We start from the raw sequence: 57,671 nt of genomic DNA on the forward strand, positions 1-57,671 counted from the left end.
AGGGGTTAAAAAGTTTGCGTCAAATCAGCTTAGCTGATTCGTCAACTTCTTACCTCTGACATCGTTTATCATACTGGTTGTTTTGTTCAGTTTTCAAGGAGCAACTTGCCATCTCTGCGACAGCAATAATATTATATCACCGCTGATAGAAAGTGTCAATAACCTTTTAATCAATGTGATTTTTTAAGCGCCGCTTTTCAACAGCAAAATCAATATTACTACCGTGATTAACAAAAGTCAATAATAGATTCGAAAAAAATTAACTCAAAATCCCGTAACAATATTTACAGGGTCATTAAGCAGTCACTTCGCCATCCCAGTTTAACATGCCGCCTTCCATATTGGAGACGTTAAAGCCATGTTCTTCGAGAAATGACGCTGCCATCAAACTTCTCCTCCCTGAACGGCAAACGAGAATATAATGACTGTTTTCATCGAATTTGTCAGTAGAGTGAGGAATGTTTTCAAGTGGAATGTGCTTTGCGTTTTCGATCATTCCTTGTGCGACTTCATCATCCTCTCTAACATCTACAACTACTGTGCCATCATCTTCTTCCAACAGCTTTCTGACTTCTTCTGGTGTCACTGTATTAATATGATCCATGTAAAAGTCTCCTTCTCACTCAGATTTCATAAAGCCTATAGTTTATCGTAACTTTTCTTGCGTATATCACGCAAACATAACGCACAAAATATACCAACTAATAAACAAGGTGGTTAGTTTCCAATGAGGTGTATGGCAATCATCGTTATTATTATCGGTCTGGTCGCACCGCTCGAAGCTTATGCTGAAGTTACTGCTACGTCACAAAAGCAGCTTAGTGAATTCAATATAGACTTAACTGGTAATTCATCAAACGAAAAAGTTAAATTGAACGGGGTGCCTTTCGCGCCTGACTCCAATTATTATACCGAAATAAATACTATTATTTCAGACAGTAAAGACAAGCAGTGGGACATCACATACGAAGGAGGCTATAACCCTGCCATAAAATTTTATGACCTGGACCATGATGGTGTGAAAGACATATTTTACCAAAGTGATGCCGGTGGAAATAAAGGATTGTATCATTATCATCTGCATACTTTTAAAAAAGATCAACTGAAAGAAATTGCTCTTCCGGAACAACAAAGTATTCAGGCAAAGTTTGTAAACGGTTTTAAGATCGAAATTCAAATTGACTATGAAGCAGAACCAATCACCGCAAAACTTAACAACAGATCTTCGAAATATATAAAGCTTGGAATTTATAATGAAGAGGGGAAATTGTTGGATAGTACAACACCATTAGTGGAACCAATCTCCTTTTTTGAACCCGTGGAGGTCGAGGGACGTGAAGGTTACGGCCTAAAAAGTTATCAACATATAAGTGGTGCCTATCATGCAGATCTTATTGGCACTGTCGAAACAGTCTGGTATTACGATCGTGATAAATGGATCATCTTGGAAACAGAATGGCTTCCATCTTAAAAGTTTCAGGACGGGCCGACCCCAAGCGTTCCTCTTTCACGTTTTAATATTAGAACTCTGAAGTCAGAGGTCAGACTTCCAATCATCGAAACCCATAGCAACCTACAAATACCTATATAATTAATGAAGCCCAAAAGCTGCTTGAGACACTTTTGGGCTTTTCATTTTAATTATCTAATTAGCGACAATATTAACCAGTTTTCCTGGCACAACTATCACCTTACGAACGGTCTTGTCTTCAAGCAATTCCTGGACGCGTTCATTTTCCATTGCCAGCGCTTCAAGTTCATCTTTTGAAATGTCTTTGGATGCATTAATTTTGGCGCGAACTTTCCCCATAATTTGAACGACGATCTCCACTTCATCCTCAACGAGTTTGGATGGATCGTATTCAGGCCATTTCTCATAAGTGATCGTATCGTCATGTCCCAGAATCTGCCACATCTCTTCGGTTAAATGTGGCGCGACAGGTGAAAGCATTTTAACAAAGTCTTCAATGTACGATTTCGGTATTTCGTCTGCTTTATAAGCTTCATTAATAAACACCATCAGTTGTGAAATACCAGTATTGAATTGAAGCGCCTCAAAATCTTCCGTCACCTTTTTAACCGTTTCATGATAGACTTTCTCAAGTGAGTTTTCCTTAGCTGTATCAACGATTTGCCCGGAAACTTCACGGTTCTCATTTACAACAAGACGCCAGACACGGTCCAGAAAGCGCCGTGCCCCATCAAGACCGTTCGTCGACCAGGCAACCGCTGCCTCAAGCGGTCCCATAAACATTTCATATAATCGCAATGTATCCGCGCCATGGGACGTTACGATATCATCCGGGTTTATAACATTCCCTTTGGATTTACTCATTTTTTCATTGCCTTCACCCAGAATCATTCCCTGGTTGAACAACTTTTGGAAAGGTTCTTTTGTAGGAACCACGCCAATGTCATATAAAAATTTATGCCAAAATCGGGCGTACAACAAATGAAGAACCGCATGCTCCGCTCCACCGATATAAATATCAATTGGCAGCCATTCTTTCAGCGCTTTCGGGTCAGCCAGCTGGTCCGGGTTGGCCGGATCAATAAAACGCAAGAAATACCAGCAACTGCCGGCCCATTGTGGCATTGTGTTTGTTTCTCGACGTCCTTTCATGCCTGTATTTGGATCAGTTACGTTAACCCAGTCACTTGTAGCGAGCGGTGATTCACCTGTACCGGACGGTTTTACTTCATCCAATTCAGGCAGTTCAAGCGGCAAATCTTCTTCAGGAACTGCGCTCATCGATCCATCTTCCCAGTGAATAATCGGGATTGGCTCGCCCCAATAGCGCTGCCTGGAAAACAACCAATCGCGCAGGCGGTATGTCACTTTTCTCGTTCCTTTGTTATTTGCTTCAAGCCATTCAATCATTTTGGTGATGGCATCATCTTTATACAAGCCATTCAAAAACTCAGAATTAACATGCTCGCCATCATCCACATAAGCTTCCTTTGATAAGTCGCCGCCCGCAACGACTTCTTTAATTGGAAGGTTAAATTTTTGTGCGAACTCATAATCACGCTCATCGTGACCCGGTACCGCCATAATGGCGCCGCTGCCATAACTCATCAGTACGTAATCAGCAATCCAGATCGGCATTTTTTCATTATTTGCCGGGTTAATGGCGTAAGCGCCTGTAAAGGCACCCGTCTTTTCTTTTGCCAGATCGGTACGCTCTAAATCAGATTTTGTTTCAATCTTTTTCCAATAAGCATTTACAGCGTCTTGTTGGTCTGGTGTTACAATTTTTTCAACCAGTGGGTGTTCAGGTGCAAAAACGGCATAAGTGGCACCGAATAATGTATCAGGACGTGTTGTAAATCCTGTAAATTGTTCGTCATGGCCATCAATATCAAAGGTGATGTCAGCCCCTTCAGAGCGCCCGATCCAATTACGCTGCATATCTTTAATGCTTTCCGGCCAATCCAGGTCTTCCAAATCCTCCAAAAGCCTGTCTGCGTACGCTGTTATTTTCAACATCCATTGTTTCATCGGCTTGCGGACAACCGGGTGACCGCCCCGCTCGCTTTTACCATCAATTACTTCTTCGTTGGCAAGAACTGTACCAAGTGCCGGGCACCAATTGACAGGAACTTCATCCATATAGGCCAAACCTTTTTCGTAAAGTTTCGTGAAGATCCATTGCGTCCACTTGTAATAACCCGGATCTGTGGTATTTATCTCACGGTCCCAATCATAGGAGAAACCGAGTTCTTTAATCTGCCGTTTGAACGTTGCAATATTATGTTCGGTGAATGCGGCCGGACTATTTCCTGTATCAATTGCATACTGCTCTGCCGGCAGTCCAAACGCGTCCCACCCCATCGGATGAAGCACTTCATATCCCTGCATCCGTTTCATCCGCGAAAAGATATCTGTTGCCGTATAGCCTTCAGGATGTCCTACGTGTAATCCGGCACCTGATGGATATGGAAACATATCAAGCGCATATATTTTATCCTTATTCGAAAACGTCTCAGTTTTAAACGTTTTATGTTTAGCCCAATAGTCTTGCCATTTCGCTTCTATTTCCTGATGATTGAAACTCATTTTGTTTTTCCTCCTTCTTCATTAACAGCCATCTGAGCAGCGGACATAACCACTGCCAATCAACCCGACCCGCCAACATTGCCTAATAAAAAAGCTACCCATCCCTTTAAAAGGGACGAGAAGCTTTTTTCCCGCGGTACCACCCAAATTAACACACAACGTGTGTTCACTTGTTCCCTTAACGCGGGTTTAACGGCAAAGATTACTGGCGTTCATCTTTGCAACTTAAAGGTGAGTTCAAAAACTTTTCAGGGACAGTTTTCACCAGCCACTGCCTCGCTTTACCTGAGAGAAGTTATCTACTAATCCTTTTCTTTGTTATTGCTTATCAAATTGTTCGAAAAAAGGCGATATTTGTATTTCGAATTGTAAACCAAGTTGCTCAGCTTTGTCAAGGCACAGCAGCCCTTGTTCTTTCCAATAACAGGTCTCCATGCTAAACTATATCTATAACGTAAATTATAAAGGAGCACAAAGCTAAAATATGATAAAAGGAATTATAAACTACTCACATTTTTTAATGGAAGAAGCTGTCAAGAAAGGTGATACAGTAATCGATGCCACGTGCGGAAACGGGCATGATACCGTCTTTTTGAGCCAGCTGGTTGGGGAAAGCGGCCATGTATTCGGGTTCGACATCCAAGACCAGGCAATCACGAACACTCAGGCACTGCTTGCTCGTCACAAGCTGACAAACGCAACGGTTATCCAGGACAGTCACAGTAATTTTATGCATCACATGCCTGTCGATAAGCTGACCCGGCTTGGCGGAGCCATTTTTAATCTCGGATATCTTCCGGGTAGCGATAAATCAGTTATTACACATAGTGAAACAACAATCCTCGCTATTGAAGGCATTCTGTCGCACTTGAAACAAAATGGCATTGTGGTTCTCGTCGTTTATCATGGTCACGAGGGCGGCGATGAAGAACGCGAACACCTGATGCGTTATGTGCGGCTACTGGATCAAAAATTGTATCATGTCCTTTATTATGGTTTTGTAAATCAGAAGAACGATCCACCATTCATACTGGCTATTCAAAAGCGAAATTAAACATTACTAACCCGGAATTTATCGCCGGGTTTTTGTTATTCTATAGTAAAGTTTTGTATTCCAATGAAAAAAACGAGCTTTATAGCCACTGATGCGAAGTAAATCCTCTGATATCTTTATACCGCCCTCCACATGTTTAACTTTAGGGTCGCCAAGATACAGTCCTACTAACCCGTGATTCACCATTTCATGGAAATGTCGATCAGGCAGTCCCTGTACCTGATGATCAGCTTCCTCGATGAAATAACTAAAACGTTTTTCCATGATGTCGGGGCTATCATAATAACTGCAAAAATTTAAATCGCCTTCAATTCGATCCTCTTCCTGATCAATAAAATAATCCAATAAAATATGAAGCCCTTGGACAAACGGGAAATAAGCTTTCACAATTTTATCTGCCAAATCATTTGATACAGTCCCATTTAGTGCATAAGAAATTAAACAAAATATCCCCAATGTTGAGCCCGCTGCAGCCGAGAACTCATACCAATAGAGAGATGTATCATCAGTTTCTTCTTTAAACCAATTAACCAACCTCGGGATCCGTTCTTCTTCAGCTACATGTTTATGTACTTGCAAATCAATATATAAACGTTTAAGTTCCAGTATATGTCCTTGCATACTGTTAAAGTCGTCAAGGCGGCGCATAGTTTTTTGACAGGTTCGAACTAAATCGGCTAAATACTCGCCGTCAGATTGTTCTTGACGCAAGGCATAATAATTTTGAATCGGATTTTGTGTACTCAAAGCGTCCGACATCGCTTCATGCAGCTGCTGAAAATCGGCCGGATCAAGCGATGTGCTCCGGTCACATAAATTGTCAAGATAATCGCTGATTGTCTGATATGCAACAATAAATGTGATGGCTTCCCGCCACCTAATGCCGGCCAAAAGCGCATATACCGCGCCTCCCAGACAATGAAACCGCTTTGTTTCAATGCTTGCTAAAGCCTGCTTTTTTAATTCTTCATCAGGAATAGCGCTGGCGCGTTTTTTCCAAAAGTCCAGTTCAGCATTAACTGCCGGAAAAATTTTGCGATAGACTGCTCCCATTAATGTAAATGGTGTTTTTGGTATGGTGTAAGCCAACACCCATTCCTCCGATCATTCGCTGCAAACGTGAAAATTTTGCTATACTGCTAATTATAATATCACCATATTTTAAAGGGGGATTCAAATGATTCAGTCGTATAAACATCATTATCCAACGATTCATGAATCTGTTTTTGTGGCAGAGGACGCCGATATTATCGGGGATGTGACAATTGATGAACAATCGAGCATATGGTTTAAAACTGTCATCCGCGGGGATGTTGCCCCAACACGGATTGGAAAAGGCGTAAGTATACAAGATTTGTCGATGGTTCACCAAAGTCCAGATTTGCCGGTCACGGTGGAAGATTACGTAACAGTAGGCCATCAGGTGACATTGCATGGCTGCACGGTCCGTAAACACGCTCTGATTGGTATGGGATCGCTTATCCTCGATGGGGCTGAAATCGGCGAACATGCGTTTATCGGGGCAGGAAGCCTCGTACCACCGGGCAAAAAAATCCCACCACATTCCCTTGCTATGGGAAGACCGGCTAAAGTTGTACGGGAACTGACCGACGACGACTATCAGGAAATGGAACGTGTTTATCAATCGTATATTGAAAAAGGACAGTATTATAAGCATAACACAGGAACAGGCTTACAATTTTAACTAATCGGAAAGGGAAAGGTAAAACGTCCACCAGTGGGGTTCTAGATTAAATACCGGCAGTGTCTTCCTTTTTTGGAAGACTACTGCCAGGTTATAAACGGGCACTGCTTTGTTCACAAAATAGATGTCTTATCCAAATCCGATTGACCCAATTCATGCCAGTCAAATCGCTCTTCCACAAATAGCTGATGCCATAGCATAAACATGAGCACTGTCCATATTTTACGGCTGTAATCGCCTTTGCCCTGGCAGTGTAATTCCAGCAAGTCAAGTACATAAGTTTTATTCAGCAAATAAGTTGTGTCACTTTCCCGAATCAGGTTTTTTGCCCAATCGTACAGTTCATTTTTCAACCAATGACGGATTGGCACAGGGAATCCAAGTTTTTTCCGGTCCAGGATGTGATCCGGAACAATCCCGCGGGCTGCTTCACGCAACAGTCTTTTTGTTGTCCCGTTAGCTGTTTTCAGATTATCAGGTATGCTGCTGGCTATCCGGAATACTTCCTTATCCAAAAATGGAACACGCAATTCCAGCGAGTTCGCCATCGTCATTCGATCTGCTTTTAATAGAATATCGCCACGCAGCCATGTATGGATATCAATATATTGCATCTGGCTAACAGGCGGATAATCGTTTACCTTACCAAAAAGGTTTTGAGTTATTTGCTGATACCGCAACCCCTGTTTCCAGCATTTCAGAAAAACTTCTTTCTCATACTCCTCAAATATTTTGGCATTTCCAATATAACGGTCACACAATGGCGTTGTGCCCCGCTCGAGAAAACTTTTGCCGCGAACACCTTCAGGAATGACATCGGCTACTCTGGCCAGTAAATTTTTTGCGGAATACGGTATCGGCCGGAACATTTTCAGCGATTCCGGTTCACGATATATGTTATAACCCCCGAACAACTCATCCGCTCCCTCGCCGGAAAGTGTGACGGTTACGTGTTTCCGGGCCTCGCGGGACACGAAATATAGCGGTATACATGCCGGATCTGCCAGAGGATCATCCATGTGCCACATGATTTTCGGCAATTTCCCTACAAATTCCTCAGGTGAAATCATATAGGATATATTTTCAAGCCCCAGCTTGTCGGCGGTTTTCTTTGCAATGTCTACTTCCGAATAACCTTCACGCTCAAACCCGACTGAAAATGTCTTGATATTCGGATTGAAATCTTTCGCGATTGCTGCTATAAGCGTCGAATCAATACCACCGGAAAGAAATGCGCCAACCGGTACATCACTGCGCATATGCACGTTGATTGAGTTATACAGAACATCCTGAATTCGATTAATCCAATTATCTTTTTCCATCAGCACCGGGTTGAACCTTGTTTGCCAATAATGATAGAAAGAAATAGGTTGATCCGGTCTTTTTACAAAATAACAGCCAGCTTCAACTTTTTTGATCCCTTGTGTCATCGTCATTGGTTCAGGAACGTACTGAAAGCTGAGATAATTCTGCAAAGCTTCTGGATCGATTGCTTCGCTCTCCACCATTAATGTGATGCTCTTCTTTTCCGATGCAAAGATTATTCCATCTTGCGTTTCCCGATAGAACAATGGCTTTATGCCGAACGGATCACGAGCTCCATACAATGCATGCGCCTGTTTATCCCACAACAGGATAGAAAACATGCCACGCAAATAATTAAAAGCTTCTACACCATGTTTTGCAAATAATGCACCAATCACTTCCGTGTCCGATTCAGTTGAAAAAACGAAACCCTGCTCTATTAAATTATTGCGCAGTTCAATATAATTATAGATTTCCCCATTAAATACAAGCCATATCTTGTCATCACTATAACTCAACGGCTGTGCACCACAATCGATGTCAATGATACTCAGCCGCCTGAATCCAAATGAGATATGCTCGTCATCGTAATATCCTCCATCATCAGGACCTCTGTGAATCATTATATTATTTTGTCTTTTAAAATTGTCTTCTTGTCGATCTTCTTTAATAGTAGAATCGTCCTTGACTTTGCATACAAAACCGCACATTAATTAACCCTCTTTTTAATTATTTAATATCGGAACTATTCACACAACACTGAGGCTCAGCGCAGTATGTATTTATTAGACGAATCGTTTTACTTTTTGTTGCAGTTTATTTGCATTTTTATTACATTATTTAAAAAAGCAATAAAAATGACTGGTATGAGCCCGGTTCAATACCGTGCTCACACCAGCCACTCAGCTGAAGTTTAAAGTTTTTTATAACGATGCATCATGTTTGACGAGTGCCTGCAATTCTTCCACTTTATCCGTTTTTTCCCAGGGAAAGAGCGTATCTGTCCTGCCAAAATGACCATAAGCCGCTGTATTTCTGTAAATCGGCTTCTTTAAGTCAAGCATTCGAATTACCCCGGCCGGACGAAGATCAAATACTTTCCGGATGGCACTGACAAGTGTTTCTTCATCCGCAATGCCTGTACCAGATGTATTAATGGAAATTGAAACGGGCTCAGCCACTCCGATAGCGTACGCCAACTGCACTTCACATGTTTTTGCCAGTCCGGCTGCCACAATATTTTTTGCAACATAACGGGCTGCATAAGCTGCTGAACGGTCAACTTTGGTATAATCCTTTCCGCTGAACGCCCCGCCGCCATGGCGTGCGTACCCGCCATATGTATCCACTATAATCTTTCTTCCGGTTAGCCCGGCATCGCCTTGAGGGCCGCCGATTACAAACCGGCCTGTCGGATTAATAATGTATTTCGTAGTTTCATCCAATAGATTTGCAGGAACCACCGGACGAATAACCTGTTCAATCAAATCCTTTTCAATTTGATCTGTCGGAATGTCCTGGTGATGCTGAGTTGAGATAACGATTGTATCGACTTTGACAGGAATATTATTTTCATCATATTCGACCGTCACCTGAGTCTTTCCATCCGGACGTAAATAATCAAGCACTTGATCCTTACGCGCATCGGCAAGCTGTTTCGCTAATTTATGTGCCAGCGCGATCGGCAGCGGCATCAGTTCCTCTGTCTCGTTACAGGCAAAACCAAACATCAGCCCCTGGTCACCTGCGCCGATAGCGGCAATCTCTTCGTCACTCTTTTTCCCTTGACGCTCTTCCAAGGCAGTATCAACACCGCCGGCAATATCAGGGGATTGTTCATCAATCGCAGTCAGTACTGCACACGTATCGGCATCAAATCCGTATTTTGCCCGCGTGTAGCCGATATCCTTTATCGTCTGCCTGACAATTGCAGGAATATCCACATATGTCGTGGTGGTTATTTCACCTGAGACGAGCACCATTCCTGTTGTTACAACAGTTTCACAAGCCACACGGGCATTTGGGTCACTTTTCAATATTTCATCAAGTATTGCATCTGAAATTTGATCACATATTTTATCGGGATGACCTTCCGTCACCGATTCCGATGTGAACAAACGATTTTCTACAGCCATCTGGCCATATCCTCCCTTGAATATATGGTACGGAACTCTTTTTTCAGTGGTTTACGTTTATAAAATAAGCCTAAAAAACAAAAAACCTTCCCTGCATCATGAGGAAAGGAGTTCGTAGCCTTTCACTCTTATTGTTCAAGGATTGATCCTTGCACCAGATTAGCACCTTTTCACAAAATGTGATGGTTGCCGGGCTTCGTCGGGTCTGTCCCTCCGCCAACTCTGAATAAGAGAGTATCCGCTCGCACATAATGGTACCGAAAAGCCTGTGCCATGTCAACAGTTTAAAGCCCTCCCGCTGTCTCTCACAAAATTTTATAAAATTAATCGCAAAATTAGTATGGACTAATATAATAAATGTGTTATACTAATAGCACATTAAATGACATCATGTTGTTCTTGCTCTAAACCATTAAAAGGTAGGTAATGAATATGAAGACTAAAGAAGATGCGCTGGTAACTCAAGATTTGCTTGCCCATAAGCATATACAGACCAACCTGGCTGTTCCTTTATTAATTGAAAAAATACTTTCCAAAAATGAAGGCGTTCTGACTGCTACAGGTGCGGTTTGTGCATCAACCGGAGAATATACCGGACGCTCGCCCAAGGATAAGTTTATTGTTCGTGACGACGAATGTGATCACTATATAAATTGGGGGGATGTAAACCAGCCTATCGATGAAGCATCTTTTGAAAAACTGCTGAAAAAAGTGACAGCCTACTTGCATGAAAAAAATGAATTATTCCATTTCAGAGGATTTGCCGGAGCAGACCCGGCTCATCGTCTTCCTATTGAAGTCATTAACGAATACGCCTGGCATAATCTATTTGCTCGTCAATTATTTGTTACACCGAGCGATGATGAGTTGAAAAACCATCGCTCTGAATTCACGGTCATATCTGCGCCAACTTTTAAAGCAGATCCTGAAGCAGATGGCACGAATTCTGAAACATTCATCATTATTTCATTTAAAAAGCGAATCGTGTTAATTGGCGGAACGGAATACGCCGGTGAAATCAAAAAATCGATTTTTTCCGTTATGAATTATATTTTACCAAGAAATGATGTATTATCCATGCACTGCTCGGCAAATGTCGGTCAGGAAGGTGACGTCGCCCTGTTTTTCGGTCTTTCCGGCACAGGCAAAACAACGTTATCAGCAGACCCGTATCGGCGCTTAATTGGTGACGATGAACATGGCTGGAGCTCAAATGGCATCTTTAATATTGAAGGCGGCTGCTACGCAAAATGCATCAATCTGTCTCCAAAAAAGGAACCGCAGATTTACAATGCGATACGGTTCGGATCTGTACTCGAGAATGTTGTTCTAGATAAGTCATCACGCGAACCGGATTATGATGACACGTCATTAACCGAGAACACACGGGCTGCATATCCGCTTGAAAATATTGATAATATCGTGTCACCGAGTGTCGCCGGACATCCAAACACCATCATATTCCTGACAGCCGATGCATCCGGGACATTGCCGCCAATCAGCAAATTGACCAAGGAACAGGCTATGTATCATTTCTTAAGCGGCTACACGAGCAAGCTGGCCGGTACAGAGCGTGGCGTAACCGAGCCGCAAGCAACGTTCTCAGCTTGTTTCGGCTCACCGTTCCTTCCGCTGCCGCCATCAGCATACGCAGAAATGCTTGGTGAAAAAATTGACCAGTTTAATTCAAACGTCTTCCTGGTCAATACAGGATGGACCGGCGGATCGTTCGGTGTCGGTAAGCGCATGAAACTTTCCCATACAAGGGCAATGATTCATTCTGCGCTTGAAGGCGAATTGAATAATATTGAAACAGTAACCGATGATATCTTTGGTCTGGATATCCCTGTTCATGTTCCGGGCGTACCTGATGAAGTATTAGTTCCAAAAAATGCCTGGGACGATAAAGCCTCTTATGAAAATGAGGCAAAATCGCTTGCTATGAAATTCCATAAGAATTTTACGCAATTTACGGAAGCCCGTGAAGAAATTAAAAATGCAGGACCTTTCTATAAAGGTTGACCAAATCTTTTCAACGTTTCGTTTCCTCATCCCAAAAGGATTTAATATATGAAGGAAAATTCGTCAGCTTCATGCAGGCGAGCCGGTCTCAATCATTGAGACCGGCTTTTTTTGATTCTCATTACCTACTGGGCGTTCACACATTTTTTTCAGCCGCATAAAATGACGACATATAGTGAAACTTCCATCAGGGGATACCTTGACCCACTGCTGGTTAGTTGAACGAATCGGGGTGCTGCCGTCCGTTGTCGCTCATCACATGTTTCATCTGAGGGTGGAGTCTGCGGACCGTTACACCGGGATAACTACCATGGGAAGGGAACGAACATTATGATAAAACGAGTTGGCATTGCCTTATTATGCTCTTTATTTCTTCTTTTCATTGCTGCTTGTTCTTCAGAAAGTACAACATCAATTAAACTTGCTGAAGTGACACGATCAGTATTTTATGCACCACAGTACGTGGCAATCGAAGAAGGTTTCTTTGAAGAAGAAGGTATTAATATTGAACTTCAAACGACGTGGGGCGGCGACAAAACGATGACGGCTTTATTATCGGATGGTGCGGATGTTGCGCTGGTCGGGTCGGAAACGTCAATCTACGTTGCTGCCCAAGGGTCTAAAGATAAAGCGATTAATTTTGCTCAGTTAACGCAGACTGATGGTACATTTTTAGTGGCTAAAGAGCCTAAGCCGGATTTTAAATGGGAGCATATTAAAGACAGCACATTTCTCGGTCAGCGCGTCGGCGGAATGCCGCAAATGGTCGGTGAATATGTCCTGAAACAGAATGGTATCGACCCTCAGACCGATCTGAATCTTATCCAAAACGTAGACTTTGCTAATATACCGGGTGCTTTTTCGTCGGGTGATGCTGAGTATGTTCAATTGTTTGAACCGACCGCCAGCACCTTCGAAAAAGAAGGCAAGGGACATATTGTTGCTTCATTCGGTGAAGAATCAGGGTCAGTCCCCTATACAACATTTATGACGAAAGAAAGCTTCATCAATGAAGACGAAGAAACAATTAAACGGTTTACGAAAGCTATTTACAACGCACAACAGTGGGTTCAGGAACACAGTGCTGAAGAAATTGCCGCCGTAATCGAACCGTATTTTGAAGACACATCCAAAGAAATGCTCGCTGCCTCCATCGAACGATATAAAAATCAGGATTCATTTGCTGCGGATCCGTTACTTGGTGAAGATGGATGGAATAATCTGAAAGCCATCATGGATGAAGCTGGTGAATTACCAGAAGATATTCCATATGGAGACCTTGTCAACACCACGATCGCCGAGGAAGTCATTGGCAACTAAGGAGGCTAGCAAATGTCTTTTCTCACCTTAGATCACATCTCACATCACTATTTTTCAAAAAAATCTTATACGAAGGCACTTGAAAACATTTCTTTTTCGGTAAAAGATGGTGAGTTTGTCGCTCTCTTAGGCCCAAGCGGCTGTGGCAAATCAACACTACTGTCCATTATTGCCGGTATTATTGATCATACTGCCGGTAACATATATATAAATAAGCAGCCACTTCATAAATCCAAACTCGATATCGGCTATATGCTGCAGCAGGATTATTTATTCCCGTGGAAAAACATCATTGATAATGTGCTGCTTGGCCCTAAAATCAGACGTGAGGATTCCATCGAAGCGAAAAAAAGGGCAGCCGATTTACTCAATCAAGTTGGCTTGCCCGGTATCACAGAAAGTTATCCGGATTCTCTGTCCGGTGGTATGCGCCAGCGTGCAGCGCTGGTCCGCACCTTGATGACAGACCCTAAAATTCTGTTATTGGATGAACCTTTCTCTGCGCTTGATTATCAAACGAAATTAAAGCTGGAGGACCTTGTATGGGATATGCTGCAAAAGTACCAAAAAACGTCAGTTCTGGTAACACATGATATCGGAGAAGCCATTGCAATGAGTGACCGGCTCATTCTAATGGACGCCAACCCTGGCTCTATTGCCAAGACGTTCGAAGTTCCACTGGAATTACGCAATGAGAAACCTTTCCTCGCCCGGCGTCACCCAAAGTATCAATTATTATTTGATAAAGTGTGGGCAGAACTGGATAAAAATGAAATACATGACCTGCAGCCAAAGGTGGTGGAACCTTCCAATGATACATGAGACTGATGACCAATTGCATGCAAATTATAAACAAAACCTAAAACGTGAAAAACAATTTGTCTTTTCATGGCAAATCGTTATATTGATTTCTTTCTTCGGGATTTGGGAATTGGCGAGCCGCATGTATTGGGTTGATCCCTTGATATTCAGTTCGCCTTCCGAAGTTGGCACGGTCATTATAAGTAAGTTTTCGGATGGCTCGATGCTCATGCATACGCAAGTCACCTTGTTTGAAACAGTGCTTGGGTTTCTTATCGGAACTTTTCTTGGTATTATGATGGCCACCGCTCTATGGTCGTCTGAACGATTTTCTAATATTATGGATCCCTACCTTGTTATCATGAATGCCATGCCTAAAGTGGCGCTTGGTCCCATTATCATCGTAGCGATGGGTCCTGGATACTTCTCTATTATTACAATGGGAGCTATAATCGCAGTAGTCATTACAACATTAGTCGTTTATTCCGCCTTCCGGGAAGTCGACTCAAATTATGTTAAAGTATTAAAAAGTTTCAAAGCAACACGCTCGCAAATATTTAAGGAAGCAATTTTTCCTGCTGCAATACCGGCGATGATCTCAACTTTGAAAGTGAATGTCGGATTGTCCTGGGTAGGTGTCGTCGTTGGAGAATTTCTAGTATCAAATGAAGGCTTAGGCTATCTGATTGTGTACGGATTCCAGGTGTTTGACTTCTCGCTCGTCATGTCCAGTTTAATATTGATTGCTATATTTGCAGCTCTGATGTATAAAGTTGTTGAGCGCATCGAAGTGTTTTTGATGAAACGGGTAGGCTGATATTGCCGCCTGCAGAGGGATGAATTAAAAAGCGACGTCCAATTATCCCGGACGCCGCTTTTTAACATTAGATATACTTGCTGTTTTCTAATCAGCAATATGTGTTAAACAAAGGGTGAGCACATCATCTTTCATAATGAAACTGTATTTTCGGTTACGCTTTACATCACGGGGAATATGATTTAGTAAAACAGGGCCGTCAGTCTCATAATATGTTTTTTGGCCTCCGATTTTCTTGACGTGAGCAAAATAGACATTTTTAACGATTGTTCCACCTTTGCCGGCAACCGTATACTGTCCTATATATCGAATTGTCGCCACTATTCCCCCTGTTTCCTCTTTCACTTCCCTGACTGCCGCGTCAATTGCTGATTCATTTTCTTCAACCTTACCACCGGGGAATTCAAGCCCCCGTTCCTTATGCTTAGTCAGCAGCCATTTATTTTTATACCGGCAAATGACCCATACATGCTTAGGGAATTGAGAAAATGGGTGATCATCAAATGATAACGTCACTTCATTACGATAATAATCTGTGAATTTGTACATGATTTCAACTGCTTTCATCCGTCTGGGTTATGATATGATTTGAATACATCTCTATTGGTGGCTGATATCGCTTATATACCACTGATCAGCTTTCCATTTAAACTCAAATATAATCGTATAAGTTCCATATAAATCCGTGGTATTTTCCTGTTTGATATAGACTGTATTACTGTCTTTGTGTATCATATCATAGTCATTATGCTCATTAAACCATGGCGGTGTTTCAGTTGGTTTAATATATAGTCCTTCGTTTTTTTCAGTATAGTAATAGTCCACATAGCCGGCCGCAACTTCTTTGGTTGATATGTTCTCGAATTCGTTCAACAGAGCTGATTTTGTATCAAAGTTAACAACCCTGTTCTGTTCGTCTGCTTCCTGAACAAGCGTGTCTATAAATTGATCGGTTAACGACACAATTTGTTCGTGAGACAACTCTTTTGAAAGTTGCTCTTTATCAACCACTTCGGCCTTGGATTTAACGGCTTGTGATGTCTCATGATCGCCGCCATATTTGCTTGCCAGTACGGTTTGTGCAGACGTTGATTGTAACGTAATAGTTGTTGTTATAATAAAAGCAATCCCCAAAATTAAGCTTACATATTTGCTGTTTATCTTCTTTTGCATGATGCATCTCCTCTCAAATGATATATAAGCTCTTATCCAATATATTCCTTTATCCCCTCCGATTTAAACTTAATTTAGTATTAAAAAGGAATAAGCCAAATTAGCTTATTCCTCATCCGTTTACTACTACATATGGTTATCCTTCAATATGCCAATATCGTCAATGTGCTGTTTTGTGCCTTTATCGCCCAACTCATAAATCATTCGATACGCTTCTGTGATACCCGTATCATACTCATCGTTAGACTGGTCATTGTGGTATGGTCTGAGTGGCACGTGAGCCCGCCAATACGCCTCTCTATCTGCTGTATGCATCCCGTCAAACCGTTGACGCAGCATACGGATTTCTTCATCTGTCGCGTAGATCGTAAACTCGTGGTTATTATCATACTTTATTTGCGAAATTTCCATGCTGCCCAGATTAACATAATATTTTTTCTTCACACGCAAACACCTCCTGCTATTAATGTGCCTGCAAAGGAGAAATATTATGAATAAAAACTGCTATAGGCTTCTCTCAGCGATTTTCCGTAAGAGGCTGGGACAAAAGGTTTAAAAGAAAAGACGAACGATTATATTAGGAAAGGGAGCGGGATACATCGCTTCGGAAATATGCTTGGGTGCTCGTCGTGTTGCAAGCGAAATCGGTGAAGCAGCACTCCTCGCAACTCGCAGCGGATTCGGTGGATGTTTTGGCTCGTCGCTTTCCGCGGGCGGCTGGTGAGCCAACTCGTGCCAAGGCACTTCCTTGTCTCACCTATGCCTCTCTTCCCGCAGGAGTCTCCGCATATTTCCTGCGCTAACCTTGATTATCGTTCGTCTTTTATATCTGATATATAAGTTATGTCCCAGCCTCTTTACGGAAATTCAATTGGTTGCCGCTTGTCTCAGCTCAGCAGCCTTGTCGGCAAGTATACATCGGCCTCTTCCGTGCGGGATGCACATAGGGGTTCCGAACATTGGATCAAACGTCACATCACATTTCATTTGAAATACCTCATGAACAAGGTTGCACGTCACAATTTCTTCCGGTTTCCCCTGCGCAAAAACAGTTTTATCTTTTAGGGCAACGATATGATGTGCATAACGACACGCAAGATTTAAATCATGTAAAACCATAACAACGGTACGCCCGTCTTTTTCATTCAGCTCAAATAAAAGATCGAGCACATCAATTTGATGCGTCATGTCTAAGTAAGTGGTGGGCTCATCGAGTAAAATCATATCTGTTTCCTGAGCGAGCGTCATCGCAATCCAGGCACGCTGCCGCTGTCCGCCCGAAAGCGAATCAACCGGACGATCCTTGAACTCAAGCATATTGGTAGCCTCAAGAGCATTATGAACAGCCTGTTCATCCTCCTGTGACCATTGCTTCAAAAACCCGCGGTAAGGGTGTCTTCCCTGCTTGACAAGCTCCATTACGTTTAACCCGTCCGGCGTGCCCGGGCTCTGGGGCAGGATGGACATTTTTTTCGCCACTTCTTTTGTGCCCATTTTGGCAATATCTTCCCCATCCAAAACAACGTCCCCATCTTTTGGTTTCAACAAGCGGGCCAGCGAGCGGAGCAGTGTTGACTTACCGCATCCATTGCTGCCTATAAATACTGTGATTTCACCTTTAGGTATTGTTATATCTAAATCATCAATGACTATATTATCGCCATAACCAAGTGTCAGATCATTCGCTGATAACGTTTGCATCGGAATCTCTCCCTGTGTCGTGCATTATCGGTTACGGCACATACATATGTATACGCGTGCACCGTAATGAATTCAACTTATATATTCAGTTTATTTGGTTTTAAGCTATAAGTCAATGACTTTGAGAATCATTATCAATGACATTTACTTCAGCGCTTAACCATTTTCCTAATCCGTTATATGCTCTAATAGTTTATTTCTGACCAGTTTATTTGAAGCATTCCGCGGCAGTGTTTCAATAAAATATATTTCTTTTGGCACTTTGTAGCTGGCTAAATGTCTGTGCAAATATGATTGAATATCTTCCGATGTAACAGATGGGTGGTCGGTTACCACGAAAGCGACAGGGATTTGCCCCCACTTCTCATCACGCTTTCCAACAACACCGGCTTCCCGAATAGCTTCCATACCAGCCAAGACGCTTTCAATTTCAGCAGGGTAAATGTTTTCCCCGCCCGAAATAATTAAATCTTTACGTCGGTCGACAACATAGAGAAAACCATCATGATCCGTATAACCGAGGTCTCCGGTTGCCAGCCAGTCATTCGTAATTGACTTCCTGGTTGCTTCAGCATTGTTATAATACCCTTTCGTTACCATCGGACCTTTGACGAAAATTTCTCCGACTTCATTCTTTTCAGCATTAATTTGCAGTTGGGCAGGAAATAACGGTTTACCCGATGAGCCGATTTTTTCAAGTGCGTCCTCCGGTCCTAATGTAACGATTTGTGAAGATGTTTCGGTCATACCATACGATTGAAAAACAGGCACTTCACGGGACTTTGCCTGCTCGAGCAAGTTTTGGGGCGCAGGGCCCCCGCCAAGCAGCAAACATCTGACTGTATCAGGATAGCGGCCTTCCCCCAGCAAATGGAGCAAATCTCTAACCATGATGGTCACAACGGATGCGATTGTAACATTTTTATTCATCAGCGCATCATGAGCAAGTTGCTTATCATATCTTTCCATCAAATAAATCGGGATACCATAAATAACGCTGCGCATCAGAATGGATAATCCGCCAACATGAAAAATCGGCAGAACAGCAAGCCACTTATCATCGCTGTGCAGTCCAAGGTTAAGCATTGACCCCACAGCACTCCACCAATGATTTCCGTAAGTATGGATGACCCCTTTTGGGAAGCCGGTTGTACCGGATGTGTAAATAATTGTAAAGACGTCATCCAAATCAATTTCTGCTTTCAGTTCGGTATCGTATGCCGGCATATCCCAAACTTCTGAAAAGGAATATTGTTCTGCTTCTAATTGTCGGTCATGTTGCTGAACTAATATCGTTTTTGCACCTGCGTCGTTAATTTGATAGTTCAATTCTTCTTCGGTTAACCGGGTGTTCAACATAACAGCCACAGCACCAAGGTAAGTTAGTGCATGAATGGCAATCACCATATGTGTGTGATTTGATGATAAGATGCCTATTTTTGTATCGTTTTGGACACCCAGCTTCTTTAATCTGCGTGCAAATGACTGACTTTTTTCTTTTAACTCCAAAAATGTATAAGTCGTTCCATCAGGCTGTTCAATTGCTATTCTGTCCGGAGCAAGCGCAGCCTGTTTTGTCAGCCAATGTGGAATAATATCAGCCATATCCTAACCCCCCTTTCAAAAATTCTTAGGAACTTTTAACATTTAATGTACGTCTGAATTACGTCTGAATCGTAAAATGAACAGAAGCCTTTGCCGCCGAACAGCAAAGGCTTCCTGAATTTGAATCCAATTTAAGGAAAACGCGGGAATTGCTTAAAGTCAGGCTTTCTTTTTTCTTTGAAAGCATCCCGGCCTTCCTTCGCTTCCTCTGTTGTATAGTAAAGCAATGTTGCATCTCCGCCCATTTGCTGTAAGCCGGCAAGTCCATCAGTATCTGCGTTGAATGAGGCTTTAAGGAAGCGAAGCGCAGTAGGTGATTTTTCAAGCATTTCTTCACACCATTGAATTGTCTCTTCCTCAAGTTTTTCAACAGGAACAACGGTATTGACCAGCCCCATGTCATAAGCTTCCTCTGCATTATACTGACGGCATAAATACCAGATTTCACGCGCGCGTTTATGTCCCACCATACGAGCAAGCAAACCAGCTCCATATCCGGCGTCAAAACTTCCTACCTTAGGACCTGTCTGACCAAAAATTGCATTATCAGCAGCAATCGTCAGATCACATACCACATGCAACACATGACCGCCGCCGATAGCATACCCCGAGACCATTGCTACAACCGGCTTTGGAATTGTGCGGATAAGCCGCTGCAAATCAAGAACGTTCAAGCGTGGAACCTGATCATCTCCAACGTACCCGCCATGACCGCGTACCGATTGATCACCGCCGGAACAGAATGCTTTGTCACCTGCGCCGGCTAATATAATAACACCAATCGATGAATCATCACGTGCATCCGCAAATGCATCGATCATTTCGTTGACAGTGAGCGGTGTGAACGCGTTGCGCTTTTCCGGACGATTCATTGTCACCTTGGCGATGCCATCATACTTTTCATAAATAATTTCTTCGTATTTTTTCGCTTCTTCCCATTGAACAGTCATTGTTTTCCTCCTCATATGTACTAAGTTAAACAGTTTTCAAAAATTCACTTACTATTCTACCAAAAACAACGGGTTGTTCCACATGAATTGCATGGCCCGCGCCCTCTACTACGGTTAGCTCCGCTTTAGGAATTTGTTTTTTCATTGATTGATTTATAGCTGTGAATTTGTCATCCCTTCCACCGGCAACTAACAGCACGGGCACTTTAAGGTTCTGCAATGCATCCCACCAGGAAGGCTGAGCACCCGTCCCCATATATTGCAATGATTGTGCAAGCCCTTCAGCTGATTGGAAAAGCCTTTCAGTACGTATTTTATGACGCACTTCTTCTGGTAAATGTTTTTGCGTGTGAAAAAGCGGGATGTTTTCCCAGAATTCAACAAACGCTTCTACACCATCGCTTTGAATCCGCTGAGCCAGCTGTTCGTCATTCTGCCGGCGTTCTTCTTTATCCTTTTCATCTGACAGCCCAGGCGACGCACTCTCCAGCGTCAAGGATTTCACCATACCCGGATAAAGTACAGCAAATGACAATGCTGCCCGTCCGCCCATTGAATAACCAACGAGATGGACTTTTTTCCATTGCAGTGATTCAACTAATTCTGCCAAATCCCCGCAAAAACGCTCCATGTCTTTGGGCATTTTCGACTCAGTCCGGCCGTGACCCGGGAGATCAATTGTCAAACTCTGCAGATCTTCCGGCAGCCGGGCAGCGATAGTGTCCCATGTCCCGCCAGTACCGGTAAAACCATGCAAAAAGACAACCGGTTCTCCTTTACCCTTTACTTCATACCAATAAACCGTGTGATTGATTGTTTTATACAAATTATCAGTCCTCGCTCGTTAGTATGCTTTCTATCATCAGCGAAGATACGTCAATAATGCATTCTCAATTTGTGCCCATTTCGTGCGATGCCATTGTAAATTTTCTGTCCGGTCTGTCTTAACTTCAATTACCGACAATCCCTCGTGCTGATAACTTTGATTTAAAACTTTTGTTAATTCAACTTCGTTTGCCGGCTGTTCATATGTTCCGCCGTACATCTTTACCGCGTCGCCAATGTCAATATTTAACGGTGTTCCAAACAGTGTCTCAAAGTGAGCTTCGTGGTTTACTTGCGGGAGGAAAGAGAAGATGCCACCGCCATTGTTATTGATCACGACAATCGTTATATTCAACCCGTAATGTTTAGCTGCCAGAAGTCCATTCATATCATGGAAGAAAGATAAATCACCAAGTACTAGCGTTGTCGCATCGCCCGCTGCTGCTGCTCCGAGCCCACTTGAAATCATACCATCAATGCCATTAGCACCCCGGTTTGCCAACACTTGAACGTTTTTCGGCGTCGCCAGGAAAAATGTATCAAGATCACGAACGCTCATGCTGTTGCCAACATATAGACTACTCTCGTCAGGGACCGCTTCAGCCAGGCACCTGACAGCTTCGCCTTCAGTCATATCAGGTTGAGTGTCCGTTTCAAGCAAATGAATTTTAGCTGTCTCGTTCATTTTTTTCCATGTCTTAAGCCACTCTGCGTCAAACGCATTTGCCATGTTATAAGTTGCTAAATCCCTGCACAATTCTGCACCATCGGCGTAAATCAACTCGGTTATATTACCCGCTGGTTCCCTATAACCTTGCACGTTTTCGACAACAAACTGCGCACAATCATTGTGATCCTTGACATAAAAAAGATACGGTTTGGATACCGGCATGGCTCCGAAACGAATGATGAAGTCTGGTTTCAAATGTTTCCTGATGGTCTCGCTTCTTAAAATAGCGTCATAACTTTCAATCACCAAATCTTTTTCGTGCTCTCCGGCTCTGACTTGCGACAGGGGATCAGCAAGAATCGGGATTTGCCACAACTTGGCTAATTCTGTGACTGCTGACGCAAAATCAGGATCAGTTTGCGGACCGCAGACAATCAGTCCTTTCCGAAACGAAGTCAGCATAGTTGTCAGCCGTTTAAGCTGCTCTTCGTCCAAACGGCGTTCACCTTCAATCGTTGTATAAAATGACTGTTCGGACCGATCTCCCCAGAGGTTTTCCAGTGAGAAATCGGGGATTAGCGGCTCACGATAAGGAAAATTCAAATGCACAGGGCCTTGATTTCCTTCATTTGCAGTATGGACTGCCCGCGAAGCTTTTGAACGTGCGTACCGAAGCATCGGATCATCTGCCTCGGGCAGGGCCATTTCATGGAACCATTTTGGATAATCTCCATAAAGCTTAATTTGATCAATTGCCTGCGGTGCACCTGTGTCGCGCAGTTCATGCGGCCGATCCGCCGTGAGCACAATCAAGGGCGTCCGGCTGTAGTATGATTCAATAACAGCCGGAAAATAATTCGCTGCTGCTGTACCTGAAGAACAGACGATTGCCACAGCATGTTGTTTCTTTTTTGCCATTCCTAAAGCAAAAAAAGCGGCTGAACGCTCATCAATCACAATACGCTCATGCAAATCAGGGTGCTCAGCTATTGTCATAGCGAGCGGCGTCGAACGCGAACCGGGTGAAATAACGACATCCGTTAAGCCGCTTGCTGCCAGTTCATCCACAAAATTCGCGGTATACCGTGTGAGATTTTCGGTGTGATTCATCATTTCAGCCTCCCAACACAGACAGCATCGGCATGAATTTTATGCCGGTTTCTTTATATTCTTCATCGGGATCAGAATCTCTGACAATACCACACCCGGCAAACAGTGATGCCTGCTTTTCTTGAATAAGACCTGATCGAATCGCTACTGCAAACTCCCCGTGAAGATTACTGTCCATCCAGCCGACAGGTGCTCCATACCAGCCTCTGTCCAGTTGTTCATGTTCACGGATGAACGCGAGAGACTCCTCTGTCGGCACACCACCAAGTGCAGGGGTTGGATGCAGTTTGTCAATAATATCGAAAATACTATGCTTTTCTTTTAAAACGGCTTTTACCGGTGTATATAAATGCTGTAAATTTTTAAGCGGATAAATGACAGGATTATCCGGTATATTCACGGCCCGGCAATAATGTACCATCGATTGCCTAATCATTTTCACCACAAATTCGTGTTCGCTGCGATTTTTCTCATCATGAAGCAATGACTGAGCGATTTGTTCATCCTCTTCCTTTGTTTGTCCGCGGGGTGCTGTACCGGCAAGGCAAGTTGACAGCACTTCTTCTTGTTCCTGTTTAATAAGCCTTTCCGGAGAAGCCCCGAGAAAACAATCACCATTACGTTCAAAAGCAAACACATAACTGTTTGGCTGCTGCTCAATCAAGTTATATAAAATAGTTGATACGGCAGATTTGTCAGATAGTTTGACGAGAAGTTTGCGGGCAAGAACAATTTTATCCGCCTTATTCGCTTTAATAAATTCGGTTGCATGTCTTACTGTCTGTTTCCAGCTTTCAGGATCAACTTCCTGCTTTTTTTCAATAGTGACATCGTCCGGAAGCGCGGAAGAGTGCGTTAGAAGTGAACGTTCGAGTTTATTTAAACGCTGTGTAATCTCCGATGCCTTGTCAATTCCATTCACTTTAACATTAATCGTTAAATAACAATTCTCAGCAGACCGGGTTAATACGATTTCCGGCACGGTCAAGGAAAGGGGTGGAAAATTATTCCACAAAGACGTTCGTTGAGATAATGGGTCAAATGACATCCCGCCCATTGTGACTAACCCCGTCCCTGGCTTTTTATATGGATTATGGATAATTGCTTCATCACGCAACTTCTGCCATGATTTTTCTGCCTCGTCCATTCGGTTGGACCCGGCTGTTATTTCATGGGCACAGCCAACACCTGCAATATAGAAGCCCTCTGAAGTACTCCCCCAGAACCCTCGGTCCATGGACAGATTTTCACCTGCTCCGATAAACGCTATCGGGTCAGCTTTATTGATTTGTTTTGTCATGCTCATTATTCGTGCTGTGTGATTCTGTTTTGCTTCATTGATTGCTTTTTCAAGCATCGACTGAAGGGATGCCTCTTGTACTTCTATCATCTATATTAACCTCCGTAATTATCTACCATTACAAAGTACCACATCTATTTTATTCTTTTTTCACAAGTTCCTCAAGAAAATTTGTCTGAAAGTGACGATTCCCTGACTTTTCCGGATTGACACCCTAAAGTGAATTGCCTAAACTTATAGTGATATGAATAAAGGAGCGAGAATCGATGGAGCCCATAACATCACTAAAAGACGAACTAAATGAAAGAAGCGGTTTTCATATATGGTGGCGGCTTCTGCGTCCGCATACACTGACCGCCTCTATTATCCCCGTATTTGTCGGTACAATGTTTGCACTTACCACACATCAAATTAATATGTGGTTATTTGCTGCAATGCTTCTGGCTTCGATACTGATTCAGTCAGCTACAAATATGTTCAATGAATATTACGACTTTGTACGGGGACTGGACAATGAACAATCGGTAGGAATCGGCGGCACGATTGTCAGAGACGGCATTTCGCCGAAAACGGTAAAGACGATGGCTTTCGCTTTTTTTGGGATTGCTATTCTTCTCGGGGTGTTTATATCCATTGAATCAAGCTGGTGGATTGCGGTTATCGGTTTAATTTGTATGCTTTTTGGTTATCTGTATACTGGCGGGCCATTCCCAATTGCCTATACCCCTTTTGGGGAATTGTTTTCCGGGTTTTTTATGGGAACCGTCATTATTGGCATCAGCTACTATATACAAACATCGGTCATAACTAGTTCGGTGATTTGGCTTTCAGTTCCAATCGCTATTTTTATCGGCGGTATTATGATGTCAAATAATATTCGTGATTTGGATGGGGATAAAGAAAACGGCAGGAAAACCATTGCCATTCTTCTTGGTCGGAAGAACGCCATCCGGTTCTTGGCGTTCATGTTTATCACTGCTTATTTGTTAACAGGGCTTTACATTGTTTCCGACGTCCTGCCGGTATGGTCGGTTATTGCATTTCTCAGCGCGATTAAAGCCAGTGATGTTATCCGTAAATTCCACGGTAAAACAAAACCGCTGGAAATGATGCCAGCTATGGCTGCAACGGGTAAAACCAATACAATATACGGTTTTCTGCTTGGACTTTCGCTATTAGTCAGCAACTTTTTCTAATACTTCTAATACTGCAGACGGACGAACCACCGCTTTGCCTATCTCAATTAAAGGAGTTTCTCTTAATTGGATTACAACGATACACTTATTGAAGCACTGGGGATTGAAACAGTTTCACTTGAAGAAGATTGCGTCATCATGACAATGCCTGTTGACACAAGAACGCTTCAGCCGGCAGGATTTTTGCACGGCGGGGCTAATGTGGCATTAGCTGAAACAGCTGCCAGCATGGGTGCGTTTATAAACACAGATACAGAACAATTTAATGTATTCGGACTCGAAATCAATGCCAACCATATCAAAAGCAAACGCGAAGGCACGGTTACCGCAACGGCAGTGCCACTCCACAAGGGGAAAACAACAATGGTGTGGGAAATCAATATTACGGATGAACAAGATGACTTAATATGCATATCCCGCTGCACAATTGGTGTTGTTCCTAAGAATAGAAAGGAGTAATCTTGATGCTGAGCAACGAAAAACTACATGATTTCAAAAAACGGTTAATGAACATGAAGGAAGAAATTGAATCCGATTTGGAATCTGAAGACGAAACTACTCCAAACGAAGCAACCGGTGACTTAGCTGATTATGATAACCATCCGGGAGATCTGGGAACTGAGCAATTTGAACAAGAAAGAGATGCAGGTCTCGACATGGTCAGAAGAGAACGACTTGATGAAATTGAAGCCGCTCTGGAACGTATTGACAATGGGACGTACGGAATAAGTGAAAAATCCGGCAAACCCATACCGGAAGAACGGCTTGAAGCCGAGCCAACAGCAAGAAATCTCGTAGAAGAAGAGCAGGAATGACTGTCTAAAATAAAGGACAGTCTTTTTTACGGTTCAAAGGTGACCTGGAAGTCACCTTTTCAGAAAACAATTTTGACACAAAAAAAGAGTGCCGCTTATGGACACTCCCGCATAATTTATGAAACTAGACTTGCTTGTTTTTGTTCAATCCATGTCTTCATTTTAATAAACAATGGCACGAACAATAGTCCGACTACGATACCTTTAATGAGATTGAATGGCAAGATACCAGCTGACACAGCAACCCATTTTGCGGTTTCCCCCGCCATTTCAGGTGCGCCAATAAACCATGCATAGGCTGGCAGAATAACGTAATAGTTTAATACACTCATGCCAAGAGCCATAACAATCGTTCCACTGACGATGCCGGATACGACACTTTTAACACCTTTAAAGCGGTGATAAAGCATTGCAACCGGGACAATGAACATAACCCCGGCCAGGAAATTGGAAGCTACCCCAATCGGATCGCCCGCTCCTGATACAATCAAATAAAGCAAGTTTTTGATGCCCTCGACTACAACACCTGCCATTGGTGAAAAAATAAGCGCCGCAATCAACGCCGGCACCTCACTGAAGTCAATTTTCAGATAAGGCGGCAAAAAGGGCAATGGAAAATTCAAAAAGAACAGTACTAATGAAATCGTTCCAAGCAGAGCTAAAATAATTGTTTTTAATAGTTTTGGCGATTGTAAATTCGTTTTCACCTTTCTTCCTCCTTCACCTTGATCGATTCCCATCTCTGTCTGATGAAGGATAAGCCGTTCCACCGCAGTGTCTTTTGAGGATACTCACACTGAAACTGTCTACAACAAAATAAAAACCCTAAAACCTATACGGGGCTTTAGGGTATTGTTCACAGAAAAATTAATACACAATTGTGTAACAGTTTCCGGCTCGTCATCTTCTCCCATCCAGACTTTAACTGTCGGTCCCGGAATTGCACCAGGTCCACCGCTGAGTTTTACAAAGCGGGTCACGGACTTAGAACATTTGCTTAAGTTCCTTACCGTCGGTCGGGAATTGCACCCTGCCCCGAAGATGTAGAATCGATATGCTATTTTAAATGTATTATACAATGAAATGATTCATTTGAAAAGGGAAATGTTTAAATTTGAATTCAATTTTTTCAGAATTAAAGGTCATCGTTTCGATCTATTTTTTGAAATTTACCTTCAGCCGCGGAAAGTGATCGAGGCAGCCTCTTCTGCTGTAAGGACAACTTATTATCTTTCTCATCCATTCCACTCCCTAAAAGCACAAACCCCGGAATGCAGAATAACGCATTCCGGGGTTTGTTTTGCTAAGCTGTCGAATCACTCATCAGTATTGATGAATAATTTACCTTCTGCTGTTTTGCGTGTTTCATTGCCAAAATCATCGACGACTTTCACTTCAATGGCAGCGCCTTCTGCAACCACATTATTCGTGGCAGTCCAATAGCCGACATACTGGCCATCAGACATTTCCATCATCGGCAGCTCGGTTACATTATCAATTTGAGCTCTGGAATTGGTCAGCGGCATGTGGATATAGAATGTAGCGTCCTGATCAGGCTCACTTTCAAATTCAATCCGCACACTTTCCCCCGCTTCCAGATTTTTGTCTTCCGCTGGCTGCAGATTTTCGATGGTTGGCGCCTCGAAATCGACTTCAATTGTGACAGACTCTGTTGTCGCATTGTCTGCTAAATCTTCAGCTGTGACCTCGATTGTGTTTTCACCATTATCAAGAAGGATCCGTTGTGAATAAGATCCGTCATCTGCTACGTCAGCTTCACGGCCGTTTACTTCAACCGTGTCAAGGTTAGCATCTTCAACAATGCCCTCAACTGTCACCGTTTCACGATTTGTTTTATCTCCGTCCGCCGGATTATCAATCGTAATCTCTGGGTTGGCTGTATCCAATGTAACGGTAACTGGTTCGGATTCGCCTGTTTCTGCGCCATCCATTAGAGATACTGCTTTCAATTCATTTGCTCCCTCAGTCAATTCGACCGGAATTTCAAATTCTCCGTTATCACCGACTTCAGCAGTACCGGCTTCTTCTCCATTATTCAACAATTGAATTGTTGTTGTTGGAGAAGCAGTACCTTGAACCGTTATTTCTTGTTCGTTCGTAATGTCCTCTTCTGCCGGTGTTGTGATAACAGGTGCTTCCACTTCAAAGCTGACACGTGAACGGATCATATAGTTACCTTCAACAGCCGGGGATGGTGACCAAGTGCCTCCAACCGACTGGTAACTGCGTTCAGCATTTGTACCATTTTCATCCGTTGCAAGGCCTGGAACATTCGGATTGGCTCCAGTTTGGACATAGACCATATAGAAATCACCATCAACGGTGATGTTGTGTTCCCGCAAGTCCACAACAGTCCATTCTTCAAGATCACGTATTGCTTCTGCTTCAACAGGTCCGGCAAGCTTTTCGCCAGGCATGCCGTCTGAGCCGTTTGCATCCCATACTTCAACTGCAAACTCAGTACCACCCGGGCTAGGCCAGTCGGTACCATGGAATTGGAACACGCCATCGGTAACCACGGCTGAATCTTCACCCTCCGGCAAGGACATTTTTACTGCCCATTTGTTGCCGGCATCATAAAATGCACGGGCATTTTCAGCAGTGCCATCGTCATAGCCGATCTCACCGCCGGGATACGTGTAGAATGGTTCGAGCTCAACATCCTGTTCAATATCCTCATCAAGCGTCACGTCAATCTCTTTGCTGTGATAATCGGCAGCCAGCACTCGAAGTGTATACGATCCTTCATAGCCTGTAATCGAATAGTTACCATTCTCATCGGTTTCAACAGGTGTCACATTGGAATCTTCAACAAGAAGCACAGTAGCTCCTTCAATCGGTTCACCTGTTTGTTCATCGGTAATGGTACCTGTAACTGTCGATTGTGGGACTTCATCAAGCGTAAAATCCGCCTGTGCTGTCGCATCTGCTTCAAGTGTCACATTTTGTTCTTTCGATTCGAAGCCATATGACTCAGCTACTAACGTAAATGTGCCGGCAGCATGCGTCATTGAATACTCCCCGGTAGCAGGATCTGTTGTTACCGACCTGCCGCTTTCAAGCACACTTACTTCGGCACTGATCGGCAACAAATTAGGGTTCACAGCTTCATCATCTTCGGGGATATCCTTTTCTTCAGGTAACACTGGCTGAATTTTGTCTGGGTCAACTTTTTCTTTCAATCCAGCTTTTTCGTTCGCTTTAATAACGCCCAGGCCTAGACCAACACCGTTGTGCAGCCCAGTGAACAACTGGTTTCCGCCTCTGTTATTACCTTTTCCTTTGCCATTTTTATCTTTTGAAGCCTTGCTGCTCTGAGATGTTTCAGATAAAGTCACATCATCGATATACCAGCCATCACGCGTAACGCTTCCATCAGATGTTAAGTTAAAGCCGATATAGATACGCTGACCGCTGAATTCAGATAAATCAACTTCGGCACTTTCCCAGCCATCTGACTCACCTTGAACTTGCGTCAGCTGTGTCCATTCTTCCTGATCCGTTGAAATAAACACATGGCCAAAATCGTAGGCATTTCCACTGTCATACATTTCCAAGTTATGCCATTGATTGAATTGCAGATATGCTTCCCCTTCTGGCATATCAATTGGAGGCATAACAAGGGTCGCGTTCATATCACTGGCATATTCGCCATCCAGGTTGGTTGCATAAACATTTTCACCGGAAGCAGCATTACCCGGGCCGGATGTCGGTTGCCCCAGCTCCCAGCTGTTATTCTCACCAAAGGATGTCCATCCTGAAGGATTATCTTCAAAATCCTCGGAATATCCCGTCGATATTCCCGGCTTCACTTCAATATCATATTCGTCGCTTGTTACATCATTGTCACCAAAATCCCGGATAACCCACTTATATGTCACTGAATCTTCAGTAATGGCATCGCCCGGTATAGTGGCTAAATAGTTGCCTTCTTCAAAATCGCCTGATACACGATCAGCTTCAACCGTCTGCCATTGACCGTCTGCATCCTGATATTCCAGCTCTACTGCTGCAACGCTGACGTTATCGGCAGCCTGAACGTTCAGATCAAGGTCCATGCCGGCATATGTTTCTGCCGGTGCAGTATGTTCAAATACAGGCGCTTCGTTGTCTTCACCCTGCTTCGTCACTTGACCTTCAATCGTACCAATCCCATCCTGCAGCGCACTTACAGCATCATAGGCGTTCACCAATCCATGTCCAAACCCATTATTCGGTGATTCCGGATAAGTGTCGTCCGTCAATGAAATGGCTGTATCAGTCAACACCTGTTCCATTTCATCCACCGTAATACTGCTGTCAACTTGGCGCAGCATCGCAGCAACAGCAGCCGCAGCAGGGCCGGCCATAGACGTGCCGCTCATTGCACCATAGGCGTCACCGGGGATTGAAGAACGAATACCTACCCCTGGAGCAGCTATGTCCGGTTTAATTTCATCATACGGTGATGGGCCTTCCAATGAAAAATCAGCTAGATTGTCACCGCTGTCAGTTGCCCCGGTTGCAAATGATTCCGGATAGTTAGCAGGGGCAGCAACAGATCCTGGGCCCCCCGGATTGCCAAGACCGGTGTTGCCGGCTGAAAACTCAGGGAATATTTCTGCAGCCCGCCAATTAATCACAACATCGCGATACCATTCATCAAGGCCCGGTCCGCCGCCCCATGAGTTGTTGACAACATCCGGAGCCAAATCGGCACGTGCATTCCCTTCTGAATCAGTCGGTGCTAAAATCCATTCAGCCGCTTCCAGAAGGTCAACATCGGTTCCCCCTGCAGCGGTAAAAGCTTTAACTGAAATAAACTCGGCACCCGGCGCGACCCCGACCTGGTTGGAGCCATCCGTTTCATGCCCAACCATTGTTCCGGTAACATGTGTGCCGTGTCCTTGATCGTCATAAGGTTCTGACTCACCCGCTGTTGCGTCAAACCAGTTAAAATCATGGTTAACTTCATCGTTTGACGCGTCATAGCCGCGATAGTTCTCCTTTAAAGCCGGATGATCCCACTGGACACCCGTATCAATACTGGCTACGACCGTTCCTGAACCATCAATGCCCATTTCCCATGTTTCGGGTGCGTTCACACGATCGACATTCCACTCGATATTAGCAACGTCGGATTCAGGTGCCTTGACATCCTTTGTCTCTGGTTTAAATAGTGTCCGATTTTCATTCGGCAAGATCTTCTCGACTTCCTCAAATCCAGCAATTTTTTCAGCTACGTCTTTCGTTGCCGTTACAGCCATACCGTTTACAATGTGGTAGGAATGAATATTTTCTGCGAATCCCTTTTCCGATTGTTTTTGCAAAAATTGTTTCACATTCCGCTGTGATTCCAGTGCGGTCGATTTGAGTTCAGAAATAACGGCTGACCGCTGAACAAATTCTGCTTTTTTGGATGTCATGTTAGCAGACTCGGCATTTTTCCTTGCTTCTTTTGCTACTTTTTTGGAATCAGCTTTCTCTTTAAATTTAACTAAAAACGTTACTTTGTCCTGATCATTAAATTGTTTTTGTACGCGTTCATTCACTTTGTTTACAGCAATTTCCTGGGAGTTTTTAAACGCTTCATGCGGCTTATTGTTTTTTGCTGCAGATTCAGCAAGACCTGTTCCCGGTGCCATCAATGAAAAGACCATCAACATCGACGCCACCATACTAAAAGCTCTCGTTTGGCGCTTTTTTCTCGACAAGCTAATTCCTCCCCTTTAAATTTTCAAACAATGGGTTTCAATCTGCCCTCCTTCCTGATTAAATTTGGCTGTTTATCCTGGATGCGTGCAATCAGTCTAAATCTATGAAGTTAATGTCACTGTAATAGATTCCGGGAGAAAAAGGTGTCGAATAACGTCGTATAATATCCGAATTTTCAGAGTTTGGTAATAAAGGACTGTTTTTTGATTACTGACTCTCGACAAAAGTTGTATAATTTGTAACAAAAGGTTGTCATCAATCTTTTGGAAATCCCGTCATACGCGTTTTGAACCATTACAGGCACTTTTTACCTATAGATACATTGCATGGTAAAAGCAGGAAAAATAATTTAATAATCCCGTGTTAGAAGTTTGCAATTAACCTTTAGCTGTTATTTTGAATTGATTTCCAGTAATTGGGACCTATTTTAAATAAGAAATGGTCTATTGAGGGAAATAAGAACTAGAAATAAGTGAGTTCATACCAGTTCTATAAGACTATTAAATTTGAGGAAAGCTGAGGCTAAAAATCCTATTCAAAGTAATCATCAGGGACATTTTACTATAAAGAAGCCTCAAACCCTGGCAGAATTTGAGGCCATTCGTGATCTATTTAGTTTTAATCAAGCGGGTTTAAGCTTTCGTCGCCTGTCATTTCTGCAATCATTGTTACAAGCAATTCAATTTCTTCCTCAATATCTTTCAGGCTCGCTGTTTCAACCGGTGAGTGCATGTATCGCAGCGGTAAAGAGACGAGCGACACAGGCACGCCTGCTCCGGTGAACCGCATGCGATCAGCATCAGTCCCCGTCATTCGCGGTGTCAGTTCATACTGCACTTTCATATTCAGTTTTCTTGCGGTTTTTTCAAGCAACTGATTAATCTTGAGATTTATTGGTGCACCTTTTGCAAGAACGGGGCCCCCGTCCAATTTGACATCACCATGCTTATTTTTATCAACCCCCGGATAATCGGTGGCAAATGTCACATCGCAAGCAATCGCCATCGTCGGTTTAATGCCGGCAGCTGCAAAATATGCACCACCCATGTTGGTTTCTTCATTCACAGTGCTGGCCGCATATACGCCCACATTACAACCTTTTTCTGACAACCGTTTCAAAACCTCAGCTACAATAAACGCGCCTGTTCGATTATCAAGCCCTCGTCCTGATACCGAACGATTTTTCAGCATTTCAGGTTCGGTTTTATAAACCGCCAAATCACCAATCTGCACGTGTCTTTCCGCTTCCTCTTTTGATTTATAACCACAGTCAATGAACAAATCCTCCAGGCCAAAATCGTTTTTCAGCCCGCCATGATGCTGTGCATTGACGCCGATAACGCCAGTGACCTTATCGCTGAAACCAAGAATGGTCACTTTCATTCCCACTGCAGCTTTCGGGTTAATGCCGCCCATTTTATCAAAATGCAAAAAACCGTTATCATCGATGCGATTTATAACAAGCCCAATTTCATCACAATGACCTGCCAGCAGTACTTTGAACGGCGCTTCCGGGTTCAGTACACCAAATGCATTTCCGGCATTATCCGTTCTGATTTCATCAGCGAAATCTCTGACATATTCAATCCATCTTTTTTGAATTGCCATCTCGCTGCTCGACGGCGAGGGCGTGTTCAAAAGGTCCATTAAAAAATTTGTATTCGTCTCTTCCATGGCAATACCTCCTTGCTTAAAATCACCCTTTTATCATAGCAGATTTTTAATTGAAATGTATGCTTTCATAACTCGGAGGCTTATATTCAAGTGAACGTGCAAAACACTTTAGTTTACCGGCTGTCAGTTATTGGGTAAACTTTAGAAAGAAAACAAAAAGGAGTGAGCGGTTTATGGATTTAAACCAATGGTATGAAAAAGGGATGGATCCCGACACGTATATTGAAGCAATGGATAAAAATAAAGAAAACCTCCTACATATTTACGATAACTTTACACCGCCTGAAGATAATGAATTTATGCAAAAACTGGCTGAAAAGAATTTACGTGTAATCGTTCTGACAGAAGACTGGTGCGGCGATGCGATGCTGAATATCCCAATTTTGCTTCGGATATCGGACCAAACAAATATGCCGGTTAAACTACTTCTGCGTGATAATAATCTTGAATTAATGGATCACTATTTAACCAACGGAAAATCACGATCGATACCTATTTTTATCTTTATCGATGAATCCGGGAATGAAGTCGCAAAATGGGGACCGCGCGCTGAAAAAATCCAGCAATTTGTCGATGATTCGACTAAAAAGTTGCCGCCCAAAGATGCTGATAACTATCAGGAAAAAGCAAAAGAAATGTATTTGTTCATGTCAAAAACGTTTCGGGACAATACAGATTTCTGGCCGGACGTATACAGCAGCATTAAAACCAGGTTAGAAAATGAGGCCAACCTTTAAGAATAACTTCCGACCCTGCTGTGTATATTGATTTAAGCCATTTGTCCATACTAGACGTATATAATAAATGGGACAAAGGTGACAAAATGAATCTCGAGACGTTCAAACATTTCTTTTACCGTATGCCAGTAGTCGTCAGACTTATATTATCAGTCCTTGTCGTTATGATGCTATTCGGGACACTGATTCGGTTTGTGGAACCACAGCAATTCCCGTCGATTTTCGATGGGGTATGGTGGGCGTTTGTAACCGGAGCGACTGTCGGTTATGGCGATTATGTCCCTCTCACGGTCCCCGGGAGAATTATCGGCATTTTTCTTATATTGTCCGGAGGGGGACTTTTAACATTTTTCCTTACTACATTTGCTGCAAAAACAATAAACCATGAGAGCGACTTGTCAGAGGGTAAAGTTGCATTTAAAGGTAAAAACCATATTATTGTTATTGGCTGGAATGAACGAACCAAGCAATTAGTCGACATGATCGCCGAGAAAGATTCGAATCAGGAAATGGTTCTGGTTGACCACACACTAAGTAAACTGCAATACCGGCATTACCCGGTTCACTTTATTCATGGCGATCCAAGTGAAGATGCAGTGTTAGTCCAAGCTAATATTCAAGATGCCCAATCCGTGTTGATCAGTTCAGACGTTACTATAGAAGAACGCAAGGCTGATATTAACACGATACTTACAACGATAGCCGTTCGCGGGAATAATCAGGATATCCCGATTAATGCTGAAATTCTTACGATCAGTCAGGTGGAAAATGCAATCCGGGCAGGTGCGGATACAGTTGTTAGTTTAAATGACTTTATGAGCACCCTTTTTTACCATGAACTCTTCCATAAACAAGATACACGACCTTTTGAAACGGTTTTAAATTTGTTAAATGATCAGCAATTCTCCCATATTAAACTGCCGGAAGAATTAGAAGGAAGCTCTTTTAAAAAAGCAGTCCCCTTTTTTTTGGAAAATCAAGAATTATTAGTGGGTGTGATCCGCGAAAACGATTGGCTGATGAACCCGGCAGACGTTACGCTTGAATCAGATGATACACTCATTATCCTCTCAGCCTGGCAATAACAGCTGCTCTATTTTTTGCATAATGTGCTCGCCTGTCATTTGTAATCCCGCCAAATGGTCTGCCGAATTTAGTGATGGTTCATTTATGGTATCAGCTGTCCAGGCCGCTCCCTCTCTTTCTCTATTATTCTTTGGAGTGTACTCAAGCAGCGGCCGGTCAACACGAACCGTAATTCCCGGGTAGTTCAATGATCCCTTGACAGCATAAAAGGGTATTTTTAACACGTAATGAGCTCCTCTTTCCTCAATGACCAGTTGAACAAATTTGCTTGCATAATCCCAATTGACTGCCCTAACGTTCCCGCCTGGTTTTAACCTTTCTTCCAGTACAAATAATGGATAAATATTATTTTCGATGGTGGAGTTCAATTGAATCATGGTAGGTTCTCCTTTACATGAACGATTATTATTTATTTTTTGCTCAGATACGGGTTTTATGCTAAAATATTTTATTGTGTAAAAAGAATCGAAAAGGTATAGGAGTGTTCAGCATGACAGACAAGTTTGAAACCGGGGAAATTTTAGAAGGTAAAGTAACAGGTATCCAGCCGTATGGTGCTTTTGTTGCGCTTGATGATGAAACACAAGGTTTAGTGCATATTTCTGAGGTAACTCACGGCTATGTAAAAGATATTAATGACTACTTAGCTGTAGGTGATAATGTACAAGTGAAAATCTTAAACGTGGACACCGAAAACAATAAGATTTCATTATCGATTCGCGCTACTCAAGAGCCGCCTAAAAATCGTTCTGAAAGCAACACAAAAAATAATACGGTAAAACAGTCGGATAGTTCGAACAACGGATTTAATACACTGAAAGACAAACTTGATGAGTGGATTAAACAGTCAGAAGAACGCGAAGGAACTTTCCGCAACTAATGGTAAAAAGCTTTTTACGTTAATCAAAACGTGGAAAGCTTTTTTTATCTTTATTTCCCGGCTTCCGAAAACCTATCACAAAACTTTTTTAATGTGTAGTTGATGTAAAGTGCGACCAGTGAAAATTCTTCAGTAAGTGTTATGCCACCGCTCCGGAAATACACTGGGTGCTCGTCGTGTTGCAAGCAAATTCGGTGCAGCCAGCACTCCTCGCAACTCGCAGCGGATTCGGTGGATGTTTTGGCTCGTCGCTTTTCGCGGGCGGCTGGTGAGCCCCCTTCGTGCTGGCGCACTTCAGGGTCTCACCTATGCCTTTGCTCCCGCTGGAGTCGGCGTGTATTTCCTACGCTAGGCTTGTTTGCTCTTATACTAATATGGAAACAGTTAACACTTCCCAGCGCAGGCAATATACGCAGACTCTATGGGAACAGCACGTGTCCGAAGACCCCGCAAGAAAGCGGTAAGGTTCAAAGGCTAAGAACGCCACGTCCTGTGGCAACGCCTTTGTGACCAACATCGTGTTGGCCCGAGGCCGTGCCCATGGAAAGCGAAGTATATTGCCGGAGCGGCTTTAAAGCATTCACGTGTATTTCTGGAGCGGTGGACTACAACCAACTCAAATTGAAAGTTAGTTCGCAGTTTATGTTTTTTGTGTCAAAATGGAAGCGGTTGGACTATAGCAGGCTATTCTTGATTTAGCTGTTTCAATTCGGGTACAGTAATAAGAGCAAGCAATGAAGGAGGCAAGATAAGGTGGCACATATTAATTTTTCCTATAAAAATGCTACGGAATTTTTCAATCAGCACGAACTCGATTATCTATCAGAATTCGTGGAATCAGCACATAAAGCGATTCATAACGACACATTTCAAGGCAATGATTTTCTCGGCTGGGCAGATTTGCCTGACAATTACGACCAAGAAGAATTTACCCGGATAAAAGCAGCAGCTGAAAAAATAAAAAATGACTCAGATGTTTTGCTCGTAATTGGTATAGGCGGCTCGTACCTGGGCGCACGCGCAGCATTGGAAATGCTTAATCATTCATTCCAGAATATGCTTGATAAAACACAAAGGGACGCCCCGCAAGTAATATTTGTCGGCCATCACATGAGTTCAACTTACATCAGCGAGTTATTCGACATATTAAAAAATAAAGATGTATCGATTAATGTCATTTCAAAAAGCGGCACAACAACCGAACCTGCAATAGCATTCCGTATCTTCCGCAAATTTCTTGAAGACAAATACGGAAAAGAAGAAGCCAAACATCGGATTTTTACCACAACGGATAAAGAAAAGGGTGCACTTAAAACAACCGCTGATAAAGAAGGTTATGAATCATTTGTGATCCCTGACAATGTCGGTGGACGTTATTCTGTTTTGACCGCTGTCGGGTTGTTGCCAATCGCCACAAGCGGTATTTCCATCGATGACATGATGCAAGGTGCCAAATCAGCTATGCATGATCTTGACGAACCGGACATCAACAAAAACCCGGCTTACCAATACGCTGCAGTGCGCAACATTTTATACAGTAAAGGTAAAACGGTGGAAATGCTCATCAATTATGAACCACATTTGCACTATTTCAGCGAATGGTGGAAGCAACTTTTTGGCGAGAGTGAAGGCAAAGACCAGAAAGGCATTTTCCCGGCTTCAGCCAATTTCACAACCGATTTGCATTCAATGGGGCAATACATTCAGGATGGACGGCGAGACCTTTTTGAAACCGTCCTGCATGTCAATCAGCCGAAAAAAGATATTACCCTTGATGAAGATGCGGAAAATGCTGATGGACTCAATTACCTTGCCGGAAAAACCATTGATGAAATTAATGAAAAAGCTTATCAAGGAACATTACTGGCGCATACTGACGGTGGTGTACCTAATCTTATCCTGGAAATCCCAGAGCTCGATGTTTACACCTTTGGGTATCTCGTCTACTTTTTTGAAAAAGCATGTGCCTTAAGCGGCTACCTGCTCGGTGTCAATCCATTTAACCAGCCAGGCGTTGAAGCATACAAGAAAAATATGTTTGCCCTTTTAGGTAAACCGGGGTTTGAGGATGAGAAAGAACATTTGGAAAATCGCTTAAAAACATAGTGAGACTCCGACGCGAAAAAATCTCAAATTTTTCCTCTTAAAATGTTTATATTTTCATACACAGGGTAAGAATAGGAATGTAAGACTTTCTCGTATTCCCCCTGTAAGCAAGGCATTATTTAATGCCTTGCTCTTTTTTTTCTTCACCTGAGAGCAATAGCTTAACCTATTCCCTGATATCACGTATAATAAAGATTAAGGCATTTTATCTTGCAGGAGGGTTAATTGTGGAAAATTTTAAAAAAGTACATAACCGTGAAAACACACGTTCTGTTAAATGGGATATGCGTCATGTCGTTTTCCAATCTGACGATGTCCTCCCAATGTGGGTTGCTGATATGGATTTCCAAGCCCCAAAAGCTGTCAATGATGCACTTATTGAACGTGCAAAGCATGGGATATATGGATACACAATGATTGATGACAACATTAAAAATCCGATTATCAACTGGATTTCGAAACGCCACAATTGGGAAATTAATAAAGAATGGCTTTCATTCAGCCCGGGCGTTGTAGCCAGTTTGCATATGGCCGTTCAAGCCTTTACAAAACCCGGAGACAATATCCTGGTCCAAACACCTGTCTACACACCTTTTTACAGTGTAATCGAAGCTCATGAACGCAACGTTGTTAAAAATCCGCTTATTCAGAAAGATTATTATTACCATATTGACTTTGAAGATTTCGAGGAAAAATTGAAACAAGGTGTATCAGCATTTATCCTTTGTTCCCCGCACAATCCAGTTGGGCGTGTCTGGAAAAAGGAAGAATTGGAGGAAATGGCACGTCTTTGCGTGAAATATGATGTGTTAATTCTGTCGGATGAAATCCATGCAGATTTAATTTATCCGGGTGAAAAACACATCCCGCTTGCTTCACTTTCAGATGAGGTTGCAAATAAGACGATAACGTTTATGTCGCCTTCAAAAACATTCAATTTGGCTGGATTGCATGCATCTTATGTCATCACGCCTGATGAAGAAGCAAAAAAACAACTGGATAATCATTTAGTTAAGCAAGGGCATAATCACCTGAATACAATGGGGATTACAGCCATCGAAGCAGCCTATCAGCATGGAGAGCAATGGCTTGATGATCTTTGCACTGTTCTCGACGAACATAAAAAATATGTGACGGCTGTGCTTGAAGAGAAAACCGATGTATTGACTGTTATCCGCTCGGAGGGTACTTATTTGCTCTGGATTGACTGCAGTAAATTACAAATGAACAGCAAAGAGTTAAAAGCATTTATGAATGAATCCGCAAAAGTCGGTCTGAACGCTGGAATTGATTATGGCGATGAGGGTGAGATGTTTATGCGCATGAACATCGCTTGTCCGCGTGAAATTCTCGAAGAAGGCGTCAACCGTCTCATCACAGCCGTAAACAACAGATAAAGGGCGTTTAATAAAATATAGAAAACAGGCTGGGACATAACTTATATATTCAATATAAAAGACGAACTATAATCAAGGTTAGCGGAGGAAATATGCGGAGACTCCTGCGGGAAGAGAGGCATAGGTGAGACAACGAAGTGCCTTCGCACAAAGCAAGACTTCATCGAGTATGCTTCGACCTGCGAGGAGTGCTGCACCACAGAAAAACTTGCAACACGACGAGCACGAGTTGGCTCAACAGCCGCCCGCGGAAAGCGACGAGCCAAAACATCCACCGATTCCGCTGCGAGTTGCGAGGAGTGGCTGCTACACCGAGAACACTTGCAACACGACGAGCACCCAAGCATATTTCCGGGGCGGCGTATCCCGCTTCCTTTCCTAATTATCATTCGTCTTTTCATTTCTTTAAACCTTTTGTCCCAGCCTGTTTTCATTTCTACAGTTGCTAATTGTTATTCTTCCTGTTCCTCATTAAATTCTGTTGGGTCTGTCGGTGTTTCGGCTGATTTTTTTTCATCTTTTGCTATAATCCCGCATGCTATACGAGCACCGGACTCCCCGCCCGGCTGGCTTACACCGTCGTCTTGATTTTCATGTATAACGAGTGATGTCCCTTCCCCACCCAGCAACGATTTCTTTCCATCCTTTAATGTCGCCTCCGGCAGCATCAACTCAGCATCAACCAATCCCCCTGAATCTGCTTCAATGTTGGGTAAATCACCTAAGTGGGAACCTTCAGGGTGCATGAGTCCATGCTCATTTCCGTCTGGGTTCAAATGGCTACCGGCTGTTGTAAAATCCGGTGGATCACACTTTGGGTATTCGTGCACATGAATGCCGTGATAGCCAGGTTCAAGGCCTTCCAGTTTTAACTTCACATCCACACCGCCGTCCCCTTCCGTCAATTGGGCCGTGCCTATCATATCACCGGACGCATTGTACATATCCACTGACCGGGAAGTTTCATCATTAGCCTGACAAGCCGTTATGATTAAGAATAAAATAATCAACAGTACGCTTCGCATAATTGTACTCCTTTGCAGATTCTTTATACTCAGTATCTGCAAGGCAGACAAAAAATAAACAGGCTCATTGTCAAAACAAGCCCGTTCACTCTTCTTTCTTTTCTATTTTTTCGCCATAATGCTTATCTGTTTTATCCGCTTCTTTTTTTGAATGCTTTATAAAAAAGTACATTGCGATACTTGCTCCAATTATAAAGATAATCAGCACAATAATTGCAGGAATATATTCGGATTTATCTTCAGGAAAATAAAGAAATTCCATTCCCATTGTCAATCACTTCCTTTAAAATTAATTATAGCATCCATCTGAAACATGCGGAAACAAAAACGAACTATTGGCGCATCATGCTTAAATTTGGCACAATGGCGTAAAGGAGGTTTATATAATATGTCAATTTCCATAGGAGAAATTGTTCAAGTGAAATATAATTCGGGCAAATACATAGGTGAAGTACTGGAAGACCGAGGTGAACGCTTTCTGGTAAAAGTCCATGCTGTTATAAAGCACCCGATGCAAGGTGACTTGCATAACCCGGGGGAAACTGAAGGGGTATTTTTTCAGCAACGAAAAGCCCTTGCCCATTATGAAAAAATGAATGTCGTTAAATCAGCAGTTAAAACCTTTGACGGGAATATGCCGGATTATCAGGATTCACTTCAAAATGCAGTCAGCGATATGAAACAGCACCTTTCACAAAAGGATAACGCGTTCAACCAGCAATCACTGAAGGAAATTGAAGACCTGGAAGAAAATACTTATATAAAAAACTATTATAAATAATAAAATGGAGCTGACGGGCCTTCCCCTAAAGCTCCATTTTTCAATAGCAACCGTTTGGAAGCCTATTCACCCAAGTGCTCGTTGACTACTTCGGTAACACCTTTAATCGCTTCTTCTTCATCGCCACCAGTTGCTGAGATTTTTACTTCAGCACCTTTTGGTATTCCAAGGGACATAACACCCATAATTGATTTCAGGTTAACATCTTTACCATTATATGAGATTTCAATTTCAGACTCAAACTGACCAGCTTTATTTACCAGTAATGTTGCCGGGCGAGCATGTACCCCAGTGTCTGCTGTGATTGTAAATGTCTTTTCCTGCATTTGCTGTTCATCCTTCCGAAAATAAATTCCTAACGTATCCATTCCCTTTATGTTGAAATACGATACATCAATTTCATTATAAACAAAAAGAGTCTGTTTTGAAATCAAAAAGCAACGAATTATGTGTCATTTTTGTGATATTTGTCTTTAGAGCAGCGATGTGGTACCGTAATTCTACAATCGGCTAATACAAAGGAGGCTTATATATATGAGTGTGCATATTGGAGCAAATAAAGGGGATATTGCAGATAAAATACTGTTGCCCGGAGATCCGCTCAGAGCTAAATTTATAGCGGAAACTTTTTTGGAAGATGTAACCCAGTATAACCAGGTGCGTGGAATGTACGGTTTCACCGGTACATATAAAGGCGAACGAATTTCAGTACAAGGAACTGGCATGGGTGTACCATCCATCTCAATTTATGCCAACGAACTGATTCAAGAATACGACGTGCAAAAATTAATTCGCGTTGGCACATGCGGTGCTATTCAAAATGATGTAAAGATCCGTGATGTTATTCTGGCGCAGGGAGCGACAACTGACTCACAAATGAACCGGATGATATTTAACGGCATTGACTATGCGCCGCTTGCTGATTTTGAATTGCTTAAAAACGCGTATGACACCGGCAAGGAACAAGGGCTGAATTTACGGGTGGGAAACGTGTTTACAAGTGACACATTCTACCGTGATAACGCCAAGGAAGTGAATGAACTACTCGCTCAATATAACGTTCTCGCTGTTGAAATGGAAACAACTGCCCTTTATACACTGGCAGCTAAATTCAACCGGCAGGCACTCACTGTTCTGACCGTATCCGATCATATCCTGACCGGCGAAGAGACAACTTCTGAAGAACGCCAGTCAACCTTCCATGATATGATGGAAGTTGCGCTTGATACGGCGATAAAATAAATTCTCAATTAGTGGGCGTTTACTGCCCGTTACATGCAGGTTAAGATAAATCATTATTAGATATTGCTGATCCTACAGCACAAAAAACAGCCTTTAAGTTCGAAGGCTGTTTTTTTGTGCTTTTTCGGTGTTCTGAATACAACGTGTTATGAAATATTTGTGCTTCAAACCACTCAACAGCATCTCCGCAATAATCACATCCGCGTTTATTCAAAAGCAACACTCTTATTGTTAACCATTATAAACTATGGTTGACAAAAAAGAGGATTCTGTCTATTATCATTTATATAATATACAAGGAGGGGTTACGTTGAAAAAACTGCGAACGATTGATTTGACCTTCGGGGCAGTCTTTGTCTGCCTCATGGCTATTGGTGCCAACATTACCGTATGGTTCCCGATGCTTGCTGTGCCTATCGGAGGCGCGACAGTCCCAATTTCACTGCAGACTTTCTTCGCCACGATAGCTGGTTTAATGCTCGGAAAAAGGCTCGGTGCGATTTCAATGATTACATACATATTAATCGGTGTGGCGGGAGTCCCGGTTTTTGCCCAAATGAAAGCAGGACCAATGCAACTAATCTCCCCCACCGGCGGATTTATTATTTCATTTATTTTCGTTGCATTCTTTACCGGATTGATTGCCGAACGCAGCAGTAAACCATCTATCCCTATTTATGGGTTCGCATCGATTGTTGGATTAGCTTTCAATTATGGGATTGGCGTTACGTACATGTACGCCGCTATGAATACGTGGCTCGAACTCAGCATATCGTACAGTATAGCCTGGAGTGGTATGATCCCATTTCTTATTAAAGATAGTGGATTGGCAATTTTGGCTGGATTATTCATGGTTAGCCTCGCGAAACGCGTTCCTTCAAGATGGCTTTTAACTGTTAAAACCTGAATCTTGGTCTATTTGTTTATAAGCAGCAAATAATTCTGCATCCATCATGTTTTCTTTGTTCAAACGAGCCCTATATATGCTAAAATGACGTTATACTTAGCATATATATTTTCCATCTTAAAAGAAGAGGCTTGTTAAAGCAACAGAGAGGATGTTCCTTCTTCATGGATTTTTTTGCAAATTTCCCTTTATGGGCGGCTTTGTCGGCTATTGTTTTTGCACAGGTTATAAAAATCCCTATAAGGCTGGTTGTTACACGGGAATTTAAGCCAGGGCTTGCCTTTTCAACCGGCGGTATGCCAAGCAGTCATTCTGCAGCTGTCGCAGCTTTGACAACCGGCGTTGGTATTATCGAAGGTACAGACTCCGTACTGTTTGCTATGTCAACTATCTTCAGTGTGATTATTATGTTTGATGCATCAGGCGTTCGCAGACAGGCCGGTGAACAGGCAATTGTAATTAACCAATTAGTCGAGGACTTCCAATATTTCATGGAAGGTGCAAAAGACTGGAACCGTAAAGAACTCTATCAAAAGCGAAAAGAGTTAAAAGAGCTGCTCGGTCACCAGCCAATCGAAGTTTTTTTTGGCGGATTATCCGGTGTAGCCATTGCCTTCTTCCTTTATCAGTTTTATTAAACATAACCGTCAAAAAACCCGCTTCACTTTATAGTGAAACGGGTTTTTTCATTAACTTTCATTGATTTGATTTCGGAATACCTGCATTGAGTCGTTTTCATTCAGCTTATTAAGTACCTCTTCAGACAACTGACCGTCACCTTTTTCAATAATATAAACCTTAACCTCTTTCTTGCCCCATTCCGAATAAACATCATCTACAGTTTCATAGTACAGATCTATTTTGTTGCCGTTAATCGCGCCGCCTTTATCGGCAACGACACCATATCCATAATCAGGGATGTACAAAATTGTACCAATCGGAAAAACACTCAAATCGGCTGCAATAGTAGAGTACAAGTCCCGTTTCACTTTCACTCCTGAATACGTTATGCCGTATTCAGGATGGTCAGGCGTCTTACCGGTCGATTCCACTCCGGCAGTGTAACCGGTTGCCATTACAGTGGCACTGGGATATTGTTCAGTATCAACATATTCTTCCAACGTTTGTGGTCCTTCAATCTGCTCACTGGAAATATAGCGTTTTTGCTGTTGTTTTACCTTTAATTCTTTATTCTTTAACGCGACTTTGCGATCATCAAGATGCGTTTGCGCGTGGGCTGCCGATGTTGTTTTATCCGCTGCCATCCATGCTTCTACATCAGCGACGGTCGTGATTGAAATAGATGAAAACGTGATATATAGTGCTCCCACTAACAATAAAACCATCACAGATCGCTGTATTATATTTATTTTAGTCAATGATAACACCTCTCCGGCAGCATTCTGGTTTTACTGGAACAGTCTGCAGCAGATTTTCTGCATATATCCGTCCCCTATTGGCTGCCTATTTGGACAGTGTTACCAAAATAGCAATTAATATACATTAGACCCGGATTAATTTATAATATTAAGAAATATCAACTATTACACATACATAATAAAGTGAATCTTCAATCAGTGGGGGTTTTTCCCACTGATTAAGGGGAACAAAGGCTAAGTTCGCCACGTCCTGTGGCAACGCCTTTGTGACCTGCGTCCTGCAGGCCCGAACAGAATCGGACATTTATGGACAGTTAGCCGCCGTTCTTCGGCGGGTTACTGCCCATTACATGCGGGATAAAGTGAATCTTCAATCAGTAGGGGTTTTCTTTCTTCCCCCACTGATTTTAGGGGAACAAAGGCTAAGTTCGCCACATCCTGTGGCAACGCCTTTGTGACCTGCATCGTGCAGGCCCGAACGAATCGGACATTTACTGGCAGTTGACCCCCACCTAATCTTCATTGTCTACGCGAACATTTGAGGTGGGGGTCTTACTGCCAGTTATATGCGGGATAAAAAAAGCGTTCTCTCTCCTCTGAGAAAACGCTTTTTGAACCACATGGGTTAACTTAAAACATTTGGTAGCCACTCTTGCGTAAATATTTAATAACAAACCCGGATACAATAGTTCCAGCAAAACCCGCCCCCAAAATGCTTATATCAGCAACAGTTATTTCAGTCAGTCTGGAAAAAGCTGCACTAAAAGCCTCACCCGGTCCGGTAAAGTAATCTGCTGTGGATATATCATCAACAATCATTAGTACAATTATTGGATAAATTGCCGCCATAAGCCAGGTACTGCGCAAAAGCATATTTAAAATAAAGGCCAGTCCAAAAAATATAACAAAAAATAACAAAACCGAAACGACAAACTGTATCAACGCTGTATCTCCCTTCACCAATACATACAGCAACCATTTTATAATAACTAAAGCGAATCTTCAATCAGTGGGTCCCGTACTTATCAGGGTTATCCCTGCCGCTGTTCAGTAAAAAATATTGAATTTGCCTTTTCGCATTACGAGTCCAAGACCGCCTAATTTAAATAAGTAACGATTATCTATAATTTTTTTCATTAACACTGCTTTCCACCCAAACAATTTCCAGTTATTAAAAACATCACCAATCGCATCATTATTGCCAAGCGATGTGACTGTACCAAGCAGACGGGGTTCGAATTTTTCGAATGTAGAATTTCCATCCAGATGTGCTTTTATATTGTTTGCAACAGTCGTTGCCTGCTGTACAGCGATTTGGGCACTTGGCGAGTATGGGTGCCCTGTTTTTTCATCCACAACGAGTGCACAATCGCCAACGGCAAACACGTCGTCATGGCCTGGTGCGCGCATATCAGCACAGACTGCTATTTTTCCGTCACAATGGTCAAAACCTGAATCCTGCACGATTGAATTCGCCCGCACCCCGGCTGCCCAGACAGTCGTATATGTTGCGATCTCCTTGTCTTTTCCTTCTTTCTCATAAACAATACGATCGGGGGCACAATGCTTAAAACTCGCACCGGTAATAAATTCAACCCCGCGTGATTCAAGTGATGTCATTGCATATTCAGCTAGCTGTGGGTCGACTTCCGGCAAAACAGTCGTTTCTTTTTCCACATTAATAATACGGACCAATGACTTATTTATATCATATTCTTCGCAAAGCTCAGGAATTCGATTAGCCAACTCACCGAGAAATTCAACTCCGGTAAACCCACCACCGCCTACAACGATATTGAGCCTGCCCGGGTTTTTGCGATTTTCATGGTGATACATTGCAAAATTGTATTCAAGATGTTCCCTAATCAATCTGGCACTGTCAATATTCCCAATTGTAAACGCGTTTTCTTTCAAATCCGGGATTCCAAATGTTTCGGTTTCAAAGCCTAAACCTATAACAAGTAAATCATAGTACAATTCACCGGTTTCAAGCTTCACTTTCTTTTTTTCCGGCTTTATGGAAACAACCTCGTCAATTATAAAATGAACTTTATCAGTATTAATAATCTCATCAATCGGTATCCTCGTACGATCATGATGCAGGTTGCCCGCTGCATTTTCGTGCAGCCAGGTTGTTTGATAGTGATAATCATATTTATTTACAAGCGTAATCGAGGCTTCATTTAAATTTAATATTTTTTGCAAGTTAACTGCTGTCATAATTCCACCGTAACCGGCACCTAAGACAACAACCTCAATTTTCTCCCCCATGACCGCTTCCCCCTCTCTCTATATAAACCTCAATACGTACTTCTTTGTAACATAATTGTAATCCATTCCATATACTATTCGTTTTATCGTTATGTTTCAAGATATACGATTGCTTCCAGAAAAATCTGAATAACTAAAGTGAATCCTCAGTCAATGGGATTTTGTTCATTATATGCGGGGTAAACGAATGCAGCGTAAAATGCATGAATACACAAATCTTCACCTTTTATGGTACGATAGGAATTGGTGTATTTTGAAACTAATCAATGGGGGGACATCCATGACAGATAGAGTTTTCGATGTGACCATTATTGGAGCTGGTCCCGCTGGCTTATTCACTGCATTTTACGGCGGCATGCGTCAGGCAAGTGTTAAGATAATGGAAAGCTTACCTCACACTGGAGGGCAATTGACAGCCCTTTATCCTGAGAAATATATATATGATGTTGCCGGGTTCCCGAACGTTCGAGCCCAGGACTTAGTGGACAACCTGGAGGAACAGGCGAGAATGTTTGATCCAACAATTGTTTTAGGCCAATCGGTTGAACAAGTGGAACGGCTCGAAGATGAGACGTTTAAATTAACCTCCAATACCGGCGAAGAGCATTTTACAAGCACGATTATCATAACAGCAGGAAATGGTGCCTTTCAGCCAAGACGGTTGAATCTCGAAGGTTGCGATCAATATGAGGGTATTAATTTACATTACCATGTTCAGGACATGAACGCCTACAAGGACCAGCACGTTATGCTTTTGGGCGGCGGTGATTCAGCTGTTGACTGGGCGTTAATGCTGGAACCGATTGCAGAAAAAGTAACACTCGTGCACCGACGGAATAAATTCCGGGCGCATGAGCACAGTGTTGAACAGTTGAAGAATTCCAGTGTTGATGTCGTTACGCCCTACATCCCATCTGCCATCAATGGCAACGGGAAAGTCGAAACGGTTACGTTGAACGAAGCTAAAGGGGAGTCAACGATGGAAATCAACGTTGATGCACTCCTTTGCAACTACGGCTTTGTTTCAACGCTCGGCGCCATCAAAAATTGGGGTCTGGAGATAGAAAAAAATAGTATTGTGGTTAATTCACGAATGGAAACCAATATCCCTGGTATATACGCAGCCGGTGATATTACAACCTATCCGGGTAAAGTAAACTTAATTGCCACCGGCTTCGGCGAAGGGCCGACAGCGATAAACAACGCCAAGCAATATATTGATCCAAAAGCACGCATCCAGCCGAGGCACTCGACCTCGATGTTCTAGCTCTCCAGTTCTAAAACGAATAAAAAAGCCAGAATCCATTAATAAAGGTGTTCTGGCTTTTTTCTATGCTTTATATCTTCCAGTATGTTCGACTAGCACTTTTCCGGTGTACCCACGCTACGATCTGTTCTGAATGATGAACCGCAGCCGCATGAAACAATCGCATTCGGATTGTCGATGCTGAATCCCCCGCCCATCATATTTTGTTTAAAATCAATCGTTGTACCTTCAATAATCGCCGCGTCCTGCTTATTGATAACGACCGGGACACCATTTACATCTTCCACCATATCCAACTCGTCATTTACGTCATGGTCGAAGCCAAGTGAATAGGAAAGTCCGCTGCAGCCGCCGCCTTGAATACCGAACCGCAGACGTGCACCGGCTTCTTCATCTTGCATCATCTCTTTTACTTGACCAGCCGCACTATCTGTAAGCGAAATAATCATATATTTGTGACCTCCTCATTATAAGATGGGACTAAGTATGTTACCCCCAGTATACAAACTAAAAGCACGTTATTCAACGATTTAACTTGTTAGTCATGCAAACTATGATTGAAGCTCTGCTCCATTTTTGTCCAACTCGTTATAAATGGTTTTTAATCTCGGTATTCCTTCAGCAACGATTTCTTCGTTCACAAGCACTAAAGGATAAAAGAATTCATCATCCAATATACGCTCAGCCAGCTGTTTATGTTTTTCATCATCAGGCGGCTGTTCAATATCAATATAGTTGTAAGAAATATTATCATCAATATATTTTCTGCCGATCGCCGCCTGCAGCCATTCGTATGTGTCCCGGGAACCTGGTGCCCCAACACAGCTTGCACAAATCTGTTCAGCTCCATAAACTGTAATCAGGATATTATTATCCATAGCGATCCCCCCTGTCTCATGTGATTAATTTCATTTTACAAAATAGACAATTAAAGATAAAATAAAATCAACCGATATTATTGATTAATGGATAGCTTTTTAGAATAATTCGTTCTATAATGGAATCAAGGAAAGGAGAAGATGGATAATGCAAGAGCAAGTGCAGGAAGTATTAACCAAACTCCGTCCGTTTTTATTACGTGATGGCGGCGATGTCGAGCTGATCGATGTGGATGACGATGGCATTGTACTTATTCGTCTCATGGGAGCTTGCGGCAACTGCCCAAGTTCAACGATTACATTAAAAGCAGGGATCGAACGTGCTTTGAGAACTGAGGTCCCGGGTGTAACAGAGATCGAACAGGTATTTTAAAAACATATTAAAAAAGACAGACGTTATGTGTCTGTCTTTTTTTATGGCTTTTTCATGGCCACATTAGCGGACCGGCGTGATAGCATCTTTGCCGCTTAATACTGCTCTCAGATTGTCAAGGCAAAGCTCAATCATTTTCGTGCGTGTATCTGCACTGGCGGACCCAATATGTGGCAGACACACAACATTATCCAATCCAACCAGCGGATGTTCAGGTGAAATCGGCTCGTTTGCAAACACATCAAGTCCTGCTCCCTGGATTTCATTAACAGTCAATGCTTCAACCAGCGCATCCTCGTCCACCACACCACCACGGGAGGCATTTACAAAAATTGCTGAGGACTTCATATGTTTAAAAGCTTCCTCATTAAACATCTTTGCTGTCTCGTTATTCAGCGGCACCAGCGAGACAACGAAATCCGCTTCGTGCAGAAGTTCAGTGAACCCCCGATGGACTGCTCCAAGTTCTTGTTCAGCTTCTTCTTTTCGTGTTCGGGTATGATACAAGATCGACATGCCGAATCCTTTCGCACGTCGTGCAACTGCCTCTCCAATCCTGCCCATCCCGACAATACCAATCGTTTTATGATGGATGTCCGATCCTGCCAACAAGTAAGGTGACCAGTATTTCCAGTTTCCATCGCGAATATAGTCTGAGGCTTCCACCATCCGACGAGCTGTGGCCATCATTAAACCAAACGTCAGATCGGCTGTCGTCTCTGTCAGCACATCAGGTGTATTGGTAACTGTTACTCCGCGATTATGTGCTTCCTCAACATCAATATTGTCATAACCCACCGCCATATTCGCAACAATTTTTAGATTGCTGGCAGCATCCAGGAATTCACGATCGACTTTTTCACTTAACAAACAGAATACACCGTCAACCGACGTGATTTCGCGAAGCAAAACGTCGCGCGGCACCGGCTCATTTTCTTTTTCCCACATCCGAAACTCGAATGCATCCTGGTACGGCTGCAAAATCGTTTCAGGGATTTTACGGGTAATGTAAATAACAGGTTTCATTTGTCCAACACTCCAATCATTATCCAGCTTCGGCGGGACAATATCTATTTAATAAGTAGCGCTTTACAGCCAGTGTAACACAGGAATTTGCAATTTTTCAGAATCAACGCCAGCATTTTCAAAAAAATAGCGCATTCGCTTTTCATATTGCGTTTGCCGCTCCAGCATGTCTTTTAGTTCATCATACATGCCATGCTGCCTGGTTAGAAACCCGCGTCCAATAATATCATACAGGTGAATCGGATATAAAAGTCGCGCGTACAATAACCGCCAGCCAAATATCGATAATGGCACAACTTTCTGGTAGTCATCCAAAAAGGCACATATTTCATCCACGGGATCCTCTTTTTCCAATAACTTATAACGAATCAATTCGGCCAAGTCACGCGCTGGATGGTCGAATGCAAGATCAGTCATCCACAGAAAATGCTGGTTAAGCTGGCCGTGATATCGGGTAAAGACAATTGTGCCTTGATCTGCTTCATGAAACCTGCTTTCCGATTCGCTTTCTTGCATATATTGAATTGCATTTTCGCTTAACCCTGTTATATACGGGAGGGAATCCATTAAAAGCCTGTAATAATTATTTGGCAATTCTCTTGCTTCCAATTGTATTTTTTCTTCAAATGCTGCCATCTTTTCAATCCATAAAGGCCTCCATTGCCCATAACTCGATATGGTCTGTGGTTCATATGGATACCCTGCTCCAATTGCATGTAATACTGCCAGCTGTTCGCCCTGACTATTTTGCTTAACAGGGGGGGTCTTCTCGGCACATAATACGAGATAATATTTTTCATTATATAGCGTATACCATTCATTTTGATTGTTTGGCAATGGGATCGTCATCTGACTATAGTCATTCTCGTACAAAAAATAAGCTAAAGCGGCCTGTTCCATATGTATAATTTCCTTCTGGTCGCAAGAAATGGTAAAATAAATATAATTATCATCTTTAAATCCTTCGGCACCGTTCCATTCAGTCACATCCAGAGGCTGGATGCCATAATAGTAGTCAAGAAAGTCTCTCAATATGATCTCCCCCTTTTTTGGCCTTTTGTCTTACTATATGTACGAAAGCCTATCAACTTAACAATATTTTAGAAAAGGTGATTATAATGGCTGACAATTCGAATCGAACTAAATTAGAAGTCGTAGCAAGGGAATGGCTTAAAGAGCGCGGAGTTGCTATAAAAGATATTGCAGACCTTGTTTATTATCTGCAATCCAAGTACCACGACGATTTGAGTATGGAGACATGTGAATATAATGTAAACCAGGTACTGACAAAGCGTGAGGTACAAAACGCGATTTTGACGGGGATTCAATTGGATAAGCTGGCAGAACAGAAACAACTTGACGCCCCACTGCAAAAAACGATTGAAACCGATGAAAGCCTGTACGGGATTGATGAGATTGTTGCGTTTTCGATTGTTAACGTGTATGGGTCAATCGGTTTTACAAACTATGGCTATATTGATAAACAAAAGCCCGGAATTTTGGGACCGCTTAACGACAAATCAAGCGGAGAATGTCATACATTCCTTGATGATATTGTCGGGGCCATCGCAGCAGCTGCCTCAAGCCGGCTTGCTCATGCAGCAGCAGATGATGAATTATTGGACGACTAAAAAAACTGCTCCGTTTTGGAGCAGTTTTTTAAATAGCATGCAGCCATTCACTTAAATTTTGAATATGGAAGGTTGGTTTCTTTTCAAAGGCCGGGTAATCGGTGTAAGGGGTGACTCCGGTAAACACCATCAATGTATCAATGCCGGCATTTATTCCGGCGAGTATATCCGTCTGGTAGTTATCGCCCACAACTAACGTCGCTTCCCGATGACTGCCAAGTTTCTCGAGTCCCTGATTCATAATAATTGACTCAGGCTTGCCGATAAATATTGGTTTTTGGCCGGTACTGACGGTTATGACCGATGTTAACGCACCATTTCCGGGTTCCAGGCCCCGTTCAGTAGGGATAGCCACATCAGCGTTTGTTGAGATAAAAACCGCTCCCTCCCTTACGAGACGACAAGCGATTGATAATTTTTCATAATTTATATCACGATCAATCCCTACCACCACAAAATCACATGTGTCATCTGTGATAATATGCCCTTCACGCTCCAACGCATCATACAACCCTTCTTCACCTATAACAAAACAACGGGCATTTTGTTTCATTTGCGCGATATACTTGGCGGTCGCCATGCTTGAAGTGAAAACATGTTCAGGTGTTGCATGAATATTCATTTGCTGAAGCTTATCAGAAACTTGCGCCTGTGTTTTGGATGAATTATTTGTTATAAATAAATATGGCACGTGCTTTGCTCTTAATGCTTCAATAAATTCAGAAGCAAATTCAATCGGTTCGTCACCACGATACATCGTGCCATCCAAATCAATGATATATGCGCCGTAACCCATACGCCAATCACCTCTCTTTACCATCCACGTGCAAGGATCCTCTTGCTTAGTCATTCGTAAATGCGTTTGCAACGCCAAGCTCTTGGTTTAAATAATCTCTTATATGTGTACTGAACTGATTGAGGTGGTTTGCATTTTTTTGAAGTGTATCTTTTAGAACCTGATGATCCACTTGCAAATAATTTTTAACCACATCTTTCCGTAATTGAATGATCGATTTATAGCTTGCTTCTGCATTTTCAGGTAAGACCTTTTCATCAATTAGAATATCGATAATGTCATCAAAGCTGCCGGGATCACGCATAATAAACCCATCGATCATCATGTTACCCACATCGAGCATGCTTTCTATCACCATATGTACAGTCCGTTCCAAATACAATTTATCTGCGAACGTATCAAATGAATGCTTGCTGACTTCTTCCAACAATTTATCCATATATTGCAGTGTTTCTTCAATCAGTTTACGATCAACAAAGTACATCACAAATCCCTCCATAAAAATCTACCTATATCATACCATATTTGCGGGAGAAGGTGTTGGGGTACAAGGTGTCAGACACCTGTATCCCTCCAGGATGACCATTGAAAGGAAACATGATATAGTGACACTAACATTTAATTTCGGGGTGCTTATTGTGAAAAATAAATTTGACTATTTAAAAGATGAAACAGTAACAAAAGAGATGAGGTATATCAGTTTTATGGGAAATTTGCAGCGTTATGACTTTGCTTTTATGGAAAATGAAGAAAGCCCTGAGAAGTATACGGTTATTAATCTTCAAAAAAATCGCTTTGCTGTTTTGGGACGAGATGACCTGGATGAAGAAGGACATATCGAACATATTTTTCATGAGTCACCAATGGAGGCTGATGAAATACGGGAATTTCTAAAAGAAGTTTTACAGTAAAAAAAGGAAAGCGGCTTGTCCCGTTTTCCTGGGGAATCGTATACCCTGACGCTCTCAGTATATTATTATATCACTTGTTTTCCTTCTTTTTGTCTTATCACGTTCAAATGATTCTTTCTCATTAAAGGAAGCCCCATACCGACAACCACAGCTGTAATCGGAAACCCTCCAGTACCTGCGAGCCACTCAATGACAGTTACCGGCACAAAGATAGCATAAATAAAAATCATTAATATCAAATAAAATCGTCTCCAGCGTTTTTCGGTTTTTGATATTTGCTTAACCCCCCAAAACAATTAATCAGCTTATTTTTCTAGCTCCAGGTTATATTCGTCCGCCAGATCTGCCATTTTTTGATCCGCTGTTTGAGCCGTTTCACCTGCCTCCATAAATTTCTCATCTGCTTCTGTTGAAGAACAGGCAATCAGCAGCGGTGCGGCTGTTAAACATACAAACAGCTTAATTTTTTGCTCATTAAACCAACCCTTAAATTTTATTCAAGTGAAGTCACTGTAGGACCACCCCACACAACATCCAAAAAATCAATTCTGGGACCGGCAGACTCCTGGTAGACGTTTTCCTGAATGCCTTCCATAAACCCATCAAATGAAACAGATTCCATTTCATTGGCAGCGCGTACATAAAAGCGGTCGTCCTTTATGGCTAATTCCGCTCCGTCCAACACACCGTTATTTGCAACAATTGCGTTTCTTGTTTTATTGACAACCTTTGATTCGATGTCTTCAACTGTCAGCAATTCGTTTAATTTATCTCTTACTACATCTTTATTCATTTCCTCCGTTAACACTTGATCAAACGCTTCCAATTCAATTTCATTTACAGTCCAGTCAGCATAATCTCCGCTGCCTGATAATTCAGATGCTCTTTCATCAACCATTTCTTCAATATCTTCAAAAAACGCCTGAACTGCCCCCTCAAGTGTTTCATCCTCATATTCATATATCACACGGCGAACTTCTTCATACAAAACACTTGATGCCGTCATACTTGCCTGTTGTGCAGTTGTGCCGGACTGTTCCTTTGTAGCCAAGGCTCCGCCCAGGTTCACAACAAAAACCAACAAGATCATAATAATACTTAACATCCCGAGTACAAACAAGGCAATATTACCGCCCTCATTGCAAAGCCACTTCTTTACCATCATTCAATCACCCTGCTGCTGGCTGTAGCCGAATAGGGGATGGAAGGTATTTGGTACCCAAATATCTCGCTTGGCAAAAAAACCATGCGTATATTCACATTGGCTTGAGCAGTAAATTCTTTGCTGCCTCCACCAGAAACACCCTGAGGCTGCAGATAATCACCGGCAGAAGAAAGAATCGTATTAGCCGCCTGTGTCGCTTCACTGGTATTCTGGGTTATCGAATACACTTTGGCGTATTCATTAGCAGCGGATTGTGTGACCAAGACACCATTTATTCCGACAATAAATTGCCAGATAATCATGAGCAGCAGCAGTGCTAAGGGCAGGATTCCTATAAATTCAATTGTGGCGGAGCCATCTTCATTTTTTAATTTTCGTTTCAATTGTTGCATAGAATGACACTCCTGGAATTTCAGATAAAACCGAACCTTTGTAAAATTTACTGTGACAATTTAACTTATATCAAGGCGTCTCAACACTTTGATATAATACTTTTGAGCTGCTCCCAGAAATCAAATGTCAGGATGTCTTAAATCTTTTTTCAATGTTTCCAATTCTTTTCTCTGTTTTTCAACAAATCGATTCTTTACTGCTTTCATGTGTTCTGTTTTGGTAAAGGTACTTTGATCATCAAAGTAAGTTATACTTTCTAAATCTTTTTTTAATTTATCTTTGTTTCTGGCAAACTCTTCAATATATTTCTTGTGATCGGGTTCTGCCATTTTATTTACGGCTTCATTTTGGCTGATGCTATCTTTAACATCCTGAAAGCTGTCTATCGTATCATAATCGGATTTCAGTTGATTATATTGGATATAATCTAACTCAGCGAGTATATCTTGAATGTACTCAATTTCTTTCACAGTGAACTTAGAACCATCTGCTTCCTTCATGTCTACAAACCTCTTATACTCTTCCATCAGCGTATTTAATTCACTCTGGAGAAAAATGGCTTTATTGATAGTTATTGAACATGTTGTATATGCTGCTTCCTCCGCTTGGCTGAGCACAGCACTTTTCAATACGTTATCAAGAAAATGCCGGGTCTTATAAAAGGCAGTCATATCAATATTATTTCTTAAGCTCCCTTTATTTTTAATACTCGCCCAGTTATTTAGCAAAATCACAATCTGTTCTAAGGCTACTTGGTGCTCTTCATTTTGAATATTATCCTGTGGGGAAAAGATAGCAAATGCAGTATCTGTGTTAAATCTACGATAAAAAACAGCATAGAAATCCTTATCCTGATAGGTAAGATGGTTAGGGTTGACTGTAAAAGATTCAAATAGCTTCTTATATTTCTTAGCCTGCCCATGTATTGATTCAGGTATCATATTCAATCAAAATACATCCCTTCTAGAGAAATTCAAAATGCCTTCCCTTACGAAAACCAGCCTGTCACAGTATCCCATGCCTTTTTCGCAGTGTCCTTTGTGCTTTTCCACATGGCCTTGCCAGTATCTTTCCAGTTTCCTTTCCAATGCGAAGCAACAAACCTGACTCCTTTCGAAACAGCCCAAACTCCGGCTCCCACTGCTACCATGCCTGCCCCAACTGCTTGGGCACCGGGGATAGCTGACGTCACCACTCCTGCATTCATAAGCGTATCACCAAAACTGGCAGTAGCGTCCGTAACTGCAACTGTTTTATCAGCACCCGATGCATCACTGTTAAGCACATCTACAGCTCTTGCTGAATTATAGCCAGTTTCAAAAGCAGAAATGCCTGTTCCTACTGCTGCAGTAGCCACATTAAATTTTGATAGTGCACCTACCGAAGTGGCTGGTGGGGTCGCATTTGAAACTGACCTCCCAGCTTCAGCAAGATCACCGACAGAGCTTGAAGTATTATAAAATTGTT

General features: G+C 42.5%; 58 protein-coding genes, 2 riboswitches and 1 other annotated feature (1 of these 61 running past the window's edge). Of the genes, 23 read left to right on the top strand and 35 right to left on the bottom strand.

Annotated elements, in window-relative coordinates:
- Positions 1-295 precede the first annotated feature (295 nt).
- Entirely contained in the window at positions 296-604 is a 309-nt protein-coding gene (locus BMZ22_RS08950; protein ID WP_090084589.1) for a rhodanese-like domain-containing protein, read from the bottom strand.
- A 123-nt stretch (positions 605-727) separates the two neighbouring features.
- On the opposite strand from BMZ22_RS08950, the gene BMZ22_RS08955 reads away from it, so the two are divergent.
- The gene (locus BMZ22_RS08955; protein WP_143069974.1) at positions 728-1,471 is read left to right on the top strand and encodes a hypothetical protein; all 744 of its coding nucleotides are present in this window, start codon (positions 728-730) and stop codon (positions 1,469-1,471) included.
- Between the two features lie 174 nt (positions 1,472-1,645).
- Here BMZ22_RS08955 and leuS read toward each other — a convergent pair whose 3' ends face one another.
- A complete protein-coding gene (gene leuS, locus BMZ22_RS08960; RefSeq protein ID WP_090084594.1) occupies positions 1,646-4,060 on the bottom strand; it encodes a leucine--tRNA ligase in 2,415 nt (804 codons plus the stop codon).
- Between the two features lie 108 nt (positions 4,061-4,168).
- Positions 4,169-4,385, bottom strand: a binding site (T-box leader).
- 159 nt (positions 4,386-4,544) lie between these two features.
- Here leuS and mnmM point away from each other — a divergent pair.
- Positions 4,545-5,114 (top strand): tRNA 5-(aminomethyl)-2-thiouridylate-methyltransferase MnmM, encoded by a 570-nt coding sequence (mnmM, locus tag BMZ22_RS08965; protein ID WP_090084596.1) that lies wholly within the window; start codon positions 4,545-4,547, stop codon positions 5,112-5,114.
- An 18-nt stretch (positions 5,115-5,132) separates the two neighbouring features.
- Here mnmM and BMZ22_RS08970 read toward each other — a convergent pair whose 3' ends face one another.
- Complete coding sequence (locus tag BMZ22_RS08970) at positions 5,133-6,203, bottom strand: tetraprenyl-beta-curcumene synthase family protein (RefSeq protein WP_281242081.1); 1,071 nt, start codon at positions 6,201-6,203, stop codon at positions 5,133-5,135.
- Positions 6,204-6,291: 88 nt separating this feature from the next.
- Here BMZ22_RS08970 and BMZ22_RS08975 point away from each other — a divergent pair, with 88 nt between their 5' ends.
- Positions 6,292-6,819, top strand: a complete 528-nt coding sequence (locus tag BMZ22_RS08975; protein ID WP_090084598.1) for a gamma carbonic anhydrase — start codon at positions 6,292-6,294, stop codon at positions 6,817-6,819.
- A 113-nt stretch (positions 6,820-6,932) separates the two neighbouring features.
- Here the strand turns inward: BMZ22_RS08975 and asnB are convergent, their stop codons facing one another.
- Both asnB and metK read right to left on the bottom strand, forming a co-directional pair.
- The gene (gene asnB, locus BMZ22_RS08980; RefSeq protein WP_090084600.1) at positions 6,933-8,834 is read right to left on the bottom strand and encodes an asparagine synthase (glutamine-hydrolyzing); all 1,902 of its coding nucleotides are present in this window, start codon (positions 8,832-8,834) and stop codon (positions 6,933-6,935) included.
- Between the two features lie 213 nt (positions 8,835-9,047).
- Positions 9,048-10,259, bottom strand: a complete 1,212-nt coding sequence (metK, locus tag BMZ22_RS08985) for a methionine adenosyltransferase (RefSeq protein ID WP_090084602.1) — start codon at positions 10,257-10,259, stop codon at positions 9,048-9,050.
- Between the two features lie 125 nt (positions 10,260-10,384).
- Positions 10,385-10,492: riboswitch (SAM riboswitch) on the bottom strand.
- Between the two features lie 199 nt (positions 10,493-10,691).
- Between metK and pckA the strand changes: the two genes are divergently transcribed.
- The 4 genes from pckA (at position 10,692) to BMZ22_RS09005 (ending at position 15,219) form a co-directional block, all read left to right on the top strand.
- A complete protein-coding gene (gene pckA, locus BMZ22_RS08990; RefSeq protein ID WP_090084605.1) occupies positions 10,692-12,281 on the top strand; it encodes a phosphoenolpyruvate carboxykinase (ATP) in 1,590 nt (529 codons plus the stop codon).
- Between the two features lie 330 nt (positions 12,282-12,611).
- A complete protein-coding gene (locus tag BMZ22_RS08995) occupies positions 12,612-13,601 on the top strand; it encodes an ABC transporter substrate-binding protein (RefSeq protein ID WP_090084608.1) in 990 nt (329 codons plus the stop codon).
- Positions 13,602-13,613: 12 nt separating this feature from the next.
- Entirely contained in the window at positions 13,614-14,423 is an 810-nt protein-coding gene (locus BMZ22_RS09000; RefSeq protein ID WP_090084610.1) for an ABC transporter ATP-binding protein, read from the top strand.
- Positions 14,413-15,219 carry an ABC transporter permease gene (locus tag BMZ22_RS09005; protein WP_090084613.1) on the top strand — a complete coding sequence of 269 codons (807 nt, stop codon included), beginning with the start codon at positions 14,413-14,415 and terminating at the stop codon, positions 15,217-15,219. Before BMZ22_RS09000 ends, BMZ22_RS09005 begins: the two co-directional genes overlap by 11 nt.
- 87 nt (positions 15,220-15,306) lie before the next feature.
- On the opposite strand, the gene ytkD is transcribed toward BMZ22_RS09005, so the two are convergent.
- The 9 genes from ytkD to BMZ22_RS09050 form a co-directional block, all read right to left on the bottom strand.
- Positions 15,307-15,768 carry an RNA deprotection pyrophosphohydrolase gene (gene ytkD, locus BMZ22_RS09010; protein ID WP_090084616.1) on the bottom strand — a complete coding sequence of 154 codons (462 nt, stop codon included), beginning with the start codon at positions 15,766-15,768 and terminating at the stop codon, positions 15,307-15,309.
- 51 nt (positions 15,769-15,819) lie between these two features.
- The gene (locus BMZ22_RS09015; protein ID WP_090084618.1) at positions 15,820-16,392 is read right to left on the bottom strand and encodes a hypothetical protein; all 573 of its coding nucleotides are present in this window, start codon (positions 16,390-16,392) and stop codon (positions 15,820-15,822) included.
- Between the two features lie 126 nt (positions 16,393-16,518).
- The gene (locus tag BMZ22_RS09020; protein WP_090084621.1) at positions 16,519-16,836 is read right to left on the bottom strand and encodes a hydrolase; all 318 of its coding nucleotides are present in this window, start codon (positions 16,834-16,836) and stop codon (positions 16,519-16,521) included.
- A gap of 423 nt (positions 16,837-17,259) precedes the next feature.
- Positions 17,260-18,093: an ABC transporter ATP-binding protein gene (locus BMZ22_RS09025; RefSeq protein ID WP_090084625.1), complete on the bottom strand. Its 834-nt coding sequence runs from the start codon at positions 18,091-18,093 to the stop codon at positions 17,260-17,262.
- Between the two features lie 168 nt (positions 18,094-18,261).
- Positions 18,262-19,698, bottom strand: coding sequence for an o-succinylbenzoate--CoA ligase (locus BMZ22_RS09030; protein WP_090084628.1), 1,437 nt, complete (start codon positions 19,696-19,698; stop codon positions 18,262-18,264).
- A gap of 131 nt (positions 19,699-19,829) precedes the next feature.
- Positions 19,830-20,648, bottom strand: a complete 819-nt coding sequence (gene menB / locus BMZ22_RS09035) for a 1,4-dihydroxy-2-naphthoyl-CoA synthase (RefSeq protein ID WP_090084631.1) — start codon at positions 20,646-20,648, stop codon at positions 19,830-19,832.
- A 25-nt stretch (positions 20,649-20,673) separates the two neighbouring features.
- Positions 20,674-21,474, bottom strand: a complete 801-nt coding sequence (menH, locus tag BMZ22_RS09040; protein WP_090084633.1) for a 2-succinyl-6-hydroxy-2,4-cyclohexadiene-1-carboxylate synthase — start codon at positions 21,472-21,474, stop codon at positions 20,674-20,676.
- A 36-nt stretch (positions 21,475-21,510) separates the two neighbouring features.
- Complete coding sequence (gene menD / locus BMZ22_RS09045) at positions 21,511-23,253, bottom strand: 2-succinyl-5-enolpyruvyl-6-hydroxy-3-cyclohexene-1-carboxylic-acid synthase (RefSeq protein ID WP_090085046.1); 1,743 nt, start codon at positions 23,251-23,253, stop codon at positions 21,511-21,513.
- Between the two features lie 4 nt (positions 23,254-23,257).
- Positions 23,258-24,643, bottom strand: coding sequence for an isochorismate synthase (locus BMZ22_RS09050; protein ID WP_090084636.1), 1,386 nt, complete (start codon positions 24,641-24,643; stop codon positions 23,258-23,260).
- Between the two features lie 176 nt (positions 24,644-24,819).
- Between BMZ22_RS09050 and BMZ22_RS09055 the strand changes: the two genes are divergently transcribed.
- The 3 genes from BMZ22_RS09055 to BMZ22_RS09065 all read left to right on the top strand — a co-directional run bounded on the left by BMZ22_RS09055 (position 24,820) and on the right by BMZ22_RS09065 (position 26,564).
- Positions 24,820-25,749 carry a 1,4-dihydroxy-2-naphthoate polyprenyltransferase gene (locus BMZ22_RS09055; RefSeq protein ID WP_090084639.1) on the top strand — a complete coding sequence of 310 codons (930 nt, stop codon included), beginning with the start codon at positions 24,820-24,822 and terminating at the stop codon, positions 25,747-25,749.
- A gap of 66 nt (positions 25,750-25,815) precedes the next feature.
- Positions 25,816-26,208 (top strand): hotdog fold thioesterase, encoded by a 393-nt coding sequence (locus BMZ22_RS09060; protein WP_090084642.1) that lies wholly within the window; start codon positions 25,816-25,818, stop codon positions 26,206-26,208.
- Positions 26,209-26,213: 5 nt separating this feature from the next.
- Entirely contained in the window at positions 26,214-26,564 is a 351-nt protein-coding gene (locus tag BMZ22_RS09065) for a TraR/DksA C4-type zinc finger protein (protein ID WP_090084644.1), read from the top strand.
- A 116-nt stretch (positions 26,565-26,680) separates the two neighbouring features.
- Here the strand turns inward: BMZ22_RS09065 and BMZ22_RS09070 are convergent, their stop codons facing one another.
- The 3 genes from BMZ22_RS09070 to BMZ22_RS09080 form a co-directional block, all read right to left on the bottom strand.
- The gene (locus BMZ22_RS09070) at positions 26,681-27,271 is read right to left on the bottom strand and encodes an ECF transporter S component (protein ID WP_245745299.1); all 591 of its coding nucleotides are present in this window, start codon (positions 27,269-27,271) and stop codon (positions 26,681-26,683) included.
- Between the two features lie 191 nt (positions 27,272-27,462).
- Positions 27,463-27,611, bottom strand: a riboswitch (FMN riboswitch).
- Between the two features lie 269 nt (positions 27,612-27,880).
- On the bottom strand, positions 27,881-32,278 hold the full coding sequence (locus BMZ22_RS09075) for a S8 family peptidase (RefSeq protein WP_425434278.1): 4,398 nt from the start codon (positions 32,276-32,278) through the stop codon (positions 27,881-27,883).
- A 619-nt stretch (positions 32,279-32,897) separates the two neighbouring features.
- Positions 32,898-33,953, bottom strand: coding sequence for a M20/M25/M40 family metallo-hydrolase (locus BMZ22_RS09080; RefSeq protein WP_090084647.1), 1,056 nt, complete (start codon positions 33,951-33,953; stop codon positions 32,898-32,900).
- Positions 33,954-34,126: 173 nt separating this feature from the next.
- Between BMZ22_RS09080 and BMZ22_RS09085 the strand changes: the two genes are divergently transcribed.
- Complete coding sequence (locus BMZ22_RS09085; RefSeq protein ID WP_090084650.1) at positions 34,127-34,690, top strand: thioredoxin family protein; 564 nt, start codon at positions 34,127-34,129, stop codon at positions 34,688-34,690.
- A 20-nt stretch (positions 34,691-34,710) separates the two neighbouring features.
- A complete protein-coding gene (locus BMZ22_RS09090; protein ID WP_245745301.1) occupies positions 34,711-35,775 on the top strand; it encodes a potassium channel family protein in 1,065 nt (354 codons plus the stop codon).
- Here the strand turns inward: BMZ22_RS09090 and BMZ22_RS09095 are convergent.
- Positions 35,761-36,153, bottom strand: coding sequence for a YugN family protein (locus BMZ22_RS09095; RefSeq protein WP_090084655.1), 393 nt, complete (start codon positions 36,151-36,153; stop codon positions 35,761-35,763). The genes BMZ22_RS09090 and BMZ22_RS09095 overlap by 15 nt on opposite strands.
- 113 nt (positions 36,154-36,266) lie before the next feature.
- On the opposite strand from BMZ22_RS09095, the gene yugI reads away from it, so the two are divergent.
- The 3 genes from yugI to BMZ22_RS09110 all read left to right on the top strand — a co-directional run bounded on the left by yugI (position 36,267) and on the right by BMZ22_RS09110 (position 40,159).
- Positions 36,267-36,656, top strand: coding sequence for a S1 domain-containing post-transcriptional regulator GSP13 (gene yugI / locus BMZ22_RS09100; protein WP_090084657.1), 390 nt, complete (start codon positions 36,267-36,269; stop codon positions 36,654-36,656).
- A 753-nt stretch (positions 36,657-37,409) separates the two neighbouring features.
- A complete protein-coding gene (locus BMZ22_RS09105; protein WP_090084661.1) occupies positions 37,410-38,762 on the top strand; it encodes a glucose-6-phosphate isomerase in 1,353 nt (450 codons plus the stop codon).
- Positions 38,763-38,989: 227 nt separating this feature from the next.
- Positions 38,990-40,159 carry a MalY/PatB family protein gene (locus BMZ22_RS09110; protein WP_090084664.1) on the top strand — a complete coding sequence of 390 codons (1,170 nt, stop codon included), beginning with the start codon at positions 38,990-38,992 and terminating at the stop codon, positions 40,157-40,159.
- 452 nt (positions 40,160-40,611) lie between these two features.
- Here BMZ22_RS09110 and BMZ22_RS09115 read toward each other — a convergent pair whose 3' ends face one another.
- Both BMZ22_RS09115 and BMZ22_RS09120 read right to left on the bottom strand, forming a co-directional pair.
- Entirely contained in the window at positions 40,612-41,184 is a 573-nt protein-coding gene (locus tag BMZ22_RS09115; protein WP_090084667.1) for a superoxide dismutase family protein, read from the bottom strand.
- Positions 41,185-41,269: 85 nt separating this feature from the next.
- Complete coding sequence (locus BMZ22_RS09120; protein ID WP_090084669.1) at positions 41,270-41,452, bottom strand: hypothetical protein; 183 nt, start codon at positions 41,450-41,452, stop codon at positions 41,270-41,272.
- A gap of 120 nt (positions 41,453-41,572) precedes the next feature.
- Here BMZ22_RS09120 and kapB point away from each other — a divergent pair, with 120 nt between their 5' ends.
- A complete protein-coding gene (kapB, locus tag BMZ22_RS09125; protein WP_090084671.1) occupies positions 41,573-41,965 on the top strand; it encodes a kinase-associated lipoprotein KapB in 393 nt (130 codons plus the stop codon).
- A 62-nt stretch (positions 41,966-42,027) separates the two neighbouring features.
- Here the strand turns inward: kapB and BMZ22_RS09130 are convergent, their stop codons facing one another.
- Positions 42,028-42,291: a phosphocarrier protein HPr gene (locus BMZ22_RS09130; protein WP_090084674.1), complete on the bottom strand. Its 264-nt coding sequence runs from the start codon at positions 42,289-42,291 to the stop codon at positions 42,028-42,030.
- Positions 42,292-42,499: 208 nt separating this feature from the next.
- On the opposite strand from BMZ22_RS09130, the gene deoD reads away from it, so the two are divergent.
- From deoD to BMZ22_RS09145, 3 genes are all read left to right on the top strand, one after another.
- Positions 42,500-43,207, top strand: a complete 708-nt coding sequence (gene deoD, locus BMZ22_RS09135; protein WP_090084677.1) for a purine-nucleoside phosphorylase — start codon at positions 42,500-42,502, stop codon at positions 43,205-43,207.
- A 310-nt stretch (positions 43,208-43,517) separates the two neighbouring features.
- A complete protein-coding gene (locus BMZ22_RS09140; RefSeq protein ID WP_090084680.1) occupies positions 43,518-44,114 on the top strand; it encodes a biotin transporter BioY in 597 nt (198 codons plus the stop codon).
- Between the two features lie 164 nt (positions 44,115-44,278).
- Positions 44,279-44,752 carry a divergent PAP2 family protein gene (locus tag BMZ22_RS09145; protein WP_090084682.1) on the top strand — a complete coding sequence of 158 codons (474 nt, stop codon included), beginning with the start codon at positions 44,279-44,281 and terminating at the stop codon, positions 44,750-44,752.
- A 51-nt stretch (positions 44,753-44,803) separates the two neighbouring features.
- Here the strand turns inward: BMZ22_RS09145 and BMZ22_RS09150 are convergent, their stop codons facing one another.
- The 3 genes from BMZ22_RS09150 to BMZ22_RS09160 all read right to left on the bottom strand — a co-directional run bounded on the left by BMZ22_RS09150 (position 44,804) and on the right by BMZ22_RS09160 (position 47,764).
- The gene (locus BMZ22_RS09150; RefSeq protein WP_090085051.1) at positions 44,804-45,460 is read right to left on the bottom strand and encodes a 3D domain-containing protein; all 657 of its coding nucleotides are present in this window, start codon (positions 45,458-45,460) and stop codon (positions 44,804-44,806) included.
- A 663-nt stretch (positions 45,461-46,123) separates the two neighbouring features.
- A complete protein-coding gene (locus tag BMZ22_RS09155; protein WP_090084684.1) occupies positions 46,124-46,435 on the bottom strand; it encodes a YuiB family protein in 312 nt (103 codons plus the stop codon).
- Between the two features lie 105 nt (positions 46,436-46,540).
- Complete coding sequence (locus BMZ22_RS09160) at positions 46,541-47,764, bottom strand: NAD(P)/FAD-dependent oxidoreductase (RefSeq protein WP_090084687.1); 1,224 nt, start codon at positions 47,762-47,764, stop codon at positions 46,541-46,543.
- 280 nt (positions 47,765-48,044) lie between these two features.
- Here BMZ22_RS09160 and BMZ22_RS09165 point away from each other — a divergent pair, with 280 nt between their 5' ends.
- Positions 48,045-49,031, top strand: coding sequence for an NAD(P)/FAD-dependent oxidoreductase (locus BMZ22_RS09165; protein ID WP_090084690.1), 987 nt, complete (start codon positions 48,045-48,047; stop codon positions 49,029-49,031).
- Positions 49,032-49,123: 92 nt separating this feature from the next.
- Here BMZ22_RS09165 and BMZ22_RS09170 read toward each other — a convergent pair whose 3' ends face one another.
- Complete coding sequence (locus BMZ22_RS09170) at positions 49,124-49,480, bottom strand: HesB/IscA family protein (protein WP_090084692.1); 357 nt, start codon at positions 49,478-49,480, stop codon at positions 49,124-49,126.
- Between the two features lie 102 nt (positions 49,481-49,582).
- The gene (locus BMZ22_RS09175) at positions 49,583-49,909 is read right to left on the bottom strand and encodes a YuzD family protein (RefSeq protein WP_090084694.1); all 327 of its coding nucleotides are present in this window, start codon (positions 49,907-49,909) and stop codon (positions 49,583-49,585) included.
- A 148-nt stretch (positions 49,910-50,057) separates the two neighbouring features.
- Between BMZ22_RS09175 and BMZ22_RS09180 the strand changes: the two genes are divergently transcribed.
- Entirely contained in the window at positions 50,058-50,282 is a 225-nt protein-coding gene (locus BMZ22_RS09180) for a NifU family protein (RefSeq protein ID WP_090084696.1), read from the top strand.
- A 63-nt stretch (positions 50,283-50,345) separates the two neighbouring features.
- On the opposite strand, the gene BMZ22_RS09185 is transcribed toward BMZ22_RS09180, so the two are convergent.
- Together BMZ22_RS09185 and BMZ22_RS09190 are read right to left on the bottom strand one after the other, a co-directional pair.
- Entirely contained in the window at positions 50,346-51,308 is a 963-nt protein-coding gene (locus BMZ22_RS09185) for a 2-hydroxyacid dehydrogenase (protein WP_090084700.1), read from the bottom strand.
- A gap of 63 nt (positions 51,309-51,371) precedes the next feature.
- Entirely contained in the window at positions 51,372-52,340 is a 969-nt protein-coding gene (locus tag BMZ22_RS09190; RefSeq protein ID WP_090084703.1) for a protein kinase family protein, read from the bottom strand.
- Positions 52,341-52,426: 86 nt separating this feature from the next.
- Between BMZ22_RS09190 and BMZ22_RS09195 the strand changes: the two genes are divergently transcribed.
- Positions 52,427-52,939, top strand: a complete 513-nt coding sequence (locus tag BMZ22_RS09195; RefSeq protein WP_090084705.1) for a phosphatidylglycerophosphatase A family protein — start codon at positions 52,427-52,429, stop codon at positions 52,937-52,939.
- A 28-nt stretch (positions 52,940-52,967) separates the two neighbouring features.
- On the opposite strand, the gene BMZ22_RS09200 is transcribed toward BMZ22_RS09195, so the two are convergent.
- Positions 52,968-53,735 (bottom strand): TIGR01457 family HAD-type hydrolase, encoded by a 768-nt coding sequence (locus BMZ22_RS09200; protein ID WP_090084707.1) that lies wholly within the window; start codon positions 53,733-53,735, stop codon positions 52,968-52,970.
- Between the two features lie 46 nt (positions 53,736-53,781).
- Positions 53,782-54,219 (bottom strand): DUF86 domain-containing protein, encoded by a 438-nt coding sequence (locus BMZ22_RS09205; RefSeq protein WP_090084709.1) that lies wholly within the window; start codon positions 54,217-54,219, stop codon positions 53,782-53,784.
- A 154-nt stretch (positions 54,220-54,373) separates the two neighbouring features.
- On the opposite strand from BMZ22_RS09205, the gene BMZ22_RS09210 reads away from it, so the two are divergent.
- On the top strand, positions 54,374-54,646 hold the full coding sequence (locus BMZ22_RS09210) for an SAV0927 family protein (protein WP_090085053.1): 273 nt from the start codon (positions 54,374-54,376) through the stop codon (positions 54,644-54,646).
- 65 nt (positions 54,647-54,711) lie between these two features.
- Here BMZ22_RS09210 and BMZ22_RS16920 read toward each other — a convergent pair whose 3' ends face one another.
- From BMZ22_RS16920 to BMZ22_RS09230, 5 genes are all read right to left on the bottom strand, one after another.
- On the bottom strand, positions 54,712-54,885 hold the full coding sequence (locus BMZ22_RS16920) for a hypothetical protein (protein WP_177183408.1): 174 nt from the start codon (positions 54,883-54,885) through the stop codon (positions 54,712-54,714).
- Positions 54,886-55,139: 254 nt separating this feature from the next.
- Positions 55,140-55,808 (bottom strand): Tad domain-containing protein, encoded by a 669-nt coding sequence (locus BMZ22_RS09215; RefSeq protein ID WP_218144039.1) that lies wholly within the window; start codon positions 55,806-55,808, stop codon positions 55,140-55,142.
- Positions 55,808-56,203, bottom strand: coding sequence for a TadE/TadG family type IV pilus assembly protein (locus BMZ22_RS09220; RefSeq protein ID WP_090084715.1), 396 nt, complete (start codon positions 56,201-56,203; stop codon positions 55,808-55,810). The genes BMZ22_RS09215 and BMZ22_RS09220 overlap by 1 nt, the downstream gene beginning before the upstream one ends.
- A gap of 120 nt (positions 56,204-56,323) precedes the next feature.
- Positions 56,324-57,145, bottom strand: coding sequence for a hypothetical protein (locus BMZ22_RS09225; protein WP_218144040.1), 822 nt, complete (start codon positions 57,143-57,145; stop codon positions 56,324-56,326).
- A gap of 47 nt (positions 57,146-57,192) precedes the next feature.
- Positions 57,193-57,671, bottom strand: partial view of a hypothetical protein gene (locus tag BMZ22_RS09230; protein ID WP_218144041.1) — the end only. 886 nt of this gene lie beyond the right edge of the window; the window shows 479 of its 1,365 coding nt (coding positions 887-1,365); its start codon lies beyond the right edge, outside the window; it ends in the stop codon at positions 57,193-57,195.

The organism is Lentibacillus persicus (assembly GCF_900112705.1).
Classification (GTDB): domain Bacteria; phylum Bacillota; class Bacilli; order Bacillales; family Amphibacillaceae; genus Lentibacillus; species Lentibacillus persicus.

Excerpts from the sequence above, each read along its gene's own strand:
- BMZ22_RS09005 (WP_090084613.1), top strand. The coding sequence starts at position 14,413 with ATGATACATGAGACTGATGACCAATTGCATGCAAATTATAAACAAAAC.
- BMZ22_RS09030 (WP_090084628.1), bottom strand. The coding sequence starts at position 19,698 with ATGGCTGATATTATTCCACATTGGCTGACAAAACAGGCTGCGCTTGCT.
- BMZ22_RS09165 (WP_090084690.1), top strand. The coding sequence starts at position 48,045 with ATGACAGATAGAGTTTTCGATGTGACCATTATTGGAGCTGGTCCCGCT.
- BMZ22_RS08995 (WP_090084608.1), top strand. The coding sequence starts at position 12,612 with ATGATAAAACGAGTTGGCATTGCCTTATTATGCTCTTTATTTCTTCTT.
- BMZ22_RS09150 (WP_090085051.1), bottom strand. The coding sequence starts at position 45,460 with ATGGTTTTATTGTTAGTGGGAGCACTATATATCACGTTTTCATCTATT.
- BMZ22_RS09220 (WP_090084715.1), bottom strand. The coding sequence starts at position 56,203 with ATGCAACAATTGAAACGAAAATTAAAAAATGAAGATGGCTCCGCCACA.
- BMZ22_RS09065 (WP_090084644.1), top strand. The coding sequence starts at position 26,214 with ATGCTGAGCAACGAAAAACTACATGATTTCAAAAAACGGTTAATGAAC.
- ytkD (WP_090084616.1), bottom strand. The coding sequence starts at position 15,768 with ATGTACAAATTCACAGATTATTATCGTAATGAAGTGACGTTATCATTT.
- BMZ22_RS09195 (WP_090084705.1), top strand. The coding sequence starts at position 52,427 with ATGGCTGACAATTCGAATCGAACTAAATTAGAAGTCGTAGCAAGGGAA.
- BMZ22_RS09225 (WP_218144040.1), bottom strand. The coding sequence starts at position 57,145 with ATGATACCTGAATCAATACATGGGCAGGCTAAGAAATATAAGAAGCTA.
- BMZ22_RS09085 (WP_090084650.1), top strand. The coding sequence starts at position 34,127 with ATGGATTTAAACCAATGGTATGAAAAAGGGATGGATCCCGACACGTAT.
- BMZ22_RS09160 (WP_090084687.1), bottom strand. The coding sequence starts at position 47,764 with ATGGGGGAGAAAATTGAGGTTGTTGTCTTAGGTGCCGGTTACGGTGGA.
- BMZ22_RS09115 (WP_090084667.1), bottom strand. The coding sequence starts at position 41,184 with ATGCGAAGCGTACTGTTGATTATTTTATTCTTAATCATAACGGCTTGT.
- asnB (WP_090084600.1), bottom strand. The coding sequence starts at position 8,834 with ATGTGCGGTTTTGTATGCAAAGTCAAGGACGATTCTACTATTAAAGAA.
- BMZ22_RS09025 (WP_090084625.1), bottom strand. The coding sequence starts at position 18,093 with ATGCAAACGTTATCAGCGAATGATCTGACACTTGGTTATGGCGATAAT.
- BMZ22_RS09130 (WP_090084674.1), bottom strand. The coding sequence starts at position 42,291 with ATGCAGGAAAAGACATTTACAATCACAGCAGACACTGGGGTACATGCT.
- BMZ22_RS09215 (WP_218144039.1), bottom strand. The coding sequence starts at position 55,808 with ATGGTAAAGAAGTGGCTTTGCAATGAGGGCGGTAATATTGCCTTGTTT.
- BMZ22_RS09000 (WP_090084610.1), top strand. The coding sequence starts at position 13,614 with ATGTCTTTTCTCACCTTAGATCACATCTCACATCACTATTTTTCAAAA.
- BMZ22_RS09200 (WP_090084707.1), bottom strand. The coding sequence starts at position 53,735 with ATGGGTTACGGCGCATATATCATTGATTTGGATGGCACGATGTATCGT.
- pckA (WP_090084605.1), top strand. The coding sequence starts at position 10,692 with ATGAAGACTAAAGAAGATGCGCTGGTAACTCAAGATTTGCTTGCCCAT.
- BMZ22_RS09185 (WP_090084700.1), bottom strand. The coding sequence starts at position 51,308 with ATGAAACCTGTTATTTACATTACCCGTAAAATCCCTGAAACGATTTTG.
- metK (WP_090084602.1), bottom strand. The coding sequence starts at position 10,259 with ATGGCTGTAGAAAATCGTTTGTTCACATCGGAATCGGTGACGGAAGGT.
- BMZ22_RS09180 (WP_090084696.1), top strand. The coding sequence starts at position 50,058 with ATGCAAGAGCAAGTGCAGGAAGTATTAACCAAACTCCGTCCGTTTTTA.
- leuS (WP_090084594.1), bottom strand. The coding sequence starts at position 4,060 with ATGAGTTTCAATCATCAGGAAATAGAAGCGAAATGGCAAGACTATTGG.
- BMZ22_RS09170 (WP_090084692.1), bottom strand. The coding sequence starts at position 49,480 with ATGATTATTTCGCTTACAGATAGTGCGGCTGGTCAAGTAAAAGAGATG.
- BMZ22_RS09015 (WP_090084618.1), bottom strand. The coding sequence starts at position 16,392 with ATGCAAAAGAAGATAAACAGCAAATATGTAAGCTTAATTTTGGGGATT.
- kapB (WP_090084671.1), top strand. The coding sequence starts at position 41,573 with ATGTCAATTTCCATAGGAGAAATTGTTCAAGTGAAATATAATTCGGGC.
- BMZ22_RS09095 (WP_090084655.1), bottom strand. The coding sequence starts at position 36,153 with ATGATTCAATTGAACTCCACCATCGAAAATAATATTTATCCATTATTT.
- BMZ22_RS08975 (WP_090084598.1), top strand. The coding sequence starts at position 6,292 with ATGATTCAGTCGTATAAACATCATTATCCAACGATTCATGAATCTGTT.
- BMZ22_RS09205 (WP_090084709.1), bottom strand. The coding sequence starts at position 54,219 with ATGTACTTTGTTGATCGTAAACTGATTGAAGAAACACTGCAATATATG.
- BMZ22_RS09050 (WP_090084636.1), bottom strand. The coding sequence starts at position 24,643 with ATGATAGAAGTACAAGAGGCATCCCTTCAGTCGATGCTTGAAAAAGCA.
- mnmM (WP_090084596.1), top strand. The coding sequence starts at position 4,545 with ATGATAAAAGGAATTATAAACTACTCACATTTTTTAATGGAAGAAGCT.
- BMZ22_RS09145 (WP_090084682.1), top strand. The coding sequence starts at position 44,279 with ATGGATTTTTTTGCAAATTTCCCTTTATGGGCGGCTTTGTCGGCTATT.
- BMZ22_RS08955 (WP_143069974.1), top strand. The coding sequence starts at position 728 with ATGAGGTGTATGGCAATCATCGTTATTATTATCGGTCTGGTCGCACCG.
- BMZ22_RS09080 (WP_090084647.1), bottom strand. The coding sequence starts at position 33,953 with ATGGAAGAGACGAATACAAATTTTTTAATGGACCTTTTGAACACGCCC.
- BMZ22_RS09055 (WP_090084639.1), top strand. The coding sequence starts at position 24,820 with ATGGAGCCCATAACATCACTAAAAGACGAACTAAATGAAAGAAGCGGT.
- BMZ22_RS09120 (WP_090084669.1), bottom strand. The coding sequence starts at position 41,452 with ATGGGAATGGAATTTCTTTATTTTCCTGAAGATAAATCCGAATATATT.
- menB (WP_090084631.1), bottom strand. The coding sequence starts at position 20,648 with ATGACTGTTCAATGGGAAGAAGCGAAAAAATACGAAGAAATTATTTAT.
- BMZ22_RS09175 (WP_090084694.1), bottom strand. The coding sequence starts at position 49,909 with ATGGATAATAATATCCTGATTACAGTTTATGGAGCTGAACAGATTTGT.
- menD (WP_090085046.1), bottom strand. The coding sequence starts at position 23,253 with ATGAATCACACCGAAAATCTCACACGGTATACCGCGAATTTTGTGGAT.
- BMZ22_RS08950 (WP_090084589.1), bottom strand. The coding sequence starts at position 604 with ATGGATCATATTAATACAGTGACACCAGAAGAAGTCAGAAAGCTGTTG.
- deoD (WP_090084677.1), top strand. The coding sequence starts at position 42,500 with ATGAGTGTGCATATTGGAGCAAATAAAGGGGATATTGCAGATAAAATA.
- yugI (WP_090084657.1), top strand. The coding sequence starts at position 36,267 with ATGACAGACAAGTTTGAAACCGGGGAAATTTTAGAAGGTAAAGTAACA.